Annotated in this window: 55 protein-coding genes (2 of these 55 cut by a window edge); 25 read left to right on the top strand and 30 right to left on the bottom strand. The window is 60.5% G+C overall.

The genetic code is table 11. The features are described from left to right. Positions 1-82 carry the start of an ABC transporter ATP-binding protein gene (locus tag EFQ99_RS03575; RefSeq protein WP_126919267.1) on the bottom strand. It extends 1,019 nt beyond the left edge of the window, so only the first 82 of its 1,101 coding nucleotides appear in the window; it begins with the start codon at positions 80-82; the stop codon falls past the left edge of the window. 189 nt (positions 83-271) lie between these two features. On the opposite strand from EFQ99_RS03575, the gene EFQ99_RS03570 reads away from it, so the two are divergent. Then, positions 272-1,132 carry a helix-turn-helix transcriptional regulator gene (locus EFQ99_RS03570; protein WP_126919266.1) on the top strand — a complete coding sequence of 287 codons (861 nt, stop codon included), beginning with the start codon at positions 272-274 and terminating at the stop codon, positions 1,130-1,132. 53 nt (positions 1,133-1,185) lie between these two features. Here EFQ99_RS03570 and EFQ99_RS03565 read toward each other — a convergent pair whose 3' ends face one another. The 4 genes from EFQ99_RS03565 to EFQ99_RS03550 form a co-directional block, all read right to left on the bottom strand. Beyond that, on the bottom strand, positions 1,186-2,217 hold the full coding sequence (locus EFQ99_RS03565; protein ID WP_126919265.1) for an aldo/keto reductase: 1,032 nt from the start codon (positions 2,215-2,217) through the stop codon (positions 1,186-1,188). Positions 2,218-2,443: 226 nt separating this feature from the next. Continuing rightward, positions 2,444-3,709, bottom strand: a complete 1,266-nt coding sequence (locus tag EFQ99_RS03560) for a flavin monoamine oxidase family protein (protein ID WP_126919264.1) — start codon at positions 3,707-3,709, stop codon at positions 2,444-2,446. A gap of 46 nt (positions 3,710-3,755) precedes the next feature. Beyond that, on the bottom strand, positions 3,756-4,796 hold the full coding sequence (locus EFQ99_RS03555; protein ID WP_126919263.1) for a glycosyltransferase family 92 protein: 1,041 nt from the start codon (positions 4,794-4,796) through the stop codon (positions 3,756-3,758). Between the two features lie 70 nt (positions 4,797-4,866). Beyond that, positions 4,867-5,376 carry a MarR family winged helix-turn-helix transcriptional regulator gene (locus EFQ99_RS03550; RefSeq protein ID WP_126919262.1) on the bottom strand — a complete coding sequence of 170 codons (510 nt, stop codon included), beginning with the start codon at positions 5,374-5,376 and terminating at the stop codon, positions 4,867-4,869. Here EFQ99_RS03550 and EFQ99_RS03545 point away from each other — a divergent pair, their 5' ends adjacent. From EFQ99_RS03545 to EFQ99_RS03535, 3 genes are all read left to right on the top strand, one after another. Further along, positions 5,377-6,267, top strand: coding sequence for a haloalkane dehalogenase (locus EFQ99_RS03545; RefSeq protein WP_126919261.1), 891 nt, complete (start codon positions 5,377-5,379; stop codon positions 6,265-6,267). Between the two features lie 155 nt (positions 6,268-6,422). After that, entirely contained in the window at positions 6,423-7,403 is a 981-nt protein-coding gene (locus EFQ99_RS03540) for a 3'-5' exonuclease (protein ID WP_126919260.1), read from the top strand. A 162-nt stretch (positions 7,404-7,565) separates the two neighbouring features. Continuing rightward, positions 7,566-7,712, top strand: a complete 147-nt coding sequence (locus EFQ99_RS03535) for a DUF1127 domain-containing protein (RefSeq protein ID WP_126919259.1) — start codon at positions 7,566-7,568, stop codon at positions 7,710-7,712. 176 nt (positions 7,713-7,888) lie between these two features. Here EFQ99_RS03535 and EFQ99_RS03530 read toward each other — a convergent pair whose 3' ends face one another. After that, positions 7,889-8,224 (bottom strand): hypothetical protein, encoded by a 336-nt coding sequence (locus EFQ99_RS03530; protein WP_126919258.1) that lies wholly within the window; start codon positions 8,222-8,224, stop codon positions 7,889-7,891. Between the two features lie 104 nt (positions 8,225-8,328). Here EFQ99_RS03530 and kduI point away from each other — a divergent pair, with 104 nt between their 5' ends. From kduI to EFQ99_RS03515, 3 genes are all read left to right on the top strand, one after another. After that, the gene (gene kduI, locus EFQ99_RS03525; protein ID WP_126919257.1) at positions 8,329-9,165 is read left to right on the top strand and encodes a 5-dehydro-4-deoxy-D-glucuronate isomerase; all 837 of its coding nucleotides are present in this window, start codon (positions 8,329-8,331) and stop codon (positions 9,163-9,165) included. Between the two features lie 5 nt (positions 9,166-9,170). Further along, on the top strand, positions 9,171-9,926 hold the full coding sequence (kduD, locus tag EFQ99_RS03520; protein WP_126919256.1) for a 2-dehydro-3-deoxy-D-gluconate 5-dehydrogenase KduD: 756 nt from the start codon (positions 9,171-9,173) through the stop codon (positions 9,924-9,926). 111 nt (positions 9,927-10,037) lie between these two features. Beyond that, positions 10,038-10,784 (top strand): FadR/GntR family transcriptional regulator, encoded by a 747-nt coding sequence (locus tag EFQ99_RS03515; RefSeq protein ID WP_126919255.1) that lies wholly within the window; start codon positions 10,038-10,040, stop codon positions 10,782-10,784. A 9-nt stretch (positions 10,785-10,793) separates the two neighbouring features. Here the strand turns inward: EFQ99_RS03515 and EFQ99_RS03510 are convergent, their stop codons facing one another. Next, positions 10,794-14,069 carry a GH36-type glycosyl hydrolase domain-containing protein gene (locus EFQ99_RS03510; protein WP_126919254.1) on the bottom strand — a complete coding sequence of 1,092 codons (3,276 nt, stop codon included), beginning with the start codon at positions 14,067-14,069 and terminating at the stop codon, positions 10,794-10,796. A 185-nt stretch (positions 14,070-14,254) separates the two neighbouring features. Between EFQ99_RS03510 and EFQ99_RS03505 the strand changes: the two genes are divergently transcribed. Then, positions 14,255-14,665 carry a hypothetical protein gene (locus EFQ99_RS03505; protein WP_126919593.1) on the top strand — a complete coding sequence of 137 codons (411 nt, stop codon included), beginning with the start codon at positions 14,255-14,257 and terminating at the stop codon, positions 14,663-14,665. Positions 14,666-14,695: 30 nt separating this feature from the next. Here the strand turns inward: EFQ99_RS03505 and EFQ99_RS03500 are convergent, their stop codons facing one another. Further along, positions 14,696-16,237, bottom strand: coding sequence for a DHA2 family efflux MFS transporter permease subunit (locus EFQ99_RS03500; protein ID WP_126919253.1), 1,542 nt, complete (start codon positions 16,235-16,237; stop codon positions 14,696-14,698). Positions 16,238-16,492: 255 nt separating this feature from the next. Beyond that, the gene (locus tag EFQ99_RS03495) at positions 16,493-17,401 is read right to left on the bottom strand and encodes a flagellin N-terminal helical domain-containing protein (RefSeq protein ID WP_126919252.1); all 909 of its coding nucleotides are present in this window, start codon (positions 17,399-17,401) and stop codon (positions 16,493-16,495) included. 316 nt (positions 17,402-17,717) lie between these two features. Here EFQ99_RS03495 and EFQ99_RS03490 point away from each other — a divergent pair, with 316 nt between their 5' ends. From EFQ99_RS03490 to EFQ99_RS03465, 6 genes are all read left to right on the top strand, one after another. Further along, a complete protein-coding gene (locus EFQ99_RS03490) occupies positions 17,718-19,409 on the top strand; it encodes an ABC transporter substrate-binding protein (protein WP_126919251.1) in 1,692 nt (563 codons plus the stop codon). Positions 19,410-19,428: 19 nt separating this feature from the next. Then, complete coding sequence (locus tag EFQ99_RS03485; protein WP_126919250.1) at positions 19,429-20,409, top strand: ABC transporter permease; 981 nt, start codon at positions 19,429-19,431, stop codon at positions 20,407-20,409. Continuing rightward, complete coding sequence (locus EFQ99_RS03480) at positions 20,409-21,311, top strand: ABC transporter permease (protein WP_126919249.1); 903 nt, start codon at positions 20,409-20,411, stop codon at positions 21,309-21,311. The genes EFQ99_RS03485 and EFQ99_RS03480 overlap by 1 nt, the downstream gene beginning before the upstream one ends. Continuing rightward, entirely contained in the window at positions 21,308-22,123 is an 816-nt protein-coding gene (locus EFQ99_RS03475; RefSeq protein WP_126919248.1) for an ABC transporter ATP-binding protein, read from the top strand. Before EFQ99_RS03480 ends, EFQ99_RS03475 begins: the two co-directional genes overlap by 4 nt. Next, positions 22,120-23,046: an ABC transporter ATP-binding protein gene (locus EFQ99_RS03470; protein WP_126919247.1), complete on the top strand. Its 927-nt coding sequence runs from the start codon at positions 22,120-22,122 to the stop codon at positions 23,044-23,046. Before EFQ99_RS03475 ends, EFQ99_RS03470 begins: the two co-directional genes overlap by 4 nt. 149 nt (positions 23,047-23,195) lie before the next feature. Continuing rightward, complete coding sequence (locus EFQ99_RS03465) at positions 23,196-25,217, top strand: beta-N-acetylhexosaminidase (RefSeq protein ID WP_126919246.1); 2,022 nt, start codon at positions 23,196-23,198, stop codon at positions 25,215-25,217. 113 nt (positions 25,218-25,330) lie between these two features. On the opposite strand, the gene EFQ99_RS03460 is transcribed toward EFQ99_RS03465, so the two are convergent. Next, entirely contained in the window at positions 25,331-25,792 is a 462-nt protein-coding gene (locus EFQ99_RS03460; RefSeq protein WP_126919245.1) for a winged helix-turn-helix transcriptional regulator, read from the bottom strand. Positions 25,793-25,882: 90 nt separating this feature from the next. On the opposite strand from EFQ99_RS03460, the gene EFQ99_RS03455 reads away from it, so the two are divergent. Beyond that, entirely contained in the window at positions 25,883-26,698 is an 816-nt protein-coding gene (locus EFQ99_RS03455; RefSeq protein WP_126919244.1) for an oxidoreductase, read from the top strand. A gap of 49 nt (positions 26,699-26,747) precedes the next feature. Then, positions 26,748-27,749 carry an NADP-dependent oxidoreductase gene (locus EFQ99_RS03450; RefSeq protein ID WP_126919243.1) on the top strand — a complete coding sequence of 334 codons (1,002 nt, stop codon included), beginning with the start codon at positions 26,748-26,750 and terminating at the stop codon, positions 27,747-27,749. Between the two features lie 82 nt (positions 27,750-27,831). Here EFQ99_RS03450 and EFQ99_RS03445 read toward each other — a convergent pair whose 3' ends face one another. Next, positions 27,832-28,695, bottom strand: coding sequence for a helix-turn-helix domain-containing protein (locus EFQ99_RS03445; protein ID WP_483475682.1), 864 nt, complete (start codon positions 28,693-28,695; stop codon positions 27,832-27,834). A 154-nt stretch (positions 28,696-28,849) separates the two neighbouring features. On the opposite strand from EFQ99_RS03445, the gene EFQ99_RS03440 reads away from it, so the two are divergent. After that, positions 28,850-29,764, top strand: a complete 915-nt coding sequence (locus tag EFQ99_RS03440) for a DMT family transporter (protein WP_126919242.1) — start codon at positions 28,850-28,852, stop codon at positions 29,762-29,764. Positions 29,765-29,799: 35 nt separating this feature from the next. On the opposite strand, the gene EFQ99_RS03435 is transcribed toward EFQ99_RS03440, so the two are convergent. The 5 genes from EFQ99_RS03435 to EFQ99_RS03415 all read right to left on the bottom strand — a co-directional run bounded on the left by EFQ99_RS03435 (position 29,800) and on the right by EFQ99_RS03415 (position 34,396). Further along, positions 29,800-31,002 carry an ROK family transcriptional regulator gene (locus tag EFQ99_RS03435; RefSeq protein WP_126919241.1) on the bottom strand — a complete coding sequence of 401 codons (1,203 nt, stop codon included), beginning with the start codon at positions 31,000-31,002 and terminating at the stop codon, positions 29,800-29,802. A 101-nt stretch (positions 31,003-31,103) separates the two neighbouring features. After that, positions 31,104-32,303, bottom strand: a complete 1,200-nt coding sequence (locus tag EFQ99_RS03430) for an MFS transporter (RefSeq protein ID WP_126919240.1) — start codon at positions 32,301-32,303, stop codon at positions 31,104-31,106. Between the two features lie 15 nt (positions 32,304-32,318). Next, positions 32,319-33,095 carry an SDR family oxidoreductase gene (locus EFQ99_RS03425; RefSeq protein ID WP_126919239.1) on the bottom strand — a complete coding sequence of 259 codons (777 nt, stop codon included), beginning with the start codon at positions 33,093-33,095 and terminating at the stop codon, positions 32,319-32,321. Positions 33,096-33,121: 26 nt separating this feature from the next. Further along, positions 33,122-33,985 (bottom strand): MurR/RpiR family transcriptional regulator, encoded by an 864-nt coding sequence (locus EFQ99_RS03420; protein ID WP_126919238.1) that lies wholly within the window; start codon positions 33,983-33,985, stop codon positions 33,122-33,124. A 21-nt stretch (positions 33,986-34,006) separates the two neighbouring features. Next, entirely contained in the window at positions 34,007-34,396 is a 390-nt protein-coding gene (locus EFQ99_RS03415) for a RidA family protein (protein ID WP_012555064.1), read from the bottom strand. A 111-nt stretch (positions 34,397-34,507) separates the two neighbouring features. Here EFQ99_RS03415 and EFQ99_RS03410 point away from each other — a divergent pair, with 111 nt between their 5' ends. Genes EFQ99_RS03410 through EFQ99_RS03400 form a run of 3 tightly spaced genes read left to right on the top strand, consistent with a single transcriptional unit; the run spans position 34,508 to position 37,597 of the window. After that, entirely contained in the window at positions 34,508-34,990 is a 483-nt protein-coding gene (locus tag EFQ99_RS03410) for a hypothetical protein (protein ID WP_126919237.1), read from the top strand. Between the two features lie 30 nt (positions 34,991-35,020). Then, entirely contained in the window at positions 35,021-36,496 is a 1,476-nt protein-coding gene (locus EFQ99_RS03405; protein ID WP_126919236.1) for a M81 family metallopeptidase, read from the top strand. Then, positions 36,497-37,597, top strand: a complete 1,101-nt coding sequence (locus EFQ99_RS03400; RefSeq protein ID WP_126919235.1) for a D-TA family PLP-dependent enzyme — start codon at positions 36,497-36,499, stop codon at positions 37,595-37,597. A 79-nt stretch (positions 37,598-37,676) separates the two neighbouring features. Here EFQ99_RS03400 and EFQ99_RS03395 read toward each other — a convergent pair whose 3' ends face one another. Together EFQ99_RS03395 and EFQ99_RS03390 are read right to left on the bottom strand one after the other, a co-directional pair. After that, positions 37,677-38,180, bottom strand: a complete 504-nt coding sequence (locus tag EFQ99_RS03395; RefSeq protein WP_126919234.1) for a P-loop nucleotide/nucleoside kinase family protein — start codon at positions 38,178-38,180, stop codon at positions 37,677-37,679. A gap of 407 nt (positions 38,181-38,587) precedes the next feature. Further along, entirely contained in the window at positions 38,588-39,028 is a 441-nt protein-coding gene (locus EFQ99_RS03390; RefSeq protein WP_126919233.1) for a lipid-binding SYLF domain-containing protein, read from the bottom strand. A 55-nt stretch (positions 39,029-39,083) separates the two neighbouring features. Here EFQ99_RS03390 and EFQ99_RS03385 point away from each other — a divergent pair, with 55 nt between their 5' ends. Beyond that, positions 39,084-39,458 carry a hypothetical protein gene (locus tag EFQ99_RS03385; RefSeq protein WP_126919232.1) on the top strand — a complete coding sequence of 125 codons (375 nt, stop codon included), beginning with the start codon at positions 39,084-39,086 and terminating at the stop codon, positions 39,456-39,458. Between the two features lies 1 nt (position 39,459). Beyond that, positions 39,460-40,086: a class I SAM-dependent methyltransferase gene (locus EFQ99_RS03380; RefSeq protein ID WP_126919231.1), complete on the top strand. Its 627-nt coding sequence runs from the start codon at positions 39,460-39,462 to the stop codon at positions 40,084-40,086. 238 nt (positions 40,087-40,324) lie between these two features. Here the strand turns inward: EFQ99_RS03380 and EFQ99_RS03375 are convergent, their stop codons facing one another. The 5 genes from EFQ99_RS03375 to EFQ99_RS03355 form a co-directional block, all read right to left on the bottom strand. Then, positions 40,325-41,458 (bottom strand): ABC transporter ATP-binding protein, encoded by a 1,134-nt coding sequence (locus EFQ99_RS03375; protein ID WP_126919230.1) that lies wholly within the window; start codon positions 41,456-41,458, stop codon positions 40,325-40,327. Between the two features lie 92 nt (positions 41,459-41,550). Further along, positions 41,551-42,756 (bottom strand): ABC transporter substrate-binding protein, encoded by a 1,206-nt coding sequence (locus EFQ99_RS03370; protein WP_126919591.1) that lies wholly within the window; start codon positions 42,754-42,756, stop codon positions 41,551-41,553. Between the two features lie 73 nt (positions 42,757-42,829). Then, complete coding sequence (locus EFQ99_RS03365) at positions 42,830-43,687, bottom strand: carbohydrate ABC transporter permease (RefSeq protein WP_126919229.1); 858 nt, start codon at positions 43,685-43,687, stop codon at positions 42,830-42,832. Continuing rightward, a complete protein-coding gene (locus EFQ99_RS03360; RefSeq protein WP_126919228.1) occupies positions 43,684-44,568 on the bottom strand; it encodes a carbohydrate ABC transporter permease in 885 nt (294 codons plus the stop codon). The genes EFQ99_RS03365 and EFQ99_RS03360 overlap by 4 nt, the downstream gene beginning before the upstream one ends. Positions 44,569-44,581: 13 nt before the next feature. Next, positions 44,582-45,739 (bottom strand): Gfo/Idh/MocA family protein, encoded by a 1,158-nt coding sequence (locus tag EFQ99_RS03355; protein ID WP_126919227.1) that lies wholly within the window; start codon positions 45,737-45,739, stop codon positions 44,582-44,584. Positions 45,740-46,068: 329 nt separating this feature from the next. On the opposite strand from EFQ99_RS03355, the gene yghX reads away from it, so the two are divergent. After that, positions 46,069-46,956, top strand: coding sequence for a YghX family hydrolase (gene yghX, locus EFQ99_RS03350; protein ID WP_126919226.1), 888 nt, complete (start codon positions 46,069-46,071; stop codon positions 46,954-46,956). 63 nt (positions 46,957-47,019) lie between these two features. Here yghX and EFQ99_RS03345 read toward each other — a convergent pair whose 3' ends face one another. Beyond that, the gene (locus EFQ99_RS03345; protein ID WP_126919225.1) at positions 47,020-47,460 is read right to left on the bottom strand and encodes a DMT family transporter; all 441 of its coding nucleotides are present in this window, start codon (positions 47,458-47,460) and stop codon (positions 47,020-47,022) included. Further along, positions 47,457-47,942: a DMT family transporter gene (locus EFQ99_RS03340; protein WP_126919224.1), complete on the bottom strand. Its 486-nt coding sequence runs from the start codon at positions 47,940-47,942 to the stop codon at positions 47,457-47,459. The genes EFQ99_RS03345 and EFQ99_RS03340 overlap by 4 nt, the downstream gene beginning before the upstream one ends. Positions 47,943-48,388: 446 nt before the next feature. On the opposite strand from EFQ99_RS03340, the gene EFQ99_RS03330 reads away from it, so the two are divergent. Further along, positions 48,389-48,607: a hypothetical protein gene (locus EFQ99_RS03330; RefSeq protein ID WP_126919222.1), complete on the top strand. Its 219-nt coding sequence runs from the start codon at positions 48,389-48,391 to the stop codon at positions 48,605-48,607. A gap of 228 nt (positions 48,608-48,835) precedes the next feature. Here EFQ99_RS03330 and EFQ99_RS03325 read toward each other — a convergent pair whose 3' ends face one another. The 3 genes from EFQ99_RS03325 to EFQ99_RS03315 all read right to left on the bottom strand — a co-directional run bounded on the left by EFQ99_RS03325 (position 48,836) and on the right by EFQ99_RS03315 (position 52,662). Beyond that, positions 48,836-50,830, bottom strand: coding sequence for a glycosyltransferase (locus tag EFQ99_RS03325; protein WP_126919221.1), 1,995 nt, complete (start codon positions 50,828-50,830; stop codon positions 48,836-48,838). Then, positions 50,812-52,044 (bottom strand): HlyD family secretion protein, encoded by a 1,233-nt coding sequence (locus EFQ99_RS03320; protein WP_126919220.1) that lies wholly within the window; start codon positions 52,042-52,044, stop codon positions 50,812-50,814. The genes EFQ99_RS03325 and EFQ99_RS03320 overlap by 19 nt, the downstream gene beginning before the upstream one ends. Before the next feature lie 417 nt (positions 52,045-52,461). Further along, on the bottom strand, positions 52,462-52,662 hold the full coding sequence (locus tag EFQ99_RS03315) for a hypothetical protein (RefSeq protein WP_126919219.1): 201 nt from the start codon (positions 52,660-52,662) through the stop codon (positions 52,462-52,464). Between the two features lie 642 nt (positions 52,663-53,304). On the opposite strand from EFQ99_RS03315, the gene EFQ99_RS03310 reads away from it, so the two are divergent. Next, a complete protein-coding gene (locus EFQ99_RS03310; protein WP_126919218.1) occupies positions 53,305-54,447 on the top strand; it encodes a helix-turn-helix domain-containing protein in 1,143 nt (380 codons plus the stop codon). A 223-nt stretch (positions 54,448-54,670) separates the two neighbouring features. On the opposite strand, the gene EFQ99_RS03305 is transcribed toward EFQ99_RS03310, so the two are convergent. Together EFQ99_RS03305 and EFQ99_RS03300 are read right to left on the bottom strand one after the other, a co-directional pair. Beyond that, entirely contained in the window at positions 54,671-55,492 is an 822-nt protein-coding gene (locus EFQ99_RS03305) for a bifunctional allantoicase/(S)-ureidoglycine aminohydrolase (RefSeq protein ID WP_126919217.1), read from the bottom strand. 90 nt (positions 55,493-55,582) lie between these two features. Further along, a protein-coding gene (locus EFQ99_RS03300) for an ABC transporter ATP-binding protein (RefSeq protein ID WP_126919216.1) crosses the window boundary here: on the bottom strand, positions 55,583-55,584 show a 2-nt sliver of it. Its footprint extends 1,831 nt past the window's final position; a 2-nt sliver of its 1,833-nt coding sequence is all that appears in the window; its start codon lies beyond the right edge, outside the window; only part of the stop codon is in view: it crosses the right edge, with 2 bases visible at positions 55,583-55,584.

Raw genomic sequence — 55,584 nt, 5'->3', positions numbered from 1 at the left:
TTATGTCACTCACGGCGGTCACCGCGCCATAATTCTTGGTGACCGAACGGAATTCGATATCGTTCGTCGAAGCGGATGCCACGTCTGTTCCCTGCGGTTGGTTGGTACGGGCAGTCTAGCGCTGCCTTTTGCCACCGTCGTTGAGGAAAGACTAAGCCCGGGCTTCCCGCACGGTATATACCCCGAAAGAGGTATTCTGCCTCACATCTCTTCGTGGAAGGTGTATATGGATGCTGCAGGCATTCCGGATGGGCGGTTGGGGAGGCTGTCGATGAGTATTGATCTCGAAGCACTGTTTCAGGCTTTCGACGCCACCGTCGGAAAGCCCGTCATGGCGGATGCGGAGTTCGGAGAGGCGTTCCGCCGGATGATGGCGGCGCTGGTGCGCTTCGATTATGTCGTCGTCTTCGCCTATCGCGGCAAGGAGCGGCCGATCGATCTCTACAGCACCTTCGATCCGCAAGAGAACGTCGTCTTCGTCACCCTCTATCAGGTCGGGCCCTATCTGCTCGACCCGTTCTACCAGACCGCCCGGGCGCGCCGGCCCGGTGTCTTCCGCATGCGCGAGCTGGCGCCCGACCGCTTCTTCTCCAGCGAATATTACCGAAGCTATTATGTGCAAACCGGGCTTGCCGAGGAGATCGGCTTCTTCGTGACGCTTGATGACGATATCACCGTCGTGCTGTCGCTGATGCGCCGGGAAAAGACCGGCCCGTTTCCGCCGGCCGAATTCGCCCTGCTGAAAAAGGCAGAACCTCTGGTAGCAAGTCTGGTCCGGCATGTCTGGCCGGGGCTTGGCGCCCGCTTCGATGCGCAGCTTGATGCCGGCATGCGAACGGGCAAGAAGCGCGGCGCGGCGGCGCAGGCGCTACAGCCGGCCGACACCGTCTGGCGCGATCTCAAGCTGACGAGCCGCGAAACCGCGATCGTCGATCTGGTGCTGCAAGGACATTCCTCGGAATCGATCGGGCTCAGGCTCAACATCTCCACAGGCACGGTGAAGGTCCACCGCCGCAACGTCTATCGCAAGCTCGGCATCTCCTCGCAGACGCAGCTTCTATCGATTTACCTGAAGACATTCGCCAGCACGGGCGAGCGACCGGCACATCAGAGCGCCGGCCGATCGTCCTAGACCCGGACATCCTGTCCACCTCGGCGCGAAGCGGACAGGTTTATTCGACTGGCTCAGCGGCCGCCCTCGATCTTGCGGTGGCGCTGATTGATGCCGCCCTTGCCGTAGGGGTAGTCGAACGGCTGAGGGGCGCTCACATCGTTCAGTCTCGCCATGTCGTCCTCGGAGAGCTTGAGCTTCATGGCGCCCAGATTGTCGGCGAGCTGTTCAGGCGTGCGGGCGCCGAGGATGACGGAGGTGATCGCCGGCTGCGCCGCCGTCCAGGCAAGCGCCACCTGCGCCATGCTGACGCCGTGCGCCTTGGCGATCTCCTCGACAACAGCAATGATCGCCCAGGTTCGCTCCATCGCGTTGCGCGGCGCATAGGATTCGCCGCCGCGATTGGGGTTTTCGCCGAGACGGGTCGCACCGGTCGGCATCTCGTCGCGCTTGTACTTGCCGGTCAGCCAGCCGCCGCCGAGCGGCGACCACGGCAACAGGCCCATCCCGGCATCCTGGCAGGCCGCGACGATTTCAAGCTCTATGTCGCGCACCAGCAGGTTATATTGCGGCTGCAGTGTTACCGGGCGCGTATAGCCGCGCGCCTTGGCAATCTCCGAGGCCTTGGCGATATGCCAGCCGACATAGTTGGAGAAGCCGTAATAGCCGATCTTGCCTGATGAAACCGCATCGTCGAGGAAGCGCAGCGTCTCTTCAATCGGCGTCAGCGCGTCCCAGGCATGCATCTGGTAGAGGTCGATCTGCTCGAGGCCGAGGCGACGCAGAGAATCGTCGAGCGCTTGGCCGAGATGGCGGCGCGACAGGCCGATATCGTTGGGTCCATTGCCCATCGGAAACCGTCCCTTGGTGGCGACGATCGCCTGGCGGGCCTCGGTCGGGCGCGCCTTCAGCCAGCGTCCGATGATCTCTTCCGACTTGCCGGCGCTGTAGACATCGGCGGTATCGATGAAGTTGCCGCCCCAGGCGAAATAATCGTCGAGTAGCTTGTGGGATGCTGCCTCATCGGCTTCCGCGCCGAAAGTCATGGTGCCGAGGCAATAAGCGGTGACGACGGTCCCGCTGGGACCGAGCTTGCGATAATCCATTTCTTCCTCCTGATGCGGATACCCGCAGCCGACGGCAAAACCGTCGGGGTAGAAGCCGGGGCTCCTGCAATCGATGACAATATCGTGCTTGAGGCGGCCGCTTGCCGCCGGATGACGTATGGCGCTCTGCGCTCTCAGCACAGGGGCCGAGAGGGAAGATAACCAATCCGGCCCGCGCGACAAGTGAGAAAAAAATATTCCCGCGAGCCGTCGCGGTCCGTAATGATCACGGAATTTGCGAAAGCGAGCCGGCGATCAGATCGGCGGCAGCGACGCCGGTCTCGTAGGCGCCGTGCGCCGTCGAATAGCGCGAGCGCGAACAGGCTTCGCCGGCAAAGAACATCCGTCCCTGATGCGGCGAGGCGAGACGGCCGCGAAGATCGGAGGCGCCGGGTTCGGCGTAGGAATAAGAGCCGCCGATGTGGGGCATGGCGGCCCAGGCCGACATATTAGCCACCGACAACCCGTCTCGGATACCCGCACCGAAATGCGCCGCCAGTTCATCCGCGGCGAAGGAATAGGCAGCCTCTTTGCCTTCCCGCTCCAGATCATGCGCGAGGTCGCCGGCAAAATAGGCCTCGACCACAGGGGCGCCGAGCGGCCGGAGCTGATAGGTGCCGGTCGCACCGCGGCTGGTGGAGCCGAGCATATGCGTATCCGCCGGCAGCGCCTCCGGATGCGCGAGCCTCAGGAAGAGCTTGTCGGCAAGCCCGAGCGGCAGACGGGCTGCCGCCTCGGTCTTCTCGGGCAGCGGAGGGTCGAAGGCAATCCGGCCGGCGGCAAGCACGTTCGTCGAAACGGTGACGAGCACGGCACGAGCGCTGAGCATCCCCTGGTTCGTCTCGATGCCGATCCGGCCGGCATGGTGATGATCGATGCGGGTGACTTCGATACCGAGCCTTGCCGGAACCGGCTTGCCGTAAAGGGAGACCAAGGTTCCGTAACCCTCGCGCACCCGCCAATCCGGACCGGGGCCGGGATCGTATCTCTTGTAGTCGACGACCGACGAGCGTTCCAGCGCGGCGCCGGTGATATAGGTACCGATCGCCCGGATCTGACCGTTCGAGGGATTGCCGGGTTCGAGCATCTCGGCCATGTCGGTATCGTCGCCTTCATGGCTTTCGAGCCGTTCGAAATAGGCGCCGATTGCCTCCTGCGCAGCACGAACGTCCGCCTCATCCCGCTCGAGCTGGCGTCCGCCGTTCCAGGGTGCCGGCGTGCGGTCGACCGTCAGGCCGACCTCTCCGGCGATCGCGGTCCAGGCATTGGTCCGCGCGCCATGCAGCCAGCCGCAGCCGAGATCGAGCCCGACACCATCGGGCTCGCGCCCGACCGTCCAGGCTCTGCCGCCGAGCCGGTCGCCGGCTTCTAGCAGCAGGATGGAAAGATCCGGGCGGATTGCCTGCAGCCGGCGGGCAGCGGCAATGCCGGCGGCACCGCCGCCGATGATGATGACGTCCTTGTCGGCGACCTTGCTGGTGTCACCTGGCATGCATTCTCCTTCGGCCATCCAACGTCCGTTCGCCTAGCGCGAGACGCTACGCTGAAGCCTTCTCTTTCTGCCAGGCGGAAAGCCTGTCCTTCAAATCCGGAAGGAATCTTTGAATCGTATCATCCGGCTGGCTGAATTCCTCGATCTGCCGGAACATCGCCCAGCGTTGTTCGGCATCGGCCGGGAGCTGCGGTCCGCGCGCATTGGATCCGTTGACCTTCGCGGAAAATTCATCGCGCGAGCGTGTATAATAATGATTAAACCTCACGGTGTCGGCCTTCAGCTTCAACGGGTCTTCCCTTGGGAAACGCGGCAGCGGCTCACCATCCTCATTCACGCCGATCTTGTTCGTGCCATTGAGGTTGAACCAGTGGACGCTCTCGATCGATCTGATCTGATCCGGCTGAACGATCGATTTGACGTTCAGAAGCTTCGGATGCTCGCGCTGGAGGTCCATAGGAACCGCCTGCCGGTAATTCTCCGTGACCAGACCCTCGGGCCTGGCAGTGTGGCCGCTCGTTCCGAAATTGACCCCGGTGACGCAGATCGCCTGCTCCTGCTCTCGCGCCTGCAAAAACTCGGTCAATGAAGCGGCATGCACCGGAAACATGAATTCATCGAGATCAAAGAAGGCCATCCATCGGCTGCCCGGCCCAAAATTGCTGACCGCATGGGCATAGGCCATATTCTGGGTGTTCGCCCAAACGCTGAAGGGACGCCAAGGCACAACGGTCACAATGCCGGCCTTCTCATAGGCGCTCAGTATCGAGAGTGACTGATCGGTCGATCCGTTGTCATAGATATAAAAATGCGAAATGCCGACCAGCAGATGAAACTGAATCCACTCGTCCAGATAGGCGCCCTCGTTCTTGGCAATGGCAACACAGGACAAATAATGAGCGGGCTGCGTTGCCGCTGCGAATTGCGGGACAACGATCGGCTCCCTGACGAGAATTTTTTCATTACGGGCCTGCCGCCGTTTTCTCAGCGCGGTCTTAAGCCCGTGCAATACATGCATTTTTCTCTCCTGACACAGGCACCTCCGGAGGATCGAGCCCGAGATCAAACAGCTAAGCTCCGTCTCCATGAAACGCAAGGGGCGCCTGACTGCCGTTCAGCATCGATCTTTGCGGCATGCCGACGCGGCCCTCGGCTGGCTATTGCAGTTGTTCCAGCAGCCGCCTGAGCGCTGTACGCAGATCGTCCATCTGCTGTTGGCCGGTTAATGCCGCCCAGCTTTCATCGACGCGCCGGCCCGCCGCCATCGCGACAGGCCGCACGCCCTGGCCCTTTTCGGTCAGAAACACCAGCCGGGCGCGTCGATCGTTCGGATCGGGTCGTCGTTCGACATAGCCAAGACGTTCGAGCTCCTCGACCGCCTGTGTCATCGTCTGCTTGCGGACACGGGCAAGCTTGGTGAGCTCGCTCACCTGGATTCCGTCGGGACGGGCGAAGGTGAAGACGTTGGCGTGCGGCGGGCGGATGTCGCCGTAGCCGGCTTCATCAAGCGCCGCCTCGACAGCCTGAGTCCAATGCTGGTGGACCAGACGCAACAACAGGCCAAGCGAAGACGACGACATGAAACCCCGCACGATATAGACAGTCACCTGTCTATATGATAAATGGACAGCTGCCTGCCTATATAGCACGAAAGCGCGGAGCTCCATATGCCGACCATCGATATCCTCACCTCGTTTGTCACCTACGAGGAACAGGGGGAGGGCGATCCGATCGTCTTCCTTCACGGCAATCCCACCTCATCGCATCTCTGGCGCAACATCATGCCTCGCGTCGGGCCAGGGCGCTGCCTGGCGCCCGACCTGATCGGCATGGGACACTCCGGCAAGCCCGACATTGGATACCGCTACAGTGACCACATCGCCTACATCGATGCGTGGTTCGATGCGCTTGACCTCGACAACGTCGTCCTAGTCGGCCACGACTGGGGCGGCGCGCTGGCATTCGACTGGGCGTCGCGCCATCCCGAGCGGGTGCGCGGCATCGCCTTCATGGAAACCATCCTGCGTCCGATGACGTGGGCGGATCTGCCGGGCGGCGGAAAGGCGCGTTATGAACTGTTGCGGGGCGCCGGAACCGGCGAAGCCAAAGTCCTCGACGAAAATTTCTTCATCGAGCAGGCGCTGCGCCTGACGACGCTGAAGGGGCTCAGCGACGCCGATTGGGCGATTTACAGCGCGCCTTATCCGGACCGCGACAGCAGGCGTCCGCTACTGGAATGGCCGCGCGCCATGCCGATCAATGGCGAACCGGCCGACGTGGTTACCAGAATAGAAGCCTATGACCGCTGGCTTTCGGCCAGTCCCGACATTCCCAAGCTGCTGCTGACCTTCGAGGGGCCTGGCGAAACGTTGCTCATCGGCAACGAGATGGTTTCGTGGTGCCGCGACAACATCGCCGGCCTGGAGATAAGAGGTTGCGGCCCGGCCCGCCACATCGCCCCCGAGGATCAGCCGGAGGCGATTGCCGCCGAAATCGAAAGCTGGATATCCCGAAAGGGTCTGAGGACAGTGCGTGAGAGGACGTCACCGCACGCATAAGGATGCATGCGCCGCGACGAGGTGACCTTCGACAACTGCAGTCCCGGCGCCATCTGCCGGGTCAGCTTCCTCTCGGACGGGACCGCAGACGAGAGACTGTGCTCCATCTTGCGCGAGCGATGGATTCAACCGCCTCTCCGTGACATATAGATCCGATGAGCGTGCACAGAGATTCGCAACTCGACATGTTTGCCAAGGCAGCGCCGGCCGCGGTCAAGGTGCGCGGTCCATCGCGCCGGCCTCCGTCGCCGCCGGCCGGCCGCTCCGATGAAGACATGGCGCGGACGCTCGAAGAGAGCGGCAACTATCGTATTCTCAGAAAACTCACTGCCCGGCCGATTGCGACCGTCAGACGACCGGAATTTTCCCGGCTCGGCGTCGTTCTCGATACCGAGACGACAGGTCTCAGCCATCGAAGTGACGAGGTCATCGAAATCGGCGCCGTCGCCTTCACGTTCAGCGATGATGGAGCGATCGGCGATGTCATCGGCGTCTATGGCGGTCTGCAGCAACCGTCGCGGCCGATCCCGCCCGAGATTACCCGGCTGACTGGCATTACCGATGCGATGGTCGAAGGACAGGTCATCGATATCAAATCGCTGAGCAGACTGATCGAACCAGCGGATCTGATCATTGCCCACAATGCCGGCTTCGACCGGCCGTTCTGCGAGACCTTCTCGAAGATCTTCGCCGGCAAGGCCTGGGCATGTTCGGTCTCGGAGATCGACTGGAGCGCCCGCGGTTTCGAGGGCACCAAGCTCGGCTATCTCGTCGGCCAGGCCGGTTATTTCCACGAGGGCCATCGCGCCGTGGATGACTGCCATGCGCTGCTTGAAATTCTCGACCGGGAGCAGCGCGACGGCGAAAGCCCGTTCGCCGAGCTTTTTCGTGCCAGCCAGCGCTCGCGCATCCGCATCTTTGCGGAACACAGCCCGTTCGAGATGAAGGACCATCTGAAGGCGAGGGGCTATCGCTGGTCGGACGGAAGTGACGGCCGCCTGAAATCCTGGTGGATCGAAATCGGCGAGGACGATCTCGACGACGAGCTTTCCTATCTGCGGGCGGAAATCTACCGGTGGAAAGAGGCCGATCCGCCGATTGTGCGGCTGACGGCCTTCGATCGGTTCAAAGCCTGAATCCTTCTCCCTTTATGATGATCCATGCATACATTGCATAGGTGCAGTGATGCATTGGCGCTGCAACAATCAAGGGTCCTGCATTATATGAAGCTCATCGAAGCGAACGAAGCGCCAAGGACTGGCAGCTAGGCTTCGAAAGCCCACGGAAAGGGGATCATCATGAACGTAGCACGCTCTTTCAACAATTGGCGCAAGTACCGTCAGACGGTCGCTGAACTGGGCCGTATGTCCTCGCGCGAACTGGACGACCTCGGCATCAGCCGCGGCGAAATCCGCAACATCGCCCGCGCAGGCATCGCCCGCTAACGGCACCTAGACCAGCCTATCTTTGAAACGATGCCAGCGCCTGCTTCCTCCCGAGCGGGCGCTTTCTTTTTGTGCTTTCGGCAAATGCATCAGCATGCCGAAGCCATCCGCTCTTCGCATAGCGCATAGCTGCCCTGCAAAGAAGTGCCTATCAATCGGGCAAGAAATAAGTATGATTATTTACATCGAAGCGATGCACCTCCTCCCGCATCCCTTCGACTATGCAGGCGCTCCACCCTCCTCCCAGGATCGCCTGCCAGAATGACAGCACTCCTCCTCCCAGCTGTCGTTCGTTTTTCGAAAGCCTGCCGCACCTCCTCCCGCGGCAGGCTTTTTTCGTTTTGGGCGTCTGAAGTACCGATCGTGCCAAGAACACCCGCCTGCGCGATCGCCCGGACGATCATCTTCAGCATGTTCGCCCCGTTTTCCCAGATTTTGATTTCCGATCCCGGTGTCACGGGTGTCTTCCGACCGGTCGCGGGAAGCATGTTGACATCAAACTTGTCGTACAACTATGTAACCGTACTTGCTATCAACGGCAGGACCGGCAGCCAACCGATCTGCCTCTCGCGATAGCGACAAAGTCCGACGACAACGAAGCTGAAGGAAAATTGACATGCAGATCGACGTAAGGCACGCCTCCCACCCCGAGGCCGTGCGCGATTTCGATACGGAGACGCTGCGGCGTCATTTTCTGGTGGAAACAGTTTTCGAAGGCGGCGAGATCCGGCTCACCTATTCGCATTACGACCGCATGGTCATCGGCGGCGCGACGCCGCTTGGCCCCGGATTGACGCTGACGGCGCCGGTGGCGATCGGGCAGGAGACTTTCCTTGCCGAACGTGAACTTGGCGCCCTGAATATCGGTGGCGCCGGCCGTATCATCGTCGACGGCACAAGCTACGATCTTGCCAAGTATGATTGCCTCTATGCCGGCAAGGGCGCCAGGGATGTCAGGTTCGAGAGCGCGGATGCTGCCAATCCGGCAAAGTTCTATCTGGTCTCGACGCCGGCGCATCAAGCGCATCCGACCGTGTTGCTTACCCGCGAAAAGGCCCGTCACCTGACGCCCGGCGAAGCCGCGACGGCCAATAAGCGGTCGATCTACCAGTTCATCCATCCGGAAGTTTGCCAGTCCTGCCAGCTCACCTTGGGCTTCACCATGATCGAGCCCGGCAGCGTCTGGAACACCATGCCGGCCCATACGCATGACCGGCGCATGGAGGCCTATCTCTATTTTGATCTCGAAGCAGAGCAGCGCGTCTTCCACTTCATGGGCGAGCCGCAGCAGACCCGGCATATGGTTGTCGCCAACGAACAGGCCGTGATCTCGCCGCCCTGGTCGATCCATTCGGGCGCGGGCACCAAGAACTATAGCTTTATCTGGGCGATGGCCGGCGACAACAAGAGCTTCACCGACATGGATCATATCGCCATTGCGGATCTGAGGTAAACGGCATGGCAAATCCCTTCGACCTTTCCGGCAAGGCCGCTGTCGTCACCGGCGCCAATACCGGCATTGGCCAGGCCATATCAGTCGCACTGGCTGAGGCCGGTGCGGCGATCGTCGCCGTTGGACGTTCGTCGATGGACGAAACCGAGGCGCTGGTGAAGGCGGCGGGAAGCCGCTTCCATGTCGTCAAGGCCGACCTTTCCACCATCGAACCGGTCAAGGGGATCGTCGACGAGACGATCCGCACCTTCGGCGGCCTCGACATCCTCGTCAACAATGCCGGCATCATCCGCCGCGCCGATGCGCTCGACTTCACCGAAGAAGACTGGGACGCCGTCATCGACGTCAACCTGAAGACCGCCTTCTTCCTGTCGCAGGCAGCCGGCCGTCACATGGTCGAGAAGGGCAGGGGCAAGATCATCAACATCGCCTCGCTGCTCTCATTCCAGGGCGGTATCCGCATCCCGTCCTACACCGCTTCGAAGAGCGGACTTGCCGGCCTGACCAAGCTGCTTGCCTGCGAATGGGCCAACAAGGGTGTCAACGTCAACGCCATCGCGCCGGGGTACTTCGTCACCAACAACACCACGGCGCTGCGCGAAGATCCTGACCGCAATGCCGCCATCCTCGCCCGCATTCCGGCCGGGCGCTGGGGAACGCCTGATGAACTCGGCGGTGCCGCCGTGTTCCTCGCGTCGTCGGCATCCGATTATGTGCACGGAACTGTGCTGCCGGTCGACGGCGGCTGGCTGGCGCGGTAATCCCACGGAGTTACCGTGGCTCACGCCGTTTTTGCCTTTCCCGCCGGCATGCGCTAGCAACAGGAGAACCAGCCGGCGCAGCCGCACCGACACGCAGGACTTCGACACGGGATGACGGACAAGGACAACGCGGTCTTCAATACCACTCGCCAGCCGCCGAACCTGCGCAGCGGCCTTGCCGATATGTTGATGGCGCAGATCGAGTCCGGCGACCTGAAACCCGGCCAGCGCCTGCCGACCGAACAGGCGATCATGACAGCGACCGGCGTCAGCCGGACGATCGTTCGCGAGGCGCTCGCCACGCTGCGGGCGAAAGGGCTGATCACCACCCGCCAGGGTCTCGGCGCTTTCGTCTCGAACGATCCGACGCCAAGGTCCTTCTCCATCATCCCGAACGACCTGCAGTCGATCGACGAGGTTCTGCGTGTGCTGGAGCTGCGCATGGGGATCGAATACGAGGCCGCCGGCCTAGCCGCGCTGCGGCGCACACAGGAAGATATAGACCGCATGCAGGATCGCCTCGACGCCCTCGACAAGGCGCTCGAGCAAGGCGGATATGGCGCGCAGGAGGATTACGCCTTCCACCGGTCCATCCTGGTCGCGACGCAGAATTCCTATTACAGCCGCCTCTTCGATACGTTCGGCAACATCATGGTGCCGCGGCAATGGGCGCGCCTGGACAAGATGACATCGGCCGAGCGCAAGCGTCATGCCGCGCGCATGCGCAGGGAACACCACGCCATATTCGCGGCGATCCGCGACGGCAACGACTCCGCCGCGCGCCGCGCCATCCGGACGCACCTGTCGAAGAGTACCGCGCGTTTCGAAGAGCTGCGCGACGCCAGCACCTCGTCCTGATCCTCTTTTTTACGGCTTCATCAACCGACGCCAGGGCGCGTGATCCGTTTGCAGATCGACGGAGGCGTGAGCGGCGGGCAGGAGCGGTTTGTGCTTGCGCCGGCCGAAACGCCGTTTGAAGCCGAGGATATTTTCGACGAAGCTTCGGGTAAAGAGCCCCGGGCCGCTCGAATAGATGCGCCATCCGCCATCGACTGCAATCTTTCCCGCCTTGACGCGCTCCCATTTGGCCGCCGCCTGATAGCGATCATGGAAAGCCGCGTCGCTGCTGCTGAAATAGGTGTTGCGCTGGCGCAGCGATGCATGCGGCAGCACAGTGGTCACGGCAATCGGGTTGACGACGGCGATTGCCTTCCAGAGTTCGTCCGCCTCGCCGTCGAGCGCAAGCGTCTCGCAATAGCGCAGATGCGCATGCGCATACATCAGCCCGATCTCGCGGCCGAAGAAGGAGGAAGATTCGGCGCGGCGAAACAGCGTCTCAGGCCCGCCGGCGTAGGTCGCCGGCTTCTCCATCAGCCGCACGCCGTCGGGGAAGAGCAGATGCTTTTCGATCAGCTTCATATGATCGCGTCTCTGAACCGGCGTGAACAGCCCGCCGAGCATCGCCTGCGTCATCGAGATCAGCGAGAAATGCAGGCCGGTGCGCCGGTCGCTCGGGTGCAGCAGCAATTCGACGCCGTCATGCTCGGGGTCGAAGATACCGTAGCCGGCAACGATCCCGTCGCGGATCAGATGGCGGTTGAAATCCCGACGCATCGCGGTTGCGATCTTCCTGAGCGCCTTGCCCTTTTCATCATGGCCGAGGCGGCGCAGGATGGCGGAATAACGAACGACCTGCTCGTAGAGCAGGGCAACGGTCCAACTGCTGACCATCCAGTCGCGCAGATGCGGATCGGCCGGCTGCAGAGAATCGTTCCAGTCTCCCTCGCCGTAGCGGATCAGATGCGTTCCCGGAATGAACTGCCCGCGTACGGTATCGAGCAGCTTCTCGACATGGATCGCGATGGTGTCTGTCTCGGGCGCCTTCTGCATGGTCTTTTCATCGCGCCAGGAGACCTTCTCGTCGAGGATAGCGAGATCGCCGGTGGCTTCGATATAGTCGCAAAGCGCCTTCAGCGGCCAGACGACGATATCGCCGTGACTGTCGCCCGCTCGGATATTGGAATAGGGTTCAAGCATGAACCATTGCGGCCACTCGCCTTTCTCAAGGTATTGTTCGCTGAAGACGGTCTTGAGCACCTCTTTGGCTTCCCGGTCATGCTCATAGGCGAGCAGGAATTCGATCGGGCCCTGGCAGGCATCGCGTGTCCCCCAGGCTGCACCCGTATATTGCTCGAGGCCGTGCGGCACGCTCAAATGCACGATGGCGTCATGCGCGAGCCAGGGCAGGAGGGTCGCCTGCGCGGCAAGATCGGGCGCCGTGCTATCAATCGTCGTGCCGCGTATGGCGTTTCGCCAGAATTTTGATGCCGGGGCCAGCATTGCCTCATCGGTGACGCCGGCTTCATATCGTTGCGCCAGGCGCTCGGCCTCTGCCGCGTCCGTCATCGAGCCGACAACCGCGAAGGAGAGAGCCTGCGTCGGTTGGGATCGAAGCGCCACGAAAGCACCGTCGCGGGAAATGCCATCGGTGTAAAGCAGTTCGTCGCCGCCGATTTCCTCGATAGCATCGGGCGTCGAACTCACCAGCCAATAGCTGGCATCAGGATAGCGCTCGCCCCAGAGCCAGGCCGGATCAGGCAGGAAGCGGATGCGTTTGCCTGAAGTGTCGAACTCGATCTGCCCGCCAGCATCATATTCACGCTCGCCGAGAACGACATGACCGAACACCAGGAAGCGGCACGGCTTGCCCTCGACGGAGACGGTCCATTGCATCGCTGCATCCTCGCCGGAGACGGCAGCCGCAACGGTGATCGTGCGATCGGTGCAACGATAGATCCAGCGGCAATCGCTGAGCCCCATTTCGAACGCCGACGGCACCGCCAGAAGCTGCCAGCCCGTGCCGACCTCGGCCATGATCCGCAGCCCGCTGGCGCGCGTCAGATTGTAGGGATCGCGAGACACGGAAAAGAGCTTATGGAAGGAAGTGTTGCCGATCGTCAGCTGCGCAGCGAAAATGCCCTGCATCCAGCAGGTCGCGGCAAGTGTGGAATCGTCGAGCAGCATATTCTGGCCGCTGCGCACGATCGCCCCATGACGGCGCGCCACCAGGAGCTCCTTTTCACTGAGGACGACGTGGCGGTTCAAAGCGCCATCCGGCACGAAAAACGAAAGAAGCTTGCCGCCGGCGCGTTCTTCCAGGCTTCGTTCCGGATAAAGCCGGGCGATCGCCTTTTTGTCGAGCGGTTCGGCCGCAAGCAGGGCGGCATCCTGCAGCAGGCTGCGAACCGGGGCGGCTTCCTCGACATCAGTGGCCGCACCTTCCGTGGCCGCAAGCCCATCGAGCCGTAAAAGATCGGCATCGCTCGACGCCTCGGGATGATCGGCGGCAAACAACGCAAAGAAGGTCGGGTTCACACCGCTTGTTGAAACGGAGAAGGATTTCGATTGAATGGCGGAAACTGCCGTCTCCTGTTGCCGCCGTTCGTTCGGCAGGCTGGCGCCGAAAGGACCGACCAACAGGTCGCCGAGGCGGTCTTTCGCCTGCACGAGCTGGATCGCATCCGTGGCATAGGCAGCCACGCCGTCGAGGCAACCTTGCGCGAGCCAGGGATTGCGGCCCCCCGACTGCTTGAGATTTTGCCGGTTCATCAAGACAGGACCGAATGTCTCGTGATCTGCGATGTGATGATCGACATATTGCGAGGCATAGGCTTCGCTGTTCATCAGGAAGCCGCGGTCGCCAAGGCCGACATCCTGGACCAGCACCAGATCCACGGGCAGCGTCCCCTTCTTCAGATGCCGGATCGAGGCGCGCCAGAACCACGCCGTTTCGGAAGGATGAAGCTCGAGGCGGACGTTATAGCCGATATCGCCTGTTTTGCCGCTCCAGGAGAAGCTCGTCGCATCCTGCCCGAAGCTGCCGTCGGCGCGCGGTCCGACGATCTCGACCACGCGAGGCGTAGCACCGCCGATGCGTAGATAAAGGCGGCCGATGCCGCCGAAGAGCGGCGAGCCCTGGATCTGATTGATCTGCACCGATCCCTTGTCGTCGGCATATTCGATCGCAAACAGCGTGCCGTTCGGCAGCGCCGATATCGACACGCCGGACCCGTTGCTGATGGTGAAGAGGCCGAGATCTTCGCGGCGGGGCATTTGAATACTGCGGGCAAGCTTCGGGGCCATTGAGATCTCCTCGATTGGCTTCAAGGGGAATTGGAGGATGACGCAAAAAGATTGAGAGAAATCTTACCGGCGGCCGCAAGAACGGCAAGTGTCGTGACGTGACCATGGGCGTTTCCAACAACACGCTTTTTGCTTGGCGAATTGGCGTGACTCTCGGTAAGACCCTCTCATTTAGAGAGGGCAACATGCGAAAATTATTATCGATTCTATTCAGCTCAGTCATTGTGGTAGGAACAGCGCACGCTCAAGCGAGAGTCCAGGCCACCCACAGCAGCCGTCCGATCGAGAGCTATCGCGCGTATATCGGCGACGCTGATCTTTACAATTCAAATGGGGATCGACTTACCCAGCCGTGGCAGATCATCCGGCAAGACAGGGCGAATTTCCATAAGTACCATGTGCGCGACTCTGACGATCAATCAGACTCATTCTTTGCCGATCCGGCAAATCGCCAAGCGCTGGAGCAGATGCTTCAGAACGGAACGATGACGCGAGAGGCGGCCAAGATGATCGTACATGGCAATGTATGGATTGATGTTGATATCTACGGTGGCCAGGGAACCGGTCGATGGATCGACGTTTCTGTATCTGATTGATATTTCCCGTAGCAGGTAGCCGCGTCGGTCTCATGCTGGCGCCGGCCGCCTGGCGAAGGGCACTGAAAGCAAGGCGCAGCCGGTAAGAACGGCGACGACCATCCAGGCTTCGTTGATGGCCTGAACGCTCGCTGCCGTCTGGACCAGGGGATCGAGCATCGACGTCGTATCCGCATCGAAGCTGCCGCTATGTCCCGATATGGCCTGAAGAGGCGCACCGACGAATGCCGCGGCCTCGCCGTCGCCGGCCTGGAGACGAGCCCAGAGGTTCTGTCCCAGCGGTTCCGAGCGGGTGTAGATGATGGTGTCGATGAGGGCGATGCCGATTGCCCCGCCGAGGTTGCGCATCAGGTTGAAGAGACCGCTGGCATCGGGAATGCGGTCTGGCGGAAGCGTGCCGAGCGCCAGCCGCGTCGGCGGCAACAGGCAGAACATGATGGCGACGCCGCGCACGATCTGCGGCCAGAACATCGCATCGTAGTCAGAACGCGGATCCTGAAACGCGCTCATTCCGACGCCGATCGCAAACAGGGTAAAACCGGCGGCCGACAGCAGCCGCGCATCCATGCGCTTCTCCAGCGCCACCGCAATCGGCGCCGTAATCAGCTGCGCGATACCGGTGACCAGCATCGTCATGCCGATCTCCAGAGCGTCGTGCCCCCTGATGAAAGCGAGAAAGACCGGCATGAGATAGACCGAGCCGAAGAGGCCTATGCCGAGGACGAAGCTCAGAACCGAGCCGACGAGAAAATTCCGATCGCCGAAGTTGCCGAGATCGACGACAGGCCTTCGCCGGCGAAGCGTTCGTCCTATGAAGGCGCCTCCCGACACAAGGCAGGCGGCCAGCAGGCTGAGCACATAGGTCGAGATCCAGCCGCTCGTCGGCGCTTCCTTCAGGCTGAGTTCCAGGCTCGTCAGCGCGGCTGCCATCAGCAAAAGCGACAGGACGTCGAGATGCCGGATTTCGGACGGATCGATCGCCTGCCTCGGCAGGAAGCGTGCCGCGACAATGGCCGAAGCAATACCCGGAAGGATATTGATCAGGAACAGCCAGTGCCAGGAATAGGTCTCGGTCAGCCAGCCGCCGACGATCGGTCCGACGGTCGGTGCAAGCACTGCAAGCACGCCGGCGATCGTCGTCGCAAGCGCCTGCCGCTCGTTGGGAAAGAGGATGAACACGGCTGAAAATACCGAGGGGATCAGGGTTCCGCCGGAAAAACCCTGAAGCACCCGCCAGGCCACCAGTTCCGCAAAGCTGCTGCTGGCTGCGCAACCGGCAGAGGCGGCAACGAAGAGGCCGACGGCAACCACGAACAGCCACCGCATCGTCAGGAGCCGCGTCAGCAGGCCGGTGAGGGGGATCGCGATCACTTCGGCAATGAGATAGGCCGTCTGTATCCAGCTCATCTGATCCGGACCGATATCGAGCGCAGACTGGATGGTTGGCAGCGACGTCGCCACCACCTGGACGTCGAGGATCGCCATGAACATGCCGACGCACATGGCCATGAAGCCCAGCCAGACGATGGCAGGCGCTTTGTGAGGACGGCCAGGCTCCGTGCGTTCCAGCATGCAATGATCCTGCGAGCGCGGCATTCTCCGCCCCGATGCGAATATTCAAGATCGATCGGCTGCCCGAGGCAAAGGGGCAGGCTGCGACCTCGTCGATGCCGACACCTTAATTCGGATGAGGACGGCAGCGATAGGGACTTGCAACACAAATCCGTCGCCAACGCGACCGAGCCTGGCCGGAAGGCCAGGCTCGGCGTTCGATCAGCGAATGGTCCGGGCGTTCTGTGCGCCCGGCTCCCTTTGCCGCCAGTACGATTAGCCGCGGAAGAGCGACAGGATGTTCTGGGACGACGAATTCGCGATCGATAGCGACTGGATCGCCAGCTGCTGTTGCGTCTGCAGGGCAGACAGCCTGCTCGACTCCTCCTCCATGTCGGCATCGACGAGCCTGCCCACGCCCGAGTCGATCGAATCGGACAGCGCACCGACGAAGTCTTCCTGCAGACTGATGCGCGTCGAGATCGAACCCAGCTGCGCGCCGGCAGAGGTCATCGCCGATAGCGCGGATTCGACGGTCGACAGCGCCGACTGGATCTGGCCGGTGGTAAAGTTGGTGATATCAAGCGAATAGACCGAGCCAGTCGCGCCCGACGAGGTGCCGAGGATACCGGTGGAGGTTTCGATCACCCCGCCGCTCATGCCGAACAGCACGTTGCCCATGGAGCTGGTATCCAGAGCGTAATCCGTCATTTGAACGGAGACGGCGCCGGAGCCGTCGCGAACGAAGGACGACACGACGCTCTTCGTGCTGCTCTCGCCCGCGACCCAGTTCTCACCCGAGAACGATGCCGACTGGGCGACGCTCAGCAGCTGTTGCTGAAGCTGAGTGATCTCTTCCTGGACCTTGGACTTGTCGACACCGTCCTCGGTCGCTGCCACCAGCTTGGACTTGATCTCGTCGACGACGTCGATCGCATTGTCCATTGCCGTATAGGCAGTATCGACCTTTGCCGCACCGAGACCAAGCGCGTCGGATACGGCGGAAAGCGCCTTGTTGTCGGACCGCATCGTGGTCGCGATCGACCAGTAGGCGGCGTTGTCGGAGGCGGTGTCGACCCGGTAGCCGGTGGAAACACGGTTCTGCGTCGTCTCGAGATTGGAGTTGACGGTGCGCAGCGTCTGAAGGGCAGCCATCGCTGAATTGTTCGTATTGATGCTCGTCATTGGAAATTCGCCTGCTTCGGAAGTTGGATGGGTTGCATCCCGGGAACATCCGGGCCGTGGCGAGCAGCCTCATGCTTATCGACCCATATTCGGGAAGGTCAATTCGCCATCGTTGAGACAATTATGGTACTTAAAGGTACCTTAATCGTTAACGCGATGGGCCCGGCGCTGTTTTTTTCATGATCGCGAGATGCCTCCAACGGGCGAGGGCGGCGCAGAAATTTGCGATCGGCAATTGACGGGCCAGCAGGAAACTGACTATCAATATTAAATCAATTTGATTGACTCCAAAAATAATAACGAGGGGATCGTTGAAATGAGATCGAGCAGACGCGTATTCCGCAACATTTCCGTGCATGCAGGCTGGGCAACGGCAACCGCCCTGACAGCGCTCACCGCCTTCGGAACAGGCAATGCGGCCGCAGAGTCGGTGCTGACGATGCATATCGAGGAGCAGACCAGCTGGGTGCAGAACTTCAATCCGTTCGACCTTGCCGGCCGCCGGCAAAGCACGATGGATTTCATCTACGAGCCGCTGGTCATCTTCAATGCGGAGGACGGCGGCAAGCCGGTGTTTCGCCTGGCGACCGACTATAAATTCTCCGGGGATATGAAATCGGTCACCTACACGCTGCGACCAGGTTTGAAATGGTCAGACGGGCAGCCGCTGACCTCGGCCGACGTGAAATACACGATCGACCTCATGCTGAAGAACGCAGCACTTGATACCGTCGGCGTTGGCGAAACCGTTGCCTCCGTTGAGGCGCCGTCGGCGACCGAGGTCAAGATCGACCTCAAATCCGTGAATTCCGATTTTCCGGAAACGCTTGCAGATCTCGCCGTCGTTCCCGAACATATCTGGAAGGATGTTTCCGATCCTGTGGCCTTCAAGAACGAGAAGCCTGTGGGGTCCGGTCCGATGACCGAGCTGCGCCGCTTCACGCCGCAGGTCTATGAGCAGTGCCGCAACCCGAACTACTGGGATGCTGCCTCGCTGCATGTCGATTGCCTGAGGCTGCCGCAGATCTCGGGCAACGACCAGATGCTTGCCATTCTGCCCGAAGGCAACATGGATTGGATCGGATCCTTCATTCCGCAGATCGACAAGACCTTCGTCGGGCTCGATTCCGACCACAACGGCTACTGGCAGCCGCCGGCCGAAACCGTCGCTTTCCAGATGAACTTCAAGAGCGGCAATGAAGGCAACCTCGAAGCCTACAAGGATCTGAATTTCCGCCACGCCTTCAGCCTCGCCATGGACCGCAAGTCCATGGTCGATATCGCCGGCTTCGGCTATCCCGTCGTCAACGAGCATGCGACCGGCCTGCCGCCGCGTTTCGAGACCTGGCGCAACAAGGACGCGGAAGGCGACAAGGACGCCTTCATGGGCTTCGATACCGAGAAGGCCAACAAGGTACTCGACGATGCCGGTTACAAGAAGGGTGCAGACGGTTTCCGCACCACGCCGAGCGGCAAACCGATCGCCTTCCCGATCATCGTTCCGAACGGCTGGACGGACTGGATCGATGCGGTGCAGATCGCCGTCGAAGGACTGCGTGCCGCCGGCATCAACGCGTCCGTCGCTACCCCGGAATACGAGCAATGGCGCAAGCAGCTCATCGACGGCAGCTTCGAGGTCGTGATGAACTCCCGCGCCGACGGCGCGACGCCGTTCCGCGGCTATTACCAGAACCTGTCGACCGCCTATGGCGGGCGCATCACCGGCGCGCCCTCGCGCTACTCGAACCCGAAGCTTGACGCCCTTTTCGATCAGTATCTGAAGGCGACGTCGGACGACGATCACAAGAAGATCTTCAACGATATTCAGCTGCTGGTCGCCGACGAATTCCCTGTCGTGCCTGTCTTCAACGGGCCGACCTGGTATCAGTTCTCCAGCAAGCGCTTCACCGGCTGGGTCACCGACAAGGATCCGATCATGAATCCCGAGGATCATGACAACAACCGCATGCGCCTGATGCATCTGCTGCGCCTCAAGCCGGTCAGCTGAGTCTGACGAGGGAGCGGAAATGCGCGTTTCGAGCCGGCGCCTCGGCGTCTATGCGGTCGCACTGGCGTTCGCCATCGTTGTGAATTTCATTCTTCCCCGGCTCATGCCGGGGAGCCCTGTCGATGCCATGGTTGCCCAGCTCGGCCCGCGGGCGACACCTGCCGCCATCGAGGCGATCAAGGCGCGCTTTGGCGCCGTCGACCAGCCGATGCTTTGGCAATTCGTCGATTATATCAAAGGGCTTGCGACCCTCGATCTCGGCGTCTCGGTCAAATACTACCCCCAAACCGTCGTCCAGGTCCTTGGCCGTTCGACGATCTGGACCGTTTTCCTGGTGACGACCGCGATCATCTTTTCGCTTTGCGTCGGCGTCGTGCTGGGTGCGGTTTCGGCCTGGCGGCGCGGCGGGCGCTTCGACACGATCGTCTCGCCGCTCTCCGTGATCATGATTTCGGTGCCGCCCGTCATCGTTGCGCTGACGACACTTTTCGTTTTCGCGGTCTCGCTGCGCTGGTTTCCCGTCGGTTACGCCTACGATCCGAACCTTGATCCTGCCTTCAATTTCACCTTCGCAGGCAGCGTGTTCATGCATGCCATCCTGCCGGTGCTGACGCTTTCGCCGTTCCTGATCGGCGAATTCCAGACGACGATGCGCTCGTCGATGATCTCGGTGCTCGGCGAGGATTACGTGACCATGGGCCGCGCAAAGGGGCTCAGCCACCTCACGGTCATGTTCGGCTACGGCGCGCGCAATGCCATGCTTCCGGTCCTGACCAATTTGGCGCTGATGCTCGGCGCCGTCTTCGGCGGCTCGATCGTCACCGAGATCGTTTTCAACTATCCCGGTTTGGGACTGACGCTCTATACAGCGAGCGTCGCCCGCGACTACCCCGTCATCCAAGGCCAGTTGCTGCTGATGACGCTCGCGACACTGGGAGCCAACTTCCTCGTCGACATCATCTATGGACTTGTCGATCCCAGATTGCAGGAGGCGGTCTGATGGGCTTCGGATTACGGTCTATCCTCAGCCAGAAGAAAGCGCTGGCCGGCCTCATCATCATCGTCGCCCTGTGGCTGATGGCGCTGTTTGCGCCGATTGTTGCGCCCGGCGAGCCCGGAGCGCGCGTCGGACGTTCGCATCAGCCGCCGTCGATCGAACATGTCATGGGCACCACGAAGATGGGACGGGATGTCTATCGCCAGTTCGTCTGGGGCGCCCGCAGCTCTCTCTCCGTCGGCTTTGCCACAGGCATTGCCATCACCGTTCTCGGCACGGCGATCGGGCTCGTCGCCGGCTACGCGGGAGGGCGGACCGATGCAGTGCTCGATCTTGCGACGAATGCCGTGCTTGTTGTCCCGAACATGCCGCTTCTGATTCTGCTCGCCTCGTTTGCCGGCACCGTCGGGCCGATGACGATCATGACGATCATCGCGTTGACCTCCTGGCCCTGGGGCGCCCGCATGACGCGGTCGCAGACGATGGCGCTTCGCAATCGTGATTTCGTCACCGCTTCCAAGATGATCGGCGAGCCGGCCTGGCGCATCATCTTCGTGGAAATCCTGCCGAACCTGACGACGCTGATCGGCATCAACCTCGTCGGCAGCATCATCTATGCGATCGTCGCCCAGACGACGCTCGAATATCTCGGCTTCGGCGACCCACTGAAAGTCTCCTGGGGCACGATGCTCTACAACGCCCAGAATTCCTCGGCGATCATGGTCGGGGCATGGTGGGATATCGGCGTGCCGGCGCTCGGCATCGCGCTGACCGGCCTCGGGCTTGCGCTTCTCAACTTCACCTTCGACGAGATCGCCAATCCGCAGCTCCGCTCCGGCCCGGCGCTGACACGCTGGTTCCGCCTTACCCGCGCCCGCAACAGGGAACTGGAGCTTGGCCAATGAGCGATAATCTTCTGGAAATTGACAAGCTCAACGTCGACTATCTCGTCGACAAAGGGGAGTTCCGCGCCGTCAAAGACGTCTCTTTCCATATCGGCCGCGGCGAGATCTTCGGTCTCGCCGGCGAATCCGGCTGCGGCAAGAGCACGATCGCCTATGCCATCACCCGTCTGTCCAAGGCGCCCGCCTGGATCAGCGGCGGCAGCATCCGGCTCACCGGACAGGATCTCCTGAAGCTGCCGGAACGCGAGCTGCAGAGAATTCGCTGGAAGCGCATCGGCATGGTCTTCCAGAGCGCGATGAATTCGCTCAATCCGCTGATGCGGGTCGAGGCGCAGTTCCATGACGTTCTGCGCCGCCACACCGGTTGTTCACATGAGGAATCCAGGGCTCGGGCCGAGGAGATGTTCCGTCTCGTCGGCATTCCCACCCATCGCATAAGCGATTACCCGCACCAGTTCTCCGGCGGCATGCGCCAGCGCATCGTCATCGCCATCTGCCTGGCGCTGCGGCCCGAGCTGATCATCATGGACGAGCCGACGACGGCGCTCGACGTCGTCGTGCAGCGAGAGATCCTCGAGCAGGTCGTCGATCTGCAGCGGACCTATGGTTTCTCGGTGCTCTTCATCACCCATGACCTGCATCTGATGGCGCAGCTCTGCCAGCGTATCGGCGTCATGCTGAAGGGTGAACTCGTCGAAGTCGGCGATGTCAGCCAGGTCGCGCAAGCGCCGCGGCACGAATATACGAAGAAGCTCTGGAACGCCATTCCGCAGCTTCCCGGCAATCCGCATCTATCGGGAGTCGTGGCATGAAAGCGGAGGCAAATCCCGTCGTCGCCGAAGCCGTGATTCGGCTTGAGGACATCACGCGCAATTTCGGCCCGGTGCGCGCGTTGAAAGGCGTGTCCTTCTCACTCTTTCCCGGCCGGGCCCTGGCGCTCGTCGGCGAATCCGGCTGCGGCAAGACGACCTGCGCCCGTATCATCGCCCGGCTCGACAAGCCGACAGCAGGCAGGCTGCTTTTCCACGGGCAGGAGCTCTCCGCCCGCGGCGAGACGAAGGACGAACATCGGTACCGCCGGGAGGTGCAGATGGTCTTCCAGGATCCGTTCTCCTCGCTCAACCCGGCCTTCACCGTCAGCCATCACCTGGCGCGGCCGCTGCAATTGCACCGGCAGAGCGGCTCCAGGGCCGATCTTGCAGAAGAGATCGGCCATCTGCTTGCAAGCGTCGGGCTGGAACCTGACGTAACCAGGCAGAAATTCCCGCATGAACTCTCGGGCGGTCAGCGCCAGCGCGTCAACATCGCCCGGGCGCTCGCTGTCGCACCAAGCGTGCTGGTCGCCGACGAACCGACCTCGATGCTCGATGTTTCCATCCGCAAGGACATTCTCGATCTGCTCGCAAGGGTGAAGCGTGAAAACGACCTCGCCATGCTCTACATCACTCACGATATCGCGACGGCAGCGCATGTGGCCGAAGAGATCGTCGTCATGTTCGCCGGCCAGATGGTCGAATGGGGCAACACCAATAGCGTTCTCTCCGATCCCCGCCATCCCTATACGCGGCTGCTGCTTTCCGCCGTTCCCGACGGCAGCAGGCCGTTCGTGACGGGTGGAAGCGCGCGTTTTCTCGAACAGGCGGAAAAGGTGCGCTCGCTCAGCCGTCCTGAATCGACCGTAACCCAACAGGTCGGCCCCAATCATTTCATACGCGCGCTCGGTGCTGCAGGTTGAAGGATGGCAAAGTGGACTATCTGGTAAACCTTGGCGATGTCGGTCCATCGGCCTTTCACGAAAAGGCGGTCGGCGCCGTGCCGATCCCCCATTCCGCTTCCGGTTCCGCCGGAATGTTCAAGACTTGATCTCAAGAGGAAAGAGTAACCATGCCCACACCGCGACCGAAAGCCCTGCGGCTTGAAACCCTTTGGAATCCGCCGGCCGATGGCAAGGATTTTTCGTATGTGCTACGCCTCAAGAACCTAGGCGCCGAGCCGCTGTCGAATTTCTCGCTCTGCGTCAGCGGCCCGGGCCGCGTCGATCCCGCCGGGCGTGTCGAAGGCGCCACCGTCTCGCAACGGCTTTCGAATTTCACCGAATTCCAGCCGCCGGTCAATTTCGTTCTCGGCGCCGGCGAGATCTGGACGATATCCGTCTACGCGCTGAGCTGGCAGTTCCGCCACTGGACGGACGGCGCGACGAGCGCCTATCTCGCGCTTTCCGACGGCAGCACGATCGTGCTTTCTATCGAGCCAACGCGATCTTCGGTCAGTAACGCGCCGCTGAAGCGCGGCGCCGAGATCTATCCCGTTCCCGCCAATGCGCCGGTTCAGGTTTCGATCATTCCCTGGCCGAACCGCGTGGCCGTCACTTCCCGCCGCTCGCTGCCGGCCGGTTTTGCGCCGCGAGCGCAGAGCGCCGAGGGAGAGGCCGCGGCCCAGGGCTTTGCGGCGTTGGTGAACCATCTCTTCGCCGTCGAAGGCATCGTGCGTAGCGAAGCGGAAGGCGCGATACCGGTTGCCCTCAAGGATGCTGCCGGGTTCGGCCCCGAAGCCTACCGGCTGAGCTTCGATGAGGAAATGATCACCATCGAGGCGAGCGGCCGGACCGGCTTTCTCTATGGCCTCGTGACACTCGGCCAGATCTGGCGCGGCGCGAGGCTGCATCCCGGCGTCTTCCAGTTTCCCGGTGCGGGCGAGATCGTCGACGAGCCGTCGATGGGCTGGCGCGGCCTGCATCTCGACGTCGCCCGCCAGTTCTACGGCGCGGCCGAAGTCAAGAAGCTGATTGCGGTGCTTGCCTGGAACAAGCTCAACCGCTTCCACTGGCACCTTTCCGACGACGAAGCATGGCGCGTCGAGATCGACGCCTATCCCGCCCTGACCGAGATCGGCGCCTGGCGCGGCCACGGCCTTGCTGTTCCACCGCTGCTCGGTTCGAGCCCGGCCCGCACGGGCGGTTACTACACCAAGGCTGCCATCCGCGAGATTGTCGCCCATGCCAAGAGCTTCGGCGTCGAGATCGTGCCGGAGATCGATGTACCCGGCCATTGCTACGCCATGCAACAGGCAATACCGGAACTCAGGGATCCGGCCGAGGTTGGCAGCTATTATTCGGTTCAGGGCTTTCCGGACAATTGCATCAATCCGGCCCGCGAGAGGACCTATGAGATCATCGAGACGATCCTCTTGGAACTCATCGAGCTCTTTCCGTTCAAGACCATCCATCTCGGGGCCGACGAAGTTCCCCTTGGCGCATGGTCGGGCTCACCGGAAGCGCTCGATCGCCTGCGCGCCGTTGCAGGCGACGAGCTTGCCGCTGCGCATGCCAAGCGGTTGAATGTCGTCACCAATACACACGGCGCCGACGATATTCACGGCTCGGGCGCCGCCATCCTGCAGGCGGAGTTCCTGGAGCGCGTCCAGCGCTTCCTTACGAGCAAGGGCTGCATCACCGGCGGCTGGGAAGAGGCCGCCCACGGCGATGTCATCGACAAGTCGAAGAGCTATCTCTGCAGCTGGCGCAATGTCGAAGTCTCGGCCGAGCTTGCCGAGCGCGGCTACGAAATGGTCGTCTGCCCCGGACAGGTCTATTACCTCGACATGGCGCTCAGACCCAACTGGGACGAGCCCGGCGCCAGCTGGGCGGGAACCTCGGACGCCGAAAAACTCTATAATTTCGATCCGGTCGGCGGCTGGACGGCAGCACAGAAACAGAAACTCCTCGGTATTCAGGCCTGTATCTGGTCCGAACCGATGACGGATCGCGCCGTTTTCGACCGCCTCGTCTTTCCGCGCCTTTCGGCCCTTGCCGAAACCGGCTGGACAAAGCCGTCATCGAAGTCGTGGGAGCGTTTCAAGGCGCTCGCGGGGCTGATGCCGCTGCTTTACGGGCTGCAGGAGTCGTAGGACTTTGATCTGAGTATCATCCTTGCCATCGCCGAAGGCGGTGATGGCAAGGCTCACTTGCTTTAGGCTGAAAGCTTGTGCCGCAGACCTGCCAAACAAGCCTGCGCTGGGCGTCAGTCCGGCTGATCCTGCGGCGGGGCGGCGCATCCGGGTTCGGCGATGCGAATGGGGCGGGTTCCAACAGGAGCGCCGGTCGCGCGGTCGATGGTGACGGGATCAATCTCGGTTCCGGTTTCGGCGTCGAAGAACCGGGTGACGTTGCCGCCGCCGCGGTGCTTGCGGCCCCAGGCGCCGATTGCAAACAGAACCGGCAGAAAGTCGCGACCGGCCTCCGTCAGCACATATTCGTCGCGCGGCGGGCGCTCGGAATAGCGGCGTTTTTCCAGTAGCCCTTCCTCAGTCAGCGATGACAGCCGCCCCGTCAGCATCGTCGGGGCGATGCCGAGGCTTTTTCGAAAATCATCGAAGCGGGTCAGCCCTGCATGAGCGTCGCGCATGATCAGCATACTCCACGCATCGCCCACGAGCGCCAGGCTGCGGGCGATCAGGCAGGGCTGGTTCGAAAGATTCTTCATGTCGATATCTTTTTAGTAGTGACTTGCTATCAATTTGATAGTAACAGATTGCGCAGGGATCTTCCACGACAAAAGTAAAGGCAGACATCGATGAGCAAGAGAGAACGCGGCATTGCCCTGGTCACCGGCGCTTCCTCCGGCATCGGGCTGGTGACGGCAAAAGCGCTGCGGCGCGACGGTTACCGGGTGTTCGGCACCAGCCGCAAGCCGATGCCCGACACTGCCGACGGGATCACCATGCTGATCTGCGACGTCATCGACGATCAATCTGTCCAGGGCGTCGTCGATGAAGTGCTGAGCCGGGCAGGGCGGATCGATCTGCTCGTCAACAATGCCGGTGTCGGCCTGCTCGGCGGCGCCGAGGAATCGACGACGACGCAGGCCAAATCCGTGTTCGACGTCAACGTCTTCGGTACTATGCGGATGACGAATGCGGTGCTGCCGGTGATGCGGCGACAGCGCGGCGGTCGGATCATCAACCTGAGCTCGATCCTTGGTCTCATCCCGGCGCCATTCAACGCGCTCTACGCAGCGACCAAGCACGCGATCGAAGGCTATTCGGAATCCCTCGATCATGAAGTGCGAACGCAGGGCATCCGCGTCGTGCTCGTCGAACCCGGCGTCACCCGGACCTCCTTCGAGGAGAACATCACGCGGCCGGACCGGCCGCTTGCTGTCTACGATGCGGTGCGTGCCGACGCGGAGAAGCTGATGCGCGAGATCGTTTCCAAGGGTGATGCCCCCGAGGTGGTCGCCGCAACCGTCGTCAAGGCCGCCAATGCGGTATCGCCCAAGAGACGTTACACAGCCGGGAAAACCGCAGGACAGGTCCGTTTCATCCGCCGCTTCCTGCCCGAGTCCTTCGTCGACAAGAACCTCCGGAAATTCAACAAGCTCCCCGATTGAGCCTCCCTTGCTGCATTTCCGGCTCATCACAGAAACGAAAGTTCGTGCCATGAAAGCATTCCTGATCGATCGCTACAAGAAAGGCGGTGCCCTCCGCCTCGGCCAGAGCCCCGAACCGCAGCTGCGCGAAAACGACGTGATGGTCGAGATCCATGCCGCCAGCGTCAACCTGCTGGATGCCAAGATCCGGGACGGCGAGTTCAAGCTCATCCTGCCCTATCGCCTGCCACTGGTGCTCGGCAATGATGTTGCCGGCGTCGTGGTCCGGGTCGGGGCCAAGGTACGGCAGTTCAAACCCGGCGACGAAGTCTATGCGCGGCCTGGCCAGGATCGCATCGGCACATTCGCCGAATACATCGCCATCGACGCCGCCGATATTGCGCTGAAGCCTGCCAATCTCAGCATGTTAGAAGCCGCATCCATTCCGCTGGTGGCGCTGACCGCATGGCAGGTTCTGGTCGAACGCGCCAAGCTGCAAAAGGGGCAGAGGGTACTGATCCATGCCGGCTCCGGCGGCGTCGGCACGGTCGCGATCCAGCTTGCTAAACATCTCGGCGCCCATGTGGCGACGACCACGAGCACGGCAAATATCGATCTTGTGAAAGGCCTCGGCGCCGACGTGGTGGTCGATTACAAGAAGGACGATTTCGAAAAGGTGCTGAAGGGCTATGACGTCGTGCTGAACAGCCTCGGCAAGGATACGCTGGAAAAATCGCTCGCCGTCCTGAAGCCGGGCGGCAAGCTGATCTCGATATCGGGGCCGCCCGATCCCGATTTCGCCAGGGAGAATGGCTCCGGTTGGCTGCTGCAGCAGGTTATGCGCCTTTTAAGCCTCGGCATCAGGCGGAAAGCGAAACGTCTGGGGATCGGATATTCCTTCGTCTTCATGACGGCGAACGGTGCTCAGCTCGGCAAGATCACCTCGCTTATCGAGGCCGGCGCCATCCGTCCCGTCATCGACCGGGTCTTCCAATTCGCGAAAACCAACGAGGCACTGGACTATGTGGAAACGGGACGCGCGAAAGGCAAGGTCGTCGTCGCGATGAAGTGAGGTCTGGAAGGCCGAAGCCCCCTCGGTTTAGCCGAGCGGCTTTTGCAGGCGCCGAGGCGCGGATTGGTTTCGGGAAGGCGCTTCACTGTCGTTGCCGGTAGGCAGAGGGTGTCGTGCCAGTGCCCAACTTGAATGCCCGCGTCATGTGACTCTGGCTGCTGAAGCCGCAGGCAGAAGCGATCTGCGCGATCGGGTCCGTGCCGCCCAACATCGATTTGGCGCGCTCTACTCGCCGGTGGGCCACCCAGCCATGCGGGGACACACCATAGCTTGCCCGGAACATCCGCTGAAAATGAAACGCGCTGAGCTGCCCTATCGTCGCCAGATCCTCTAAGCGGATCGCCTCACCGAGATGGGCCTCGATGTACTCCAGACTCCGGCGCCGCACATGAGGAGCGAGCCCGCCGCTGATCGCGCAGGGACGCATCCCTCCATAACGCGGATCAACGAAGAAATCGTTGATCGTCTGCGTCATCGCTTCTTCGGCCGCCAGATGACCGCCCGCCAACATCGCTTTCGTCATCTGCCAAAGCGTGCGCGCCAGGGCGGGCGCATCTGCGAAAGTCACTTCTGGAAGGGCCACAAGCCGAGCATCGCGGTCAAACGTCTCTGCAAACATCCGGCGCATCTGATCGTCGGGAATATACAGATGGACGAATTGGGAGAATTCGGTGATTTCCCATTCGGACGAGTGCTCCTGTGGCATGATGCACAGGACTCCCGGACGGCCGCGCGCGGTGGGACTGCCATCCAGACGACGCGTTCCCGCACCGCCCTTGAGATAAAGACTGAACGTATGACCGTTCGGCCGCTGATAGCTCATCCTGTCGTGCGCATTGCTCCAGATGGCAGCTGATCGCCCAAACCCCAAATCGATGGACTGCGACATCCGCGCAGTGGGAGATGCAGACAAAAACCTGAAAACCGAGGGGTGACTATATTTCACCAATTCTTCCCCACACCTGAGCACGCCTTGCGGACAATACCGGTGGACGACCCGCATGGCGAGCATGAAGTCCGGGCAAATCGATTTCATAGCAAGAATGTACAAGAGACCTGTTCACTGTTCGCCTACTTGTGGAGAAAACGAGGATCACTTCATGGCAAATGCCGCTCTCTTCATCGCGACCGTCCTCATATGGGGGACGACTTGGATCGCTATTGCGATGCAGGTCGGTCCCGTGCCGGTCTTGGTCTCGGTCTTTTACAGATTTGCGGTCGCAGCAGTGATCCTCGTCGCCGTGCTGGCTGTCATGCGGCGGCTCAAGGTCCCTACCTTGCGCGATCAACCTTTCATCCTTGCACAAGCGCTCTGCCTGTTTAGCCTCAATTTCATCTGCTTCTACAACGCAGCCGCTACCATCCCGTCCGGCCTGATCTCCGTGATCTTCTCGCTCGCAACGATCTACAATGCCGTCAATGCGCGCCTCTTTTTCGGCGACCGCATTACAAGCCGCACGCTTCTCGCAGCGCTACTCGGAGCAACCGGCCTTATCCTCCTTTTCGGACAGGAGGTTGCCGTCGATTTCAATGTGGGCACATTGAAAGGGATCGGGCTCGCAGCGCTTGGCACACTGTTCTTCTCGCTGGGCAATATGGCTTCGCGTCGAAACAGCGCAGCCGGAATCTCACCGCTGACCGCCAATGCCTGGGGCATGACCTATGGCGCGATTGTCCTCCTCTGCCTGATTGCCGTGACGCAAACGCCGATCGTGGCGCCGCCAAACATCACCTATCTTGCCGCTCTGCTCTATCTTGCGGCGATCGGATCGGTGGTCGGCTTCACCACCTATCTCATGCTGGTGTCCCGCATCGGCTCTTCGCGCGCTGCCTATGCCACTGTCCTCTTCCCGATCGTCGCCCTGTCGCTGTCGACTGTCTTCGAGGGCTACCACTGGAGCGGGGCAGGCCTGATCGGTCTGGCGCTGACGCTTCTCGGGAACGTGGTCATCTTTGCGCGCCCTCTAGCCCGCCGTCCGCCGCAAGCAGATGCGAGGCTGCCGGCAGGCGAATGACGGGCGGCGGCGGCAATCTCCCGGGCTGAGATGTGCTAGCCGAGCGGCTTTTGCAGAACGTCGAAGCGCGGATTGGTTTCGGAAAAGATCGGCAGGGCGGCGGCGCCGAGGATGGCCGTATCCTTGCCGGTCATGCCGATCATGACACGCGGTATCGTCCGCTTTCGATCGGGGTCGATCGGAACGTGCAGCGGCTCCAGCCGCTCGGCAAGCCGCCGCATCAGCGATGTCGATATGCTGCCGCCGAGCACGACGGTCTGCGGATCGAAGGCAAGCTCCAGAAAATCGACGGTCTGCCGTAGCGGCTGGACGGCCTGATCGAGCCAAGCGTCCAGGCCTTCGCCGCCCTCTGCGACCAGCGCATCGAGATCGTCGGGCGAAAGCTCCTCCGCATTCGCAATGCCCATGAATTCGTAGGCGACCGTCGGCGAGATGTAGCGATCCAGGCAGCCGCGTTTGCCACAGCTGCAGAGCTTGCCGTGCGGTTCGACGATGATATGCCCGATCTCGCCGGCATTGTTGCGGCTGCCCTTGTAGAGGTGACCGTCGAGGAACATTCCAGCGCCGATGCCGCCGCCGCCGGCGAGGAAGAGATAGACGAAGCTGGCGAAACCGCGGGCGACGCCGTGAAGGCGCTCACCGATTGCCGCCGCCGTCGCATCGTTCTCCACGAGCACCGGCACCTTCACCCGCTGTTCCAGCTCATGCCCGACGGGAAAACCCTGCCAGCCCGGCAGGTTCTGCGGGCTGAGGGAGGTGGTGCCGCCATCGCCATAGCGGCCGGGCAGGGCCATTCCGACGCCGAGCAGCCTGTTGCGGTCGAATGCGAAGGCCTGCTGGAGATCTTCGACGATGGATTGCAGCACCGGGATGGCGGTTAGAGGATCGGGGTGCTCGACGTGGCGCTCGATACGCGCGCAGACGACACCGGAAAGATCCGTCAGGACCCCGCTTGCACGCTGCCGTCCGAGTTCCAGGCCGATCGAATAAGCGCCCTGCGGATTGATGCTGTAGGGGATGATCGGCTGGCCGCGCGCCAGCTTTTGCGCCTTGGCCGCAACGAGAAGGTGCGACCTCTCAAGCTCCTCGACGATATTGGACACGGTCTGGGCGGTCAGCGCGGTCATCCGGGCGATCGCGGCGCGAGACAGAGGGCCATTCGTACGCACAGCCTCGATCACCACACGCCGGTTGTGAGACTTGGCCTGCTCGAGATTCGTGCCGGAGATCGCCTTCATGTCGCCTTCAAAGGAAATGGTACATCACCCTTGTCATAAGACGAACAGTGATGAAAGCCACATTCTGCCGATCCATGAGGCGCCAATACATTCAGCAGCACTTAGTGAACATTGCGCCGATGCAGGAAGCCGAGGATCACTATTCCAGACAGTCCCGTAACAGCGCTGAGGATGGCGGTTCCGGAATAACCTGCCACCGATGTGCCAGCAGCAAAGATCAGCGCGCCGATCCCGGCGCTGGCAAAGATATTGACGGAGATCAGCGCGCTGCCGAGCCCCGGCCGATCGGCGATGAGATCCTGCAGATAAGTGATCGGAATGCTGATGATCGCCGCCGCTCCGATGCCTGCGAGCAACGTCAGCGCATAGAGGTGCCACGGTTGAGAGGCAAAGCCGAGAAGGCTGAGGAACACGGCATAGACGATGGTGCCGGCGGCAAGCGCTGACATTTGGCCGGTCTTTCGCGCAATGCGCGACCAGACGATAATGAAGACCACCTCCAGCAATGCGACGATGCCGACCAGAATGCCGACATCGCTGAGCCGCCCATGCGCCGCGCCGGTGGCGATCAGCGGCAAAAGGGCATCGTTCAGATGCAGCGTGCTGGTAATCAGCGCCACCCCGCAGATATGCGCCGAAATCCGCGGTGAAACCACCTGGCGAAGGGCGCCGAGATAGCTGAGATGGTGAGCTGCGGCCATCTCCGTTCCTGCCCGTTTCGGTAGGGCAAAGAGGATGATGCCCTGGCATATCAGACAGGAGATGCTGGCAAAGAGATAGGCTGGCAGCATGCTCGATGCGCCCGAAAGCACGAGGCCTGTAACGCCAGGGATCAGCACCCAGGAGAGCGAGATCATGGCGCGCACGCCTGAATTGGCCGTCACCACGTCGCTTCGGCTCATGCCTTGCATCGCCGCGCGCGCATTGGCAAACAGCAGCGAGTTCAACGCCCCGTAGATCGGCAGGGGCAGCAATCCGCTGATGATGAAGATCGCCGCCCTCGGAAAAGCATAGACCATGCCGTAACCGACAATACCGAAGAGACAGGCGCCGATCATCGCCGATCGATATTCGCCAAGCCGATCGGCGAGATTGCCGAGCAGGACGCTGACGACAACGTTCACCGCTGCCGATGCAAAGGTCAGGATGGAATAGAGGCTATCGCTCAGCCCCAGCTCGCGAATGCCGACGATCGAACGATAGGGTGCCGTCATCGCGCCCGCCATTCCGAAAGTGAAAATGGCGATCATGCTGGCGCGGATCGCCGGATTGCGGAAGACATCAGGAAAAAGGCGGCTCATGCGGTCACGTGGATTTCAGTAATGTTCCGATTGGGAGAACGTCCGCGCAAGCTCGGCTTGACCGGCCGTGAGGCCGCAATCGACCGGCAGGCAGACGCCAGTGATCGCTGCGGCGAGCGGCCCGGCGAGAAAGGCCACGGCATTGGCAACATCCTTGGGATCGACGACGCGCTGCAGTGGGTACCAACGGCGCGCCTCCTCGAAAACGTTCGGATTGGCGGCGGCGCGCACTTCCCAGGCCTGCGTCTTCACTGTGCCGGGCGCGACGGCGTTGGAGCGGATGCCGAACTTGCCGTATTCGACGGCGACCAACCGGGTGAAGTGGAGCAGGCCCGCCTTGGCGGCGCTATAGGCCGGGTGTCCGAAGACATTCATGCCGTTGACCGATGCGATGTTGACCACGGAGCCCTTCGAGGACTTCAGCATCGGCTCGAAGGCACGGAAACATAAGAACGCCGCTTCGAGATTGAGCGCATTGTCCGCCCGCCAGATCTCGGGCGTCGTATCGTGCAAGCTGGTCGCGCGGGCAGCACCGGCATTGTTGACGAGGGTCCGGACCACGCCGGCGTCTCCAGCGCGTTTTACCAATTCGGCAATGCTCGCCTCGCTGGTCACATCACATCCGACCGCCACGAAGCGATTGTCGGGCCCGAGTTTCGAAGCCACGGCGGCGGCGGCCGTCGCATCGATGTCGGCGAGCAGCACGACATCATGGTCGTCGGCGAGCCGGGCGGCGATCGCCGCGCCGATATCGCCTGCCGCGCCTGTCACGATGGCTGCCGATTGGGTCATTTGCTGTCGCTCCCGTTCATGAAAATTCAGTCTCCAAGCAATTGCCGGTCGTCGCCGTCGCGGTGAATAACCAGCTGCTGCTTGATGCGCCGAAGCGTGGTCGTCGCCTTTGGCTGAACGGCGTAGGCAACCAGGCTCGACAGGATATCGACCGTCGCGATGTAGGCGATGCGCGTGGAGGTCGGGCGATAGATGTTGCTGCCTTCGGGAAGATCGATCGGCACGACGATCTCGGCGGCCTTGGCAACCGGGCTGTCCGTCTGGGTCAGGGCGATCGTCTTCACCTTGGTGTCGCGGGCAAGCTCGAAGGCCCGCACCAGCTCCATATTACGACCCGAGAAAGACGAGCCGATCAGCACGTCGTTCGGCCTTGCGGCCGCAGCCATCATCAGCTGCATGCTGTGATCGGAACTTGCCGTGATGCGAAGCCCGAGGCGGAAAAGGCGGTTCTGAAGCTCGTCGGCGATCATCGACGAATTGCCGCCGGAACCAAAGGCATAGATCATGTCGGCCTTGGCGATAAGCGAAACGGCAGCCTCGATCGCGGCGAGATCGAGCGACCGGTGCAGCAGGAACAGCGCGTTCTGGGCCTTGGTGATGATATCCTGGGCGACATCGGCCGGATCGGTGCTTTTCGATTCCGGCTTCAGATAGCGCACCCCGATATGCGCGGTCCTGGCAAGCTGCACCTTGAAGTCGGAAAAGCTCTCGCAGCCCAGCCGCCGGCAAAAGCGCGTGACGGTCGGCGGCGAGACCTCGGCCCGTTCCGCAAGCTCGATGATCGAGGCATTCACGGCAAATTCGAAATCGTTGACGATGATCTCGGCGATGCGGCTCTCGGAGGGAGAGAGCCGGGTCTTGTCTTCCTGCAATGTCGAAAAGATATCCAAACCCGTCCCCCCGATGGCTCTCTATCCATCCTTCTTCTTATAGGCCACGCAGTCGATCTCAACCTTGCAATCGACCATCATCGACGATTGCACACAGGCGCGTGCCGGCGGATGCTCGCCGAAATACTCCTGATAGATCTTGTTGAAGGTCCAGAAGTCGCGCGGATCGTCGAGCCAGACGCCGACGCGCACGACATCCTCGACGCCGTATCCGGCCTCGTCGAGGATCGCCAGGACATTGGCGATCGTCTTGTGGGTCTGGGCAATGATGTTGCCGTCGATAATCTCGCCATCTTCCATCGCAACCTGTCCGGAAACATAGAGCCATCCGTCAGCTTCCACGGCGCGCGCGAAAGGCAGCGCCTTGCCGCCGGCGCCCGTTTGAACAGTGCCATAGCGCTTGATAGGCATTCCCAAGTCCTTGCAAATTATTTTCTTGATAAGTTGACAAGTGACCATAGAAAGCGGAATTTGACCAGTGAAAAACGTGTTTTATGAAAAGAATTTCAATCCGGGGCTGACATGCGCGATCCTTTCCAGAATCCTTTCCCGTTGGACAGCGCCCGCCACGCGATCTGGGAGATGCTCGTTCCCCGCGATATCGATGCCTTTCTGGCCGCCGATTGGTCGATGGTGGAGCATGACTTCGTGGAAGAAGGTTTCATCGGCATTGACGGCCGAAAGGAAGTCAGCCCGGACAAGTGGCGCCTGGCCTTCCCGACGCTCACGGCCTATCGCGACGAGTGGCTGAGACAGGCAAAGGATTTCGCCGAACAGAGTTTCGCGGAAGATCCGCGCACGGCGATCTTCACCACGACGACGCTGGAAGATATCGAGATCGAAGGCGACACGGCGCTGGTGCGCAAGAAATTCGACGGCGGCATCACCAAGAGCGACAATAGCCGGGACGTCCTGCAATGGCAGACGCTCTATTATTGCAGACTTCACGAGGGACGCTGGAAGATCTCAGGTTTCACCGGCTACCTGCCGAACCCGATGGGTTGAAGCGGGGCCGACAACACGAAGGCCACTTTCTTGCGCATTTTCACGGCAGCACTGGCGACCGAGACCAATACTTTTTCCCCGATCTGCGTGGATCGTCGCGCATTCGAAGCCTCGCTTTATGCCCCGCCCGGCCAGCATCCCGAAACGCCGACGCTCTGCACCGCGCCGATCACCGTCGGACGGCGCGTCACCAAGGAAAAGGGTTGGGAACTGATCGAGGGAACCGCCACCTGGGCCGACCCCGCGGGCCTCGTCAACCGGACGACCTACGAGGAATTGCGCGACGAAATCCTCGGCCAGCTCCGTGCGGCAATGCCGGTCGACGCCGTCGTCATGGGCCTGCACGGCGCCATGGTGGCAGCCGGATATGAGGATACGGAAGGCGACCTTCTCCAGCGCATCCGCGAGATCGTCGGGCCTGAGGTCCTTATTTGCGCCGAGCTCGATCCGCACAGCCACTTGACCGCAAAGCGTGTCGCAGCACTCGATTTCGCCGTCTATTTTAAGGAGTTTCCGCATACGGATTTCGTCGACCGCGCCGAGGACCTCTGGCGCATTGCTGTGGAAACACTGGAAGGCCGGGTCAAGCCTGATATGTCGGTGTTCGACTGCCGCATGATCGACGTCTTCCCGACATCGCGCGAGCCCATGCGCTCCTTCGTCGACAAGATCATGCAGATCGAAAAGAACGATCCTGACATCCTGTCGATCTCCGTGATCCACGGCTTCATGGTGGGTGACGTTCCCGAAATGGGGACGAAGCTGCTCGTCGTAACAGACAACAAGCCGGAAAAGGGCGCTGCTCTTGCACGCGAACTCGGCCTGGAGCTCTTTTCCAAGCGCGGCACCTTCATGGTCCCGCAAATCGACGAGAAGGAAGCCGTTTCGCGCGCGATCGCTGCCACCGCATGGCCCGTCGTCATCGCCGACGTCTGGGACAATCCGGGTGGCGGCACGGCGGGAGATGCGACCGTGCTCCTCGGCGAGCTCATGGCGCGCGGCGTCAGAAGTGCCGCGATCGGCACCATCTGGGATCCGGTGGCCGTGCAGATCTGTTTTGCGGCGGGCGAGGGGGCGGAAATTCCGCTGCGCTTCGGCGCCAAGTCGGCGCCCGGCACCGGCAATCCCGTCGACGGCACGGTCAAGGTCGTCAAGCTGGTTAGGAATGCCGAGATGCAGTTCGGCGAGAGCCTGGCGCCTTTCGGTGACGCCGCGCATATCGTGCTCAATGGCATCGATATCATCCTCAATTCGACACGTGCCCAGAGCTTTGATCCGAGCCTCTTTTCGGTGATGGGCATCGATCCCACGAAGCAGAAGATCCTTGTGATCAAATCTACCAACCACTTCTTCGCGTCCTTCTCGAAGATTGCGGCGGAAATCCTTTACTGCTCCGCGGGAACGCCGTATCCCAATAATCCGGCGACGACGGCTTACCGGCGGGCGCCAAGGACCATCTGGCCGATCGTGGCCGACCCACATGGGATAATACGCGGAGCCGCCTAAATGCATGATGTCAGCTTTGCCGTCGTCGCGAAGGCGGGTGACAGGATCGCCGATCTCTCGACACCGCGTCCTGTCATCGACGAAGACCGGCTGACTGCAAACATCAACCGCGTTCAGTCCTATATGGATCGGCACGGGCTGAACTTCCGCCCGCATATCAAGACACACAAGATTCCCGCGCTCGCCGTCGCGCAGGTCGCAGCCGGCGCCAAGGGCATCAATTGCCAGAAGGTGACGGAAGCCGAGGTCTTTGCCGAAGCCGGCTTCGGAGACATCCTCATCACCTTTAATATCCTCGGACAGCAGAAGCTCGAGCGCCTGGCCAAGCTGAATGAGAAGATTTCGGCCCTCAAGGTCGTTGCAGATAGCGAAGTGACTGTCGACGGGCTCGCCGCGCATTTTTCCGGACATAAGCCGCTGACGGTGCTTGTAGAATGCGATACCGGCGCCGGCCGCTGCGGCGTGCAGACGCCGGAGGAAGCAGCCTCGCTCGCCAAGCGCATCACTGCTGCCGACGGCCTGACCTTCGGCGGCATCGTGACCTATCCCAAGCCGCAATCGGCGGCCGCCGTGGAAGCCTTCATCGCCGAAACGGTGAGGCGCCTGCAATCGGAAGGCATAACCTGCCCGATCGTCAGCAATGGCGGAACACCAAGCCTTTTCGAGGCGCATCTCGTCAAGTCGGCCACGGAACACCGTGCCGGCACCTATATCTACAACGATCGCCAGATGGTGCGCATGGGCCATTGCACCGAGGACGATTGCGCCATGCATGTGCTGGCGACCGTCGTGTCGCGGCCGAACGCCGACCGCGCCGTCATCGATGCCGGATCGAAGGCACTGACCTCGGATCTCCAGGGCTTCAGCGATTACGGTCTGATCGTCGGTTATCCCGAGGCGCGCATCACCAGCCTCTCGGAAGAACACGGCGTGATCGACCTGTCGAACTGCACCGGCCCCCGGCCTAAGATCGGCGAGAAGCTCTTCATCATCCCGAACCACACCTGCGTGGTTTCCAATCTCTTCGACACGATGGTCTTCCATCGCAATGGGGTTGTCACCCGCGTGGAGGACGTCGCGGCCCGCGGTCTCGTCTGGTAGGAGCGGTTCCGATCGAGAGCGAAATCGGCCCTGATCGCCTAAGGCACCCAGACTGCGGATACCCCGACGCTGTGGTGCATCATGTAAGGGCGGTGATGGCTGGATGGGTTTGCCGATCGTAAAGCGCCAACTCCTCGGCAGTTGGCGGCTCGAACAGTTTCGACCACCTAAGCATGTCCGCCCGCGAGATGTCGAACGTGCCGACTGGAAGCTCGGCGTTTCGCCGCGAAACCCGGTCCCAAAGCTCATCAAAGGGAACGTCGAGGAAGCAGAGGACGACGTGAGCACCAGCTGCGCGAGCTTCGTCCCGACAGGCGTCCCGTTCTGCCCGTGACCACACGCCCCAATCCACGACAACGTTACACTGAAGCCCGATGGCACGCAGAGCGATCTGCCACTGGAGGCTCTCGACTCTACCTCGGCACGGGCCAGTTTCGGCTTCTGGAGTAGAGATGCCGGGGTAAAGCCTGTGCATCCAGTCGTCTCCGGTCAGGCGGAGGGCAGATGCTTCGTGTTCGATGATCTTGGCGAGCGACGTCTTGCCTGAACCGGGAAGACCGCAAGTGAGGTAGAGTGTGGGCATTGAAAATCTCTGATTTTGGCTTGGCAAGTGGAAGTGGCCCCGCGTGTCGTGCAGGACTGTGCGTCGCTCAATGCCGCTAGGCGCGGCCGATCAGAGGTGTGTTGCCATAGCCTATCTTGTAGAACCGGTCTGCTCGGGGGTCAACACGGAGCGCGTGGGTGAGCTCACAGGTGAGGTCGTCTAACCCGCTGGCTGCTTTGTGGTACCTCCAACAATAAGCTGACTGCCAGCTTCCACCCATCAAACACGTCGCTCAAGATATCCAGACGTTATCGAATGGAAATCGACTTCCGTCGCGAATGGGGCCGACAGTGGACCGACCGCTTCCTAGATGGTAGCGCTGAAAGCCGACCTTTGTATTCAGCCTCGTGTGCCGACCGAAGGCACGACGAACCGAGCGACGGCCCTTACTTCACCGTGATGGCAATGCCGCTGAGATCGGCGTTGACTTGCAGGCCTACCTGCTTGCCTGAGAGCTCGAGTTGGGCGCCCTTGTCATTGGTCATGACGATCACCTGCGCCCCTTTGCCGACCGCGCCGCCACCGCCCGCCGCACCGTAGACCCCCGCCACATCCCGGGCGCTGCGAATGTGGCGAACGGCACCATGGAAATAGGTCTTGGAAGCCCCGAAAGCGAGGCCGCCCGAGATGCCGCCGACAGAGATGGGATAGCGGCGACCATGGAAGGTCAGCGTGCCCTCGCCTCCAGAACCACCCACAAAGAAGGCAGCCTTGTAGACTGAGAAGCTGATCGTACCGCTGTCGGCATGCGCGGAGCCGGCAAAGCTGATTCCTGCTGCAGCGATAACCGCAGCAGCGACTGAACGAAATCTGGACGAAATCTTCATGATGCGAGTCTCCTCAAAATCGAGGCTTACCCAGCCAGGAGGGCACGTAAGCGTCATGCCAAAGTCACTGCTGAAACAGTCTCGCCCGTCATTAGTTCCAAGCACGCGGCCAGAATCCGGCTGCGAGAAGACAGCACAAAACGAGGCGGATGGCAAACATAGTCTCGGTGGCAGCCAACGCCCGGCTGACGTACAGCGCGGTCACAGGAGATATCTGCTTCCGGGCAACGTCAAGATCGACTTCTATGGCCGACATGGGGCGTTGCTGCCCGGCAGCATTGGCAATCGGTCGGTGGTGTCTCTGATCGCATTTCTGCTAAAGCTGGAAGCAAATCGCTCGCGATGTCACCAACTGCCGGAGTATCAAGGGCGCAACGGGCTGATGGGCATCTCGCTCATCGAGCCGCTTGTCCTGAAGGAGGAGCGCTAGGATGGGCACCGACCGGGATACTGTGCGGTCCTATGATACGGTCGCGGCTGACTACGCCGCAGAGGCCGCGGCGATGCCCGAATGGGTCGCGACAGAGATCGATGTGTTCGTGACCGAGCTGGGTGGCTCGGGCAGGGTGCTGGAGATCGGAAGCGGCGGCGGGCGCGATGCACTTGAGCTTGAGAAGCGGGGCATTAGCGTCCGGCGCACCGACATTTCGAAGGGTTTCGTCGAACTGCTTCGCGAGAATGGCTTCGAGGCCGACCTGTTGGACCCGCTGATCGAAGACTTGGCCGACCCGCAGCGTCCCGGCATGCCATACGACGGGATCTGGGCTTGTGCCTGCCTGATTCACGTCGCGCGCGAGGATTTCGGCACGGTGCTTGGAAAGCTTGCCAAGGCGACACGGACCGGTGGTCAACTGCACGCCTCGGTTAGAGAGGGCGACGGCGAGGATGTGTCCACACACGGCAGTCCTGCAGCGCCGCGGCGCTACGTCGAGACGTACTGGCGCGAGTCTGCCCTGCGGTCAGCACTCACAGACGCCGGCTGGATCGTCAGCGAGGTACGTCGGTGCGTCGGAAAGCCCCATGATCGGTGGCTGAGCGTTCGGGCGAGTCGGGCGTGACGCACACAGACCTGCGGGAATGGCCGGTTGTGACGCGACTATGAACTTTAGGTGGTCGCCGCAATGTCTGGCTGCGGGCGAAGACAAGATCGCGTCTATGGCCGATATGGGGCGCAAAGCAGCCATATTACAAAATGCCCGTAACGGACCGAACTCCTGCCGGCGGCAGCCGCAATAGGATGTCATTTCGCCCGGGAACCGACCCGTGGCAGGACGAACCGCCGATGCGGCCGCTATTTCAAGCCGCCGTCGGGTTGATCACGTTCATATCGATTTCCGTCAGTTCCACGCGTCGCTCGAAGGCAATGCCCGCCTCGTCGAAGAGGTGGCAGTCCGCGGCATTGATACCGGTCGCGACCGGCATGTCCGCGCGGATGCCGACGCTGCCGGGCAGCATGGCGCAGAAATTCTCACCCTCGCCGTTGAGCGATGCGTAGGCGACGGTGTTGGCTCCAAGGCGTTCGATGACCGTCGGCGTCACGGTAAAGACGATATCGCCGCCGCCGAGCTGGATATGCTCCGGACGGATGCCGAGCGTCAAAGCCTTCCCCACCATGCCCTCGCGCGGCGTCACCGGCAGAACCGCGGTCTGGCCCTGATAATCCACTTCGACGCCGTTGGCGCTGACGCCCTTGCAGGTTACGGGCAGGAAATTCATTTTCGGATTGCCGATGAAGCCTGCGACGAATTGGTTCGCAGGCTTGTGATAAAGCTCCAGCGGCGCACCCGTCTGGGAGATATTGCCGGCATCAAGCACAACGATGCGGTCGGCCATCGTCATGGCCTCGACCTGGTCATGCGTCACATAGATCATCGTCGCCTTCAACTGCCGGTGCAGCTTGGCGAGCTCGATGCGCATGTCGGCGCGCAGCGCCGCGTCGAGGTTGGAAAGTGGCTCGTCGAACAGGAATATCTTCGGCTCGCGCACGATGGCGCGGCCGATCGCGACACGCTGGCGCTGGCCGCCCGAAAGCATGCCGGGCTTCTGCTGCAGCCGCTGTTCGAGATGCAGGATGCGCGCCGCATTTTCGACCTTGGCCTTGAGCTTCGCCTCTTCCATCTTTTCGACGCGAAGCGGGAAGGCGATGTTCTCGAAAACAGTCATATGCGGGTAGAGCGCGTAGGACTGGAACACCATGGCGATGCCCCGTTTGACGGGCGGCAGGTCGTTGACCCTGACGCCATTGATGACGATGTCGCCCGCCGTCGTCGCATCGAGACCGGCGATCATGCGCAAGAGGGTGGACTTGCCGCAGCCAGACGGCCCGACGAAGACGACGAACTCGCCATTCCTCACTTCGAGCTGCACGCCCTTCAGGACTTCATAGTCGCCGTAGAACTTCTGAACTTTGTTGAGAAGAAGCTGTCCCAAAAATCTGTCTCCGCCGGCGGCCTTCGTCGCATATTCGATCAGGGGAGGGATCGCGGACTGTTGCCTCCGCGATCCCAAGAGGCTCAAGAAGCTTACTTGAACGCCTCGATTTCGCCAGCAGCCTTCTTGAGCGCGGCTTCCGGCTCGGCCTTGCCTGTTACCACCGACTGGATCATCTCGATCATCGAGTTCTGGAAGCCCTTATAGTCGGTGAAGAGCGGCTCGGGACCACCATAGCTGATGCCGTCGATCAACGGCTTCCAATAGGGGTCCTTGGCGACGAATTCGTCGACCTTTGCCGAAGGACGCAGCGGGGTGAGGCCTGCGCCGCCCTGCAGTTCGTATTCCGACTGAACCTCCGGCGAGGTGATGAACTTGGCAAATTCCGTCGCCTTGTCCTCGACCCCCGAACCCTTGAAGATCGCAAGGCTGTCGGTGATCAGCAGCGTGCCGGGACCCTTGGCGTCGGGACCGAGCGGCAGCGTTGCAATGCCCCAGGCAATCTTGGTCTCCTTCAGTCGGGAAGCGGCGCCCGAGCCTGCCTGGATCATGGCGACCTTGCCGTCGAGGAAGATGGCGCGGACTTCGTTCTGCTCATAGGCCGTCGGGCCTTCCTCGGAGTAGGGGACGATATCCTTATAGGCCTTCAGCGCAGCGAGAATCTGCGGGCTGTCGAGCGTGATCTTGCCTTCGGCGTCCGTCACCGAGGCATTGTTGGTGTAAACCCAATGCATGAACTGGTGCATCGTGTTGTCGAAGGTCTTGGCGGAAAGACCGAAGCCCGGAATACCGGTCTTTTCCTTGATGGTCTTGGCCATCTCGATTTCTTCAGCCCAGGTCTTCGGCGGCTTCTCGGGATCGAGGCCGGCCTGCTTGAAGAGGTCCTTGTTCCAGTAGAGCGCCTTGGTGGAGAAGGCGATAGGAACGCCCCACTGCGTGCCCTCGAAGGTCACGGTGTCGACGATGTGGGGATAATAGCTCTTCTTCTCGTCATCGGTCATCGGCACCTTAACGATGAGATCGTTCTGGGCGAATTCCTTCAACGTGCGCGATCCGACATAGGCCATCGCAACAGGCGTGCCGGCAGCGGCGAGCGTCGTTGCCTTGTCCTGGCACTGCGCCCAGCCGACGACTTCTGGCGTAACCTTCCAGCCTGCGTTCTTTTCTTCCCACTGCTTGATGTATTTGGTGTGGACCGGGTCGATCGTGTCGCCGCAATAGATCCAGCTGATTTCCTTGTCGGCCGCTTGGGCAGTGACCGCGGTCAGTGCCGTCGAACCAAGCAAAGCGAGCGCCATAAGGCCTGTCTTGATTGTTATGCTCACGTCGTGACTCCCATTCTTGTGTTAGCTGTTCACTCGTCTTTTGATCTTATTGTTTCACCGCACCGGCGGTCAGCCCGCCGACGAGATAACGCTGAAGGAAGAAGATGACGACCATTGCCGGCGCAATACCGACGAAGGAAGCCGCCATGAGTTCGTTCCAGATAACCTCCTGCTTGCCGAAGTAAGCAAAGAGCCCCACCGGCAAGGGCATGTATTCGGTCTTCGAGTTGAAGGTCAGCGCGAAGATGAATTGCTGTGCGTAAGCGCCGATGAAGGTGGTAATGGCGACGACGATAATCCCCGGCATCGCGATGGGCAGGATGACGCGCCGAAGCGTATAGAAATGGCTGGCGCCATCCATGTAGGCCGCTTCGTTGAGTTCCTGTGGAATGCGGATCATATAGGTTCGCAACAGCCAGATCGCCGACGGGATCAGGAACGCGACACCCGGCACGATCATGGCGAGATAGGTGTTGAGCACGCCCATGCTGCGCATCAGCCGGAAGAGCGGGATCAGAAGCACGGCGCCGGAGAACATGTTCACCGTCAGGAATGCGCCGAGCAGGATACCCATGCCCTTGAACTCGAACTTCGCGAAAGCGTAGGCCGCCGGAATGACGAGGCAGAGCACGATCACCGTGACGATGGTCGAGATGAAGAAGGAGTTGAAGATGTAGCGGCCAAAACCCGGCACGCTGATCCACATCGTCCGGTAGGCTTCGAGCGAGCCGTTCTCCGGCCAGAAGCGGTAGGGCGAGGAGAAGAGCTGGGCGAGCGGTTTCAGGGAAACCAGGAAACCTTCGACGAAAGGCGAGAGCACGAAGAAGAGAAACAGCGCGATGCCGCAATAGATCAGGACGATTTCCCACCAGCTGTAGCGATCAATCATGGGACGGCTGCTCATGCGCGCTTCTCCGGATTGAGGCGGCGGGTGACGCGGAAATAGGAAAAGCAGAAGAGCGACAGGAAGATGCAGATCAAGACCGCGCGTGCGGCGCCCTCACCGTATTTCTTCGAGCCGATCGCGGTCTGATAGGTATCGATGATCATCGTCGTCGTCTCGCCGCTCGGACCGCCCTGCGTCAGGATCCAGATGATATCGAAGGAATTGAAGGTGGCGATCAGCGAGAGCATCGACATGGTGATGATCGCCGGAACCATCAGCGGCAGCGTGATGCGGCGGAAGCGGTACCAGCGGCCGGCGCCGTCGGTCCAGGCGGCCTCGTAGAGATCCTTCGGAATGGATTGGATCGCCGCCAGGAAGTAGATCGTCACCAGCGGCACGCCGATCCAGACATCGGTGACGATCGTTGCCCAGAAGGCGGTGCTTCCGTAGGCGAGGAAGGCGACCGGACCGTCGACGAGACCGAGGCGCTGCAATATCCCCGATATCATCCCGAACTGGCCATTATACATCCAGCCCCACATGAAGATGCCGATCGCCATCGGCACGATCCATGGCGGCATGGTCAGGAGCCGGAACAGGGAGCGGCCGGGCACGGCGGCATTCAGCATGGTTGCGCCGAACGTACCGATCACCATTTTCAGAGCGACGGAGAAGAACGTCCAGATGAAGGTGCGGATGATGACCTCCGCAAACCGTTCATTGAAGATCTTCTCGTAGTTGATCCAGCCGACCCATTCCGTGGTCTTCTTCAGCGACGCATCGGTGAAGGAGAGTATGAACGTATCGACCAGCGGATAAGCGACAATCGCGAGAACATAGATAACTGCCGGAAGAAGAAGGATCCAGGCGAAGATGACCGTGCTTCTTTGAACACCCATCTTGCCGCTCTCCTCAAGCCGCTTTTGCGTGGAGGGCTTCGTCGAAGCGATCCCAGACGGGGCGCAGGTCGACGACCGTTTTCTTCATCCTTGCTTCGTCCATGGCCAAGGCGAGAATGCCGGCTTCGAGCGCGTTCAGCGTGGAGACGGGAAGTTCGAGCCCGGTGCGCACACTTTCGAGCAGGTCGCTCGCCATCTGTTCATCGGCGCCGTAGTGCTGGGAGAGCTCCGTGGCGGCGTATATGTTCTCGACCACCTTGTTGCCGGTCAGCTGTTCGTGCACGTTGAGGTAGCCACGAACGAAATCGCCTTCGGCCATGCCGCGCGAACCCATGATGGCGAAACGACGGAACTGGTCGGGCACATTGAGATTGGTGTGGAAGTTCATGCCGACGCCATTGGCATATTCAACGATCGCCACCTGATAGTCGATGATATCGGCATCGCTGTCGAAGACCTTGTCCGAGCCCATCCATCCGCTCGGCTTACGATGGAACATCTCGAGATCGTTGATGCCTTCGCGCGCCGGGTCATTGGCCGGGATAAAGCTCTTGCGGCCGCCGAAACTGGCGACGCGCTCCGGCCGCGCGCCGACGACACCATTATAAAGGTCGAGATCGTGGCAGCATTTCTCCAGCATGAAGCTGCCGGAATAGCGCTCGTAACGACGCCAGTCGCGCATGAAGAAGGCGCCGTGATAGGGCTCGATATGTTCGGAAGCTTCGATCGACACGATCTGACCCAGCTTGCCCTCGGCCTGAATGGCACGCAAATCCCGGTAAAGAGGGGAATAACGCAGCACCAGACCGACCATCAGTCGCTCATGGCCGAACTTCGCCATCAGATGAGCAAGCTCGATGCTTTCGGCGATCGTGGTGACGATCGGCTTTTCGCAGAAGACCTTGAGACCAGCCTGAAGCCCGAGCCTGATATGGTCGAGATGCATGTGATTGGGAGAGCCGATCATCAGGAGATCGAGCTTTTCGGAGGCAAGAAGCTCTTCCGGCGAACCATAGGCCTTGCCGACCGAAATTCCCTTTTCCGTCAATCCGGGAAGCCCCGCGGGATCCGGGTCCACATAGCCTACAATGTCGAAACTGCTGTCGATCGCCTTGAAGACATAGCCGAGATAACCGAGCCGGAATCCTAGCCCTATGATTCCCACTTTCATGCCGATCAGGTTCCCATTTAAGTAATTTATTTTCTTTAAGTTGGGACAAAAAACGAGGGGCGTCAATAGAAAACGGGCCACAAAGCATGAGTATGAAATTAATTTTCATAGATCGGTAGGCGGCTGTCGATTCCGCGTCGCGAACGGCCGATTGCGGCGGCAAATCGAAATGAGCGGGCGTCGAAGCCAGGATTCGACGGATGCCGGCATCTCTCGCCACAGGCTGTGATCGCGCCGGCAGGCTCACGCAAAACTCGCGAAATGTTGAAAAGAGTCGCGAGCTTACGTGTGTAGGATGGCACGAGAACCCGAGGCAAGGAGGAGCCATCATGACCCGTATGACAGCCAAGGATTTCCCTCAGGAACTTCTCGAACTCTATGATTATTACGCGCATGGGAAAATCACCAAGCGCGAGTTTCTCGACCGGGCCGGCAAATTCGCCGTCGGCGGGGTGACGGCGGCCGCCATTCTTGCGTCGCTCAGCCCCGACTATGCGCTGGCGACCCAGGTCGAGTTCACCGATCCCGATATATCAGCCGAATACATCACTTATCCCTCGCCGAAAGGAAATGGAGATGTGCGCGGCTATCTCGTCCGCCCCGCGAAAGCCGCCGGCAAGGTTGCGGCCGTGGTGGTCGTTCACGAAAACAGGGGCCTCAATCCCTATATCGAAGACGTGGCGCGGCGCGTGGCGAAGGCAGGCTTCATTGCGCTTGCGCCCGACGGTCTCACGTCGGTCGGAGGCTATCCGGGCAATGACGAAAAGGGGCGGGACCTCCAGCAGAAGGTCGACCCGGAAAAGCTGATGAACGACTTCTTCGCGGCGGTCGAGTTCCTGATGCACAGCGACCTCACCACCGGCAAGGTCGGCATCACCGGCTTCTGCTACGGCGGCGGCGTCGCCAATGCCGCGGCGGTCGCCTATCCCGAGCTTGCCGCCGCCGTGCCTTTCTACGGCAGGCAACCGCGCGCCGAGGATGTGCCGAAGATCAAAGCGCCGCTTCTCCTCCACTATGCCGGGCTGGACAAGGGGATCAACGAAGGCTGGCCGGCCTATGAGGCCGCGCTGAAAGCGTCCGGGAAAACCTACGAGGCCTATATCTACCCCGACGTCAATCACGGCTTCCACAACGATTCCACGCCGCGCTATGACGAAGCGGCGGCCAAGCTCGCCTGGCAGCGAACGGTCGACTGGTTCACGAAATACCTGGCCTGAGAAGGCCGTGGCTGAAGATCACACGGCGGGAAGGGGTTCCCGCCGCTCGGAAACCTGGCGTGGCTATTGCGAACCGGCGACCTTGCGTCTTCCCCGACTGACCACCATGCCGCCGACGATAAGACCAATGCCGGCCGCGTTCGCCCAGAACGATGCTGGGACGGCGCGCGCATAGTCAAACGCCACCGACGTTACCATCTGCCCGCCGATGATCAGCAGAGCCGAATTGACCGCCCCTATTCGCGCAATCGCCCAGCTGCCGGCTGCCACGAAGATAACGCCGATGGGACCGCCCAAATAGATATACCAGGGCGCCTCGGTGGCGCCGACAGGAAGCAGGCCTCCGACGAAGAGGCCGAGGCAGCTAAGGACGACAAAACCTACGGCGTGATTCCAGAAAGATGCGATCAGCGGCGTCGTGGAGATGCTCAACCGTCCATTGAGCTGACGGCTGAGACCGACGAGCATGCCGCCCAGGCCAGCGAGAAGAATGAAAACCGTCATGCCGCACCTCGCCCGAACAGGATGATGAGCGCAGCCCCCGTGACGACCAAGCCCAGCGCAGTGACGTCTCGTGTATCGGGACGCCGCTTTTGCAGGCCGAACAGTCCCCAACTGTCGGCCGCGACGCTGAAAGCGACCTGGCCGGCCAACCCCAAAGCCAAAGTGCCGGAGAGCCCGAGCGGTGAATTGACCGCAGTCGAGGTCAGAATGACTGTTGCGGCGCCGGATACTCCCCCAAAGTAGGCCCACCAAGGGGCGCCGGGGAGCTTTCCCGTCGTCAGAACGCGCCGGCGGCGGACAATCAAGAGAAGAATGATAGCTGCGATGATGCCTGTGCCGTGAGCGGTCCATGACGAGAAGAGGGGATTTCCATAACGCGCCAACTCCCCGTTGAGGTGCACCATGAACGTCAGGAGCCCACCCGTGGCAAAAGCTCCGGCAAAGTAGATCGGATGCGGATTTCGTGCTCTTTCGATGGTCATTGGAGATCCTGCTAAAGAATCGCTTTGCGACGGGTATTATTGCCACTAAGGCCATTCATCGGCATTTTCAGCAAGATAATGACCGTCATCCGTCTGCCTGTTGTCGGCGCTTGGCGTCCCGCGTCGCCAAGCAGGGGACCGTCGGCGACCACAAGAAAATACCGCCGGCCATCATCATCAGGGTGTTTCATCTGCGATACAGGCCGCATCATCGATTACCACAAGTCGCTTCCGCTTTTGGCAATTGTGCGGTAGCCTGTCTTTTTGTTCACATCGAGCGAAGTTTTTTCGCTGCGATCCCAAAGACGCCAAGGACGGCGAAGTTTCGACCGTCCAGAGTCTCGGAACAGTTTCCGTCAGCCGTGATACGGCAATAATGCGATGTGAACGGAACAATGATGCCTGCACTTGGGTTTCGAACCTTAGCGTTCAAAAGGAGGAGCATTATGCCTACGGTTGCTGCGACACCCATCACTCCGCCCGATCAGCATGTCGTCACCGCCCGCGAGGCCATCGAACCGCTTTACGAAAAGCTCGAGCTTCAAACGGAGTCGCTTGTTCTCTCCGCAGCGCTGGAAGCAGGATGGTCTCCGGACGAGGCAACCGAAGCGCTGGCGGCGCTCAGACTGCAGGACGCACTTTCCATCCTCGGACCAACGGTCTAGCCGATCCTTTCGAGAACAAATCGACGAGATTCGACAAATTCGAGAGATCCGGCGGCAGTATCTTAAGATCGCGGTGCGGTGCGTCGATCTGCTCGTGTGCGGACGATCAATCCCGGTCGTGGGATCCGACCAATGGAATTCCCATCGACCGGTCAACGCCCCTTGTCTGAGAGCGATCAATCCAGGCCAACTTCGTCAAAGACGCGACAAACGCTCTTGTCCGCCGGGCTACAACGTGCGTGTTCGCCCGAAAGACCGCAACAACAGATTGAGAGAGACGGCAACCTTGTCGATGTCGCGAATGTCCCGCGAATATTGACCGGTGTAGAGTTTCACAATCATGCTGTCGCGAGCTGAGCCACTGAGTTCGAAATACAGGTGCAAGTAGTAGTCTTCGTTGTCGCCGCCGCGACTTATACTCCTTCGTCGTTGAGTGACCTGTCCGAGCTCTGCTTCAAAGGGGGCGAAACCGGCGAGTTTGAGCATGACCGATTTGGATTGAAATCGGGCCATGTTGGGGACTGCAACGACTGCCTTATCCAACGCCAAACTGACGACTTGGCCGGGGACATCGTTTACAACAGCGGGCTCATCGAGCTTGAACGCATGAAACAGACGCCGGGGTTTCTCAAAGCAGATGAGTGATGCGATGAGCAGGACGACGATATTGATACCTGACCACCAGGCCGCGACCGGTGAAAACTGGCCTTGTACATGCGACGTTTCCGGTACGACGTTGACCAGCAGACCAAGGACGGTGATCGCGATCACGCTTGCGATCCAGGCGAGGCTGTAGCGGTCGAACTGGTTCGACTCGTTTCCGCTGCCCTTCGGAGTCACCTTGAACGGCTTGCCGAATGGTCTCACGAGGCTGGAGACCACGGTCGGCAACATGCGGAATGTCGCAAAGGTCCCGACGGCGCTGGAAACCACAGGCAGATAGCGCGTCGGCGTGATCCATAGCATAAGCAGAAAATATGCCGCCAACAGCGGCACCTGATGAGACACATAATCGGCTATATCAGTGAAATAGAGCGGGAGCAGGCCGAACCAGAGATAGACGATGGGGACGAGCAATATCATGAAGCGGACCAGATACTGCACCAGCCAGGACGCTGGCAGGAACATGATCCGTTGAAAGAGCGTCAATCCGGGGCCGCGCAGCGGGCCATTATACAGGTAAAGGGTTTGAATACCTCCCTGACACCACCGTTCGCGCTGCACAAAATAACCAGTCAGGTTTTCGGCGGCCAGTCCCATCGATAGCCGCTCGTTCAGGTAGCGGGTCTTGTAGCCTTTGTTGAGCATCGAAAGAGTTGTCAGCAGGTCTTCTGTGATCGACTCCGTCGGAAAACCGCCTATTGCGTCGACGGACTTGCGGCGGGCAATCGAGCATGACCCGCAGCAGAAACCGACGTCCCAGGCGTCTCGGCTGGGCGCGATCTCGTCGAAGAACAAGCGCTGCTCGTCCGGCCAGATATTCTCCAAGCCCAGGTTTGATTGCACCGGATCGACATTGAAGAAATGTTGAGGTGTCTGGACGATGCCGATGCTTTCGTCGGAAAAGAAGGGCAGCGTTCGGCGAAGGAAGTGTCGATAGGGAACAAAATCGGCATCGAAGACCGCAATAAACTCGCCCGAGCTGACCTTCAGCCCATTGTTCATATTGCCCGCTTTGGCGTGTTTGTTGTCGCCGCGTGTGACGTGGATGGCGTTCTTTTCTTCGCAATAGGCCTTCAGCCAATCCCGGCGTTGATCGTCAAGCACATACACATTCAATTTATCGGGAGGATAATCCAACGAGCGGGCGCCGATGATGGTTCGCTCGAGCACGTCGAGCGGCTCGTTATAGGTGGGAATGAAAATATCGACAGTCGGCAACTCATGCGGCTCTCGCGCAAAGAACACGCGCGCCAGCCTGTCCGCTTCCGCGCTCCGGTCGACGTAGCGGCTCATCAATACGAGAAAAAGGATGACTTCGACGCACGCCAGAATCTCGACGGCGAAGAGGGTCCAGACCCAGTAGAAACTCGCACCGTCGTTGGGATAGGGAAGCACTGTCTCCGTCAAGCGCCAGAACATGTATCGCAATGCGACTGCTGCGACAAACGCGCAGGTCACCGCCCGTGTCCAGGTGTGATGGCGCGACCAATTGAACGGCCCCAGGAAAAAGAAGGCCAAAACGAGAAAGGTCGGAACCAGCGTTAAAAGATACTGAACCACAGGCTTTTGACCCAGTTGGACACGTCGATGCCGTGCTTGGAAAACCGTACCTGCACTGTGCGCCCCACTTGGCAGGAGTTCGCAAAGTCGTTGTTCATGAAGGATGGATCAAGGCGAACCCGAATGTGGGCATTGCGCTGGGTCGATGGCGGCAAACTGGCGGCAAAGGAATCGGTCTCGACCGAAGCCGAACTGCCCCTGACAGCAATGACCGTGCCCTTGAAGACATCGCTGCGACCGAACAAGCGCACCTGCGCGACAAGTCCCGGATAGATCTCGTCATAATTGACCTCAGGAACAAGGATATCCACAAACAGCTCTCGACAGTCGAGGAGGCGCATCAGCTCGTCATTCAGCACGACGTTGGAACCGCTGACGATACTCCTCGTCCAAACAACGCCGTCGAAGGGCGCTATCGCGGTTGCGGATTCAAGGCTGCTGACGCGGTCTGCCTCCTTGACCAGCTGCTTTTGAACTTCGGTGGCCCGTGTCTCATTTTCCGCTATGCGCGAGTTCAAGTCGTTGATGCGAACGACTACCTCGTCCTCGCGCTGTCGCGAATAGGGCACGTCATTCTGACCGTCGCCGAAAACAAAGATACCTTTGCGGACCGCATCGAGCCTTTGTTGTAATTGATCGACCGTCATATTGCTGATTTTGACCTCACCGTCGGTCGCCGCTCCGGCGGCACGCGCGGCCTCAACCAGCTTCTGCGTCAGAATGCCTTTTGACTCGAGCTCCATCCGGCGGTTCAGGTCGACCTGCGCGACCAGATCCTGAGCTTGCGACACTTCGACTTTTTTCCGCAGGATTTCGACTTCGCGTTCGAGATTGGCAATGGTGGTCTGCTTGTAGACTTCCAATCTGGCAGACAATTCCTCGCGAAGCGCGGAGAGCTCCTCGCGTTCCTTTTTAAGCGCCGCGACGCGGTCGAGCGCCGTGTTGCGATCTGCCTCGAGCGAAGCGAGGATTGCGCGATTGACGCGCGTATTTCTGATTTCTGCGAGGGATTGTCCCGCTTTGACCGGGCTGCCGACCTTGAGGGGGTCGTCCGCAATCGTGCCGTCGATTGGGGCATTCACGACCGCAAACCGTGCATTGACCGTGCCATCAAGGCTCGTAAAGCCGGTAATCGTCGGCAATGAGACGACACTCACGATTGCCAGCAGCAGCAGGCCGACAACAATGCGTGTGATGCGATGGTTCCAGATCATGTTGGCATCCGAAGGTATCGCTTCTGCAGCCATCCGTCCCTATCAAGCTGATACAAACGGATGCAACCAGTTCTTGCATAATTTAGCGCATTGAAATTTAGCAGACAAGGGACGGTCGTACCTGCGACCGAAACAATTCGGCTCCGGATGAAATGCCGCCGACGGAGGTGTGGCCGTATCGATGCGGTGCAGGCAATATGGTCAGGCCATCTGCGGCGCATCGACTGACGTGGTGGGGTGATGGGGTATGTATGGGGTGAGGAAATCGCTGCGCCGCGCCTGGTAATGCCGCCATCTCATTGAGACAGAAGCAGCCTACTTCCACGCGATCTTTTTCTAGAGCGGTTCAGCTTTTCCCGGAAGCACAGAACCGCTCTCATCTTCTGTATTTGCGCAATTCCAGACGCCTGGATTGCTCTAATTCGGTCGAAGCTTTTTGGTCGCGATCAGCATCACGAGATCTTCGGAGGCATCTGCGAGCGCCAGTGCCAGTTCCGCAGCCTCCCATCCACGTTTCTGCAAACTGACGAGCATTTCAACCATCGCGACTTCGACTTCTTGTCTGCAGCTCGAAATCGGCCTCAATTCGATAACGTTCTCATCACATGCGGTAGTCATCTTAGCCTCCGTTCTGCCATATGAAAGGCAGCGTCACAAATTCGACAATGGGTGGATATGATAGGGGTTGCGTGCAGGCCTCGGTCATTACGCATCGACACAGATCGCCTCGGCTGCGCGCAACCCCTTGCGCGCCATTATTTGCCGATCTCCGGCCTCAGGAGCGTCTCGCATGAATTTTCACGACACACGGCAAGCATTTCTCCTGATGCCCGAGGGTCGCGTGCAGAATAATTTCCGTTGAAAGCCGCGCCTGCGCAAAGCGCGCACGAATACTTCTCCGATAGTTCACGACCTATCCTCCTCTGTTTTCATGTTTTGCTTTGAATAAGTGTCGTTTTACGGTGCCGGCGCTACGAAACCACATTGCACCGAGAAGTGAGGATTTTGGAATTTCCGAACTTCCTCAGGAGTTAACCATTGCTCATTTAAATATATGAACAGGACGCAATTGTCGTTATCGCCGCATCCTGAAAATTATCGGTCCGTCCATTTCTGCTCGTCAGAGAATATGATAGGTAGCTTATGCACGTAGAGCTTTAGCCAATTCGGCTTTGTCGGATGGCTGTGCGGTTCAGCCGCGAAAACGATTGTTTGCTTCAGTTTCAACGGCCCGGATCGGCTTATGCGCTGGAGGATTGGATGGTTGCGGATTCTGGAGATGACCCCGCTGCGGGAAAGCAATGGCCGGCTCACCTGGAGCGGCGGCGCTGGCCGCGCGAACCGTCCCCCGAGAAGGAACATCGGGTAGACGTTCCACCGGCACTGGCGCCCTTGCGATTTTCGACGCACGACCTGCCACCGAAAGAACAGTTCCAGTCCTGGCGATCACATATGGCCCCGCTTGTGGATGTTCATCTGCCGGATGGAAAATCAGAGGGCGACGGTTTTCTTGCGGAACAGACCGGCTGGCAACTCGGCGAGATCCTCATCGTTCAGCAGCGCGCGCAGGCATGCAGCTATATTCGCGATCAGGCAATGCTGCGATCGAGCCCAATCGATCACTGGAACGTCGGCGTCCTGCGCAGCGGCCGCGCCTGGACCGAGGCCAATCGGCATGTAACGGCGACCCGCCCGGGTGAGATATTTTTCAGGTCTCTTGGTTATCCTTACCGCGGGCGGATGACCGATTCAGTCGCTGTGCTCGTCTTCCTGCCATATGAACTGCTGATCCGTGATGCGAGTCTTCTGCAGAACGCCAACAATATCGCCCTGTCCGGTAGCCTGGCTGAATTGCTCGTCAGCTATATCAACGGCCTGGAAGCGAACCTGGGCAATTTGACGATGGAGGAGGTGCCGCGGATCATACGGACGATCGGCGATATGGTCGTTGCATGCGCTGCATCGTCCACAAGTTTAGATCGTGGTCAGGAACAGACCAATATGGGGCTTATGGAGCGGGCGCATCGCTATATTCACCTCAATCTTCATTCAGATAGCTTGACGCCTGACGTCATGGGCCGTGCGCTGGGCATCTCGCGGACGCGGCTGTACCAATTGTTCGAAACGAGCGGGGGCGTGTTCAATTACATTCGCAAACATCGATTGCTGCAGGCATATGCAGATCTTACTAACCCGACCGACAACAGGCCGATCTCGGAGATTGCCGAGGCCGCCGGCTTCGACGTTGCAGCCAATTTCACACGCGCGTTCAGCCATGAATTCGGGCTCAGCCCGCGTGAAGTCCGAAAGACAATAGCAGCTGAGCGTCCGGCCATCCCCACAACACGTTCCGTGCGACGTTTTGGGACAACGATTGGCGATTGGCTGACGCTCGCACGTTGATGTGGGAAAGCACCAAAAGCCATTGATATGGCCGCATATTTTTCAAAGAATTATACAGCAGCGTTTGCTTGAGACTTTCAAGTTCCATAAGATAGATTACGCCACTTTGTCATTTTATAACATTACGCATCGAGTAGAGCCGATAAGCGATCGAGGAACCGGCAACCATACCAAGGAACGCGCAAAGCCCCTTGCGCCGAGGCTAATACAGGCGGCGCCAACCCTACCAGAGCGTCATATGGCGGTTGACATCCTTGTAGAGCAGATAGCGGAACCGGCCTGGCCCGCCGGCGTAGCATGCCTGCGGGCAGAAGGCGCGCAGCCACATGAAGTCGCCGGCCTCGACCTCGACCCAATCCTCGTTCAGGCGATAGACCGCCTTGCCTTCCAGCACATAGAGACCATGCTCCATGACATGGGTTTCCATGAAGGGGATTACGGCGCCCGGCTCCAGGGTCACGATAGTGACATGCATGTCGTAGCGGACGTCAGCAGGATCGATGAACCGCGTCGTTCCCCAGCGCCCGTCCGTGTCCGGCATCGCCGCAACGGGATGCTCATCCTCATGCGTGAAGATCGCCGGCGGCGGCTCCAACCCCTCGACCTCCTGAAACGCCTTGCGGATCCAGTGGAATATCGCCGGGGCCGAACCGTCGTTTTTCAGGCGCCAGGCCGAACCCGCCGGAAGGTAGGCGAAGGAGCCGGCGCGCAGCGTGTGGCTGACGCCGTCGAGTTCCACCGTCATGCCGCCTTCGACGACGAACAGCACCGCTTCGGCTCGCTTGTCCGGCTCCGGCCGGTCGCTTCCGCCGCCCGGCTGAACTTCCATCACATATTGCGAGAAGGTCTCGGAGAAGCCGGAGAGCGGGCGGGAGAGAACCCATGCCCGCGTTCCCGTCCAGTGAGGAAGAACGCTGCTGACGATATCGGTAAGGACGCTGCGCGGGATGACCGCATAGGCCGTGGTGAAAACGGCCTTGCTTGAAAGCAGCTGGGTCTGCGGCGGCAATCCGCCGAGCTTCGAATAGTAATCGCGGTTGTTCATCGGTGCAGATTTCCAAGCATTGGTTATGCATCTGCTTTATGCGCGGCCGATCCGTTAGGCAACTCCCCAACGGACGGCGCAGAGCCTGGGCT

Origin of the sequence: Rhizobium vallis (assembly GCF_003985155.1) — a bacterium.
In the GTDB taxonomy this organism is placed as follows: domain Bacteria; phylum Pseudomonadota; class Alphaproteobacteria; order Rhizobiales; family Rhizobiaceae; genus Rhizobium; species Rhizobium vallis.
This window is presented reverse-complemented; position numbering and strand designations above follow the sequence as displayed.

What these genes read in the sequence shown, in the direction of transcription:
- EFQ99_RS03570 (WP_126919266.1), top strand. Translation starts at nt 272, where the DNA reads ATGAGTATTGATCTCGAAGCACTGTTTCAGGCTTTCGACGCCACCGTC.
- EFQ99_RS03565 (WP_126919265.1), bottom strand. Translation starts at nt 2,217, where the DNA reads ATGGATTATCGCAAGCTCGGTCCCAGCGGGACCGTCGTCACCGCTTAT.
- EFQ99_RS03560 (WP_126919264.1), bottom strand. Translation starts at nt 3,709, where the DNA reads ATGCCAGGTGACACCAGCAAGGTCGCCGACAAGGACGTCATCATCATC.
- EFQ99_RS03555 (WP_126919263.1), bottom strand. Translation starts at nt 4,796, where the DNA reads ATGGAGACGGAGCTTAGCTGTTTGATCTCGGGCTCGATCCTCCGGAGG.
- EFQ99_RS03550 (WP_126919262.1), bottom strand. Translation starts at nt 5,376, where the DNA reads ATGGAGCTCCGCGCTTTCGTGCTATATAGGCAGGCAGCTGTCCATTTA.
- EFQ99_RS03545 (WP_126919261.1), top strand. Translation starts at nt 5,377, where the DNA reads ATGCCGACCATCGATATCCTCACCTCGTTTGTCACCTACGAGGAACAG.
- EFQ99_RS03540 (WP_126919260.1), top strand. Translation starts at nt 6,423, where the DNA reads ATGAGCGTGCACAGAGATTCGCAACTCGACATGTTTGCCAAGGCAGCG.
- EFQ99_RS03535 (WP_126919259.1), top strand. Translation starts at nt 7,566, where the DNA reads ATGAACGTAGCACGCTCTTTCAACAATTGGCGCAAGTACCGTCAGACG.
- kduI (WP_126919257.1), top strand. Translation starts at nt 8,329, where the DNA reads ATGCAGATCGACGTAAGGCACGCCTCCCACCCCGAGGCCGTGCGCGAT.
- kduD (WP_126919256.1), top strand. Translation starts at nt 9,171, where the DNA reads ATGGCAAATCCCTTCGACCTTTCCGGCAAGGCCGCTGTCGTCACCGGC.
- EFQ99_RS03515 (WP_126919255.1), top strand. Translation starts at nt 10,038, where the DNA reads ATGACGGACAAGGACAACGCGGTCTTCAATACCACTCGCCAGCCGCCG.
- EFQ99_RS03510 (WP_126919254.1), bottom strand. Translation starts at nt 14,069, where the DNA reads ATGGCCCCGAAGCTTGCCCGCAGTATTCAAATGCCCCGCCGCGAAGAT.
- EFQ99_RS03505 (WP_126919593.1), top strand. Translation starts at nt 14,255, where the DNA reads ATGCGAAAATTATTATCGATTCTATTCAGCTCAGTCATTGTGGTAGGA.
- EFQ99_RS03500 (WP_126919253.1), bottom strand. Translation starts at nt 16,237, where the DNA reads ATGCTGGAACGCACGGAGCCTGGCCGTCCTCACAAAGCGCCTGCCATC.
- EFQ99_RS03495 (WP_126919252.1), bottom strand. Translation starts at nt 17,401, where the DNA reads ATGACGAGCATCAATACGAACAATTCAGCGATGGCTGCCCTTCAGACG.
- EFQ99_RS03490 (WP_126919251.1), top strand. Translation starts at nt 17,718, where the DNA reads ATGAGATCGAGCAGACGCGTATTCCGCAACATTTCCGTGCATGCAGGC.
- EFQ99_RS03485 (WP_126919250.1), top strand. Translation starts at nt 19,429, where the DNA reads ATGCGCGTTTCGAGCCGGCGCCTCGGCGTCTATGCGGTCGCACTGGCG.
- EFQ99_RS03480 (WP_126919249.1), top strand. Translation starts at nt 20,409, where the DNA reads ATGGGCTTCGGATTACGGTCTATCCTCAGCCAGAAGAAAGCGCTGGCC.
- EFQ99_RS03475 (WP_126919248.1), top strand. Translation starts at nt 21,308, where the DNA reads ATGAGCGATAATCTTCTGGAAATTGACAAGCTCAACGTCGACTATCTC.
- EFQ99_RS03470 (WP_126919247.1), top strand. Translation starts at nt 22,120, where the DNA reads ATGAAAGCGGAGGCAAATCCCGTCGTCGCCGAAGCCGTGATTCGGCTT.
- EFQ99_RS03465 (WP_126919246.1), top strand. Translation starts at nt 23,196, where the DNA reads ATGCCCACACCGCGACCGAAAGCCCTGCGGCTTGAAACCCTTTGGAAT.
- EFQ99_RS03460 (WP_126919245.1), bottom strand. Translation starts at nt 25,792, where the DNA reads ATGAAGAATCTTTCGAACCAGCCCTGCCTGATCGCCCGCAGCCTGGCG.
- EFQ99_RS03455 (WP_126919244.1), top strand. Translation starts at nt 25,883, where the DNA reads ATGAGCAAGAGAGAACGCGGCATTGCCCTGGTCACCGGCGCTTCCTCC.
- EFQ99_RS03450 (WP_126919243.1), top strand. Translation starts at nt 26,748, where the DNA reads ATGAAAGCATTCCTGATCGATCGCTACAAGAAAGGCGGTGCCCTCCGC.
- EFQ99_RS03440 (WP_126919242.1), top strand. Translation starts at nt 28,850, where the DNA reads ATGGCAAATGCCGCTCTCTTCATCGCGACCGTCCTCATATGGGGGACG.
- EFQ99_RS03435 (WP_126919241.1), bottom strand. Translation starts at nt 31,002, where the DNA reads ATGAAGGCGATCTCCGGCACGAATCTCGAGCAGGCCAAGTCTCACAAC.
- EFQ99_RS03430 (WP_126919240.1), bottom strand. Translation starts at nt 32,303, where the DNA reads ATGAGCCGCCTTTTTCCTGATGTCTTCCGCAATCCGGCGATCCGCGCC.
- EFQ99_RS03425 (WP_126919239.1), bottom strand. Translation starts at nt 33,095, where the DNA reads ATGACCCAATCGGCAGCCATCGTGACAGGCGCGGCAGGCGATATCGGC.
- EFQ99_RS03415 (WP_012555064.1), bottom strand. Translation starts at nt 34,396, where the DNA reads ATGCCTATCAAGCGCTATGGCACTGTTCAAACGGGCGCCGGCGGCAAG.
- EFQ99_RS03410 (WP_126919237.1), top strand. Translation starts at nt 34,508, where the DNA reads ATGCGCGATCCTTTCCAGAATCCTTTCCCGTTGGACAGCGCCCGCCAC.
- EFQ99_RS03400 (WP_126919235.1), top strand. Translation starts at nt 36,497, where the DNA reads ATGCATGATGTCAGCTTTGCCGTCGTCGCGAAGGCGGGTGACAGGATC.
- EFQ99_RS03395 (WP_126919234.1), bottom strand. Translation starts at nt 38,180, where the DNA reads ATGCCCACACTCTACCTCACTTGCGGTCTTCCCGGTTCAGGCAAGACG.
- EFQ99_RS03390 (WP_126919233.1), bottom strand. Translation starts at nt 39,028, where the DNA reads ATGAAGATTTCGTCCAGATTTCGTTCAGTCGCTGCTGCGGTTATCGCT.
- EFQ99_RS03385 (WP_126919232.1), top strand. Translation starts at nt 39,084, where the DNA reads ATGCCAAAGTCACTGCTGAAACAGTCTCGCCCGTCATTAGTTCCAAGC.
- EFQ99_RS03380 (WP_126919231.1), top strand. Translation starts at nt 39,460, where the DNA reads ATGGGCACCGACCGGGATACTGTGCGGTCCTATGATACGGTCGCGGCT.
- EFQ99_RS03370 (WP_126919591.1), bottom strand. Translation starts at nt 42,756, where the DNA reads ATGGCGCTCGCTTTGCTTGGTTCGACGGCACTGACCGCGGTCACTGCC.
- EFQ99_RS03365 (WP_126919229.1), bottom strand. Translation starts at nt 43,687, where the DNA reads ATGAGCAGCCGTCCCATGATTGATCGCTACAGCTGGTGGGAAATCGTC.
- EFQ99_RS03360 (WP_126919228.1), bottom strand. Translation starts at nt 44,568, where the DNA reads ATGGGTGTTCAAAGAAGCACGGTCATCTTCGCCTGGATCCTTCTTCTT.
- EFQ99_RS03355 (WP_126919227.1), bottom strand. Translation starts at nt 45,739, where the DNA reads ATGAAAGTGGGAATCATAGGGCTAGGATTCCGGCTCGGTTATCTCGGC.
- yghX (WP_126919226.1), top strand. Translation starts at nt 46,069, where the DNA reads ATGACCCGTATGACAGCCAAGGATTTCCCTCAGGAACTTCTCGAACTC.
- EFQ99_RS03345 (WP_126919225.1), bottom strand. Translation starts at nt 47,460, where the DNA reads ATGACGGTTTTCATTCTTCTCGCTGGCCTGGGCGGCATGCTCGTCGGT.
- EFQ99_RS03340 (WP_126919224.1), bottom strand. Translation starts at nt 47,942, where the DNA reads ATGACCATCGAAAGAGCACGAAATCCGCATCCGATCTACTTTGCCGGA.
- EFQ99_RS03330 (WP_126919222.1), top strand. Translation starts at nt 48,389, where the DNA reads ATGCCTACGGTTGCTGCGACACCCATCACTCCGCCCGATCAGCATGTC.
- EFQ99_RS03320 (WP_126919220.1), bottom strand. Translation starts at nt 52,044, where the DNA reads ATGATCTGGAACCATCGCATCACACGCATTGTTGTCGGCCTGCTGCTG.
- EFQ99_RS03315 (WP_126919219.1), bottom strand. Translation starts at nt 52,662, where the DNA reads ATGACTACCGCATGTGATGAGAACGTTATCGAATTGAGGCCGATTTCG.
- EFQ99_RS03310 (WP_126919218.1), top strand. Translation starts at nt 53,305, where the DNA reads ATGGTTGCGGATTCTGGAGATGACCCCGCTGCGGGAAAGCAATGGCCG.
- EFQ99_RS03305 (WP_126919217.1), bottom strand. Translation starts at nt 55,492, where the DNA reads ATGAACAACCGCGATTACTATTCGAAGCTCGGCGGATTGCCGCCGCAG.